Genomic DNA, 57179 nt, shown 5'->3' with positions numbered 1-57179 from the left:
AAACCCGGGCATGTCGAGCGCGACCTCGGCGAATTGTGGCGCAACGCCGTCGAGGTCATCCGCCAGTGCCTCGACAAGTCGGGCATCGACCCCCACGATATCGCGGTGATCGGCTGCGCCGGCCACGGCAACGGGCTCTACGCGCTGGACCGCGGCGGCGACCCGCTGCTCGGTATCCAATCGCTCGACACCCGCGGCGTCGGCATCGTCAGCGAATGGGCGGCCACAGGCGTTGGCGACCGGACCTATGTCCACTGCCTGCAACGGCCCTGGGCGGCGCAGACACCGACTCTGCTGGCGTGGCTCAAGCGCCACGATCCGACACTTTTTGCCAAAATAGGCACCGTCTTCCTGTGCAAGGATTTTATCGTCAACCGCCTTACCGGCGCGCGCTCGACCGAGACCTCGGATATGTCTGGCTGCGGGCTTTTGCACATGCCTGATCGACGCTACGAGCCTGAGTTGCTGGCCGCCTACGGTCTCGACGATTGCATGGAACTGCTGCCGGACGTGCTGGAGGCTTCCGACATCGCCGGCCATGTCACGCGCGATGTCGCCGCTGCCACCGGCCTTCTTGCGGGCACGCCTGTGGTGGCCGGCCTGTTCGACGTCGTCGCCAGCGCCATCGGTTCGGGCGTCACCAGCACCGGCGGCGCCTCGATCATTGCCGGCACCTGGAGCATCAACCAGGTTATCACCCAGGAGCCGATCCGCGATCCGTCGATCTTCATGCTGTCGACGTTCGATCCGGTGCGCTACCTCGCCATCGAATCGAGCGCCACTTCGGCCGCAAATCTCGAATGGATCGTGCGTGAGTTCTTCGAGCATGCGCCGCCGGCAGGCGCATCGCCATTCGAGATCTGCAGCGAGCTTGTTGCTTCCGTCGATCCCGCGGGAGACATGCCGATCTACCACCCATTCCTTTACGGCTCGCAGCAGAACGGCAAGGCGCGTGCCGGTTTCTACGGCATCGCCGGCTGGCACACGCGGGCGCATATGCTGCGCGCACTGTTCGAGGGCGTCGTCTTCGAGCACCGGCGCCATGTCGAGACGCTGCGTCGAGCGGGAGCCATTGTCAGCCAGGCGGTTCTTTCGGGCGGCGGCTCGCGCAGCGCCGTCTGGCCGCAGATATTCGCCGATGTGCTTGACGTGCCGGTGACCGTGGCGCGCAGCCGCGAGACAGGTGCGCTGGGAGCTGCAATTGCAGCCGGGACAGGCGTCGGCTTGTTTGTCGATTTCTCTGCGGGCGCCGCCGCGATGACCGCGCCCGACCGCTGCTACCAGCCCAACAGCGCGATCGCACCGGTCTATGAGCAGCGCTATCGTCTGTATGGCGAGATCAACCAGGCCATGGGCCCGCTATGGGACAGGATGGCAAACGAACGGACGGCCAATTGACACAGAGCGCTGCAGATTTTGGACGATACGACTTCATCATCGTCGGCGCGGGTTCAGCCGGCTGCGTGCTGGCCAACAGACTGTCGGCCAATCCAGCCATGCGCGTGCTGCTTCTGGAAGCCGGCGGCAGCGATCGCTATCACTGGGTCAACATTCCCATCGGCTATCTCTACTGCATGGGCAACCCGCGCACCGATTGGCTGATGAAGACCGAGCCGGAGCCCGGGCTGAACGGTCGTGCGCTCAACTATCCGCGCGGCAAGCTTCTGGGCGGCTGCTCGTCGATCAACGGCATGATCTACATGCGTGGCCAGGCGGCCGACTATGATGGCTGGCGGCAAGCCGGGAATCTCGGTTGGGGCTGGGATGACGTGCTTCCGTATTTCCGCAAGTCCGAGGACCATTTTGGTGGCGCCAACGACCTTCACGGCGCCGGTGGCGAATGGCGCGTCGAGCGCCAGCGCCTGTCGTGGCCAATCCTGGATGCCTTCCGCGATGCTGCCGAGGAACTCGGCATCCCCCGGACCGAGGATTTCAACGGCGGGACCAACGAAGGGTCGGGCTATTTCGAGGTCAACCAGAGGAAAGGCGTGCGCTGGAATACCTCTAAGGCGTTCCTGCGCAGCGCGCTGCGACGGCCGAATTTGCGCGTCGTCACCGGCGCCGAAACCGAGATACTGGATTTCGACGGAGCTTGCGTCACCGGCGTTGTCTTTCGCATGGGCGGCCAACTGCATCGTGCGCGGGCAGGCGAGACGATCCTTGCCGCCGGCGCGATCAATTCGCCGAAGCTGCTCGAGCTTTCCGGCGTCGGCCGACCTGCCGTGCTTGGCGCAGCAGGAATCCCGGTTCGCCACGCGCTGGAAGGCGTCGGCGAGAACTTGCAGGATCATCTGCAGATCCGCACAGTCTTCAAGGTCGCCAACGCCTCGACGCTAAACCAGCGCTACCACAATCTGTTCAGCCGCGCGGCCATGGGCATCGAATACGCTATCCGTCGCAGCGGACCGCTGTCGATGGCGCCGAGCCAGCTTGGTATCTTCGCCAGGAGCGACCCACGCCTGGAGACGCCCGATCTCGAATACCATGTCCAGCCGTTGAGCACTGACCGGCTGGGCGAGCCGCTGCATCGCTTCCCCGCGGTCACGGTTTCGGTCTGCAATCTCAGACCGGAAAGCCGCGGCACCGTCCACATGGAGGCGTCCGATCCGCAGGCGGCTCCGAAGATCCGGCCAAACTATTTGTCTACCGAGGGAGATAGGACCGTGGCTGTGGCATCGCTCCGCCACGTCCGCCGCTTGATGAAGGCACGCGCCATTGCCCGTTACGCGCCTGAGGAAATGCTGCCCGGCGCACATTATGAAAGCGACGAAGATCTCGTCCGCAAGGCCGGCGATATCGGCACGACGATTTTCCACCCGGTCGGCACCTGCAAGATGGGCGCGGATTCGATGGCGGTGGTCGACGGCCGGCTGCGGGTGCACGGCATTTCTGGCCTGCGCGTCGTCGATGCTTCGATCATGCCGACGATCGTTTCCGGCAACACCAACTCTCCAGTGGTCATGATCGCGGAGAAGGCATCGGCAATGGTTTTGCAGGACGCAACCACGAGAAATGTTCTCGGCGCGTCTGAGCTAAACTGAAACGAATGAGCAGTGCATGCGATTCTCAGCGTCCCGCCGAATCGATGTGTTCGACAGACGTAGGACAAGAGTGCTTCGAAGCAGCACGTCACGTGGATACATCGGACGGCCCGTGGCGGCACACTGCTCGGTTGGAGATGCCATCGGCTTCCGGGACTTGAAGACGGTCGATAATTGTCATATATTTTGCACAGTGAATGTGACTATGGATATGACAAGAGAGAGATCTATGGGTCAGGCCCTTAAGACACCGGTGCAGAATGAATCTCTGATTTTGTCCTATATGGACCGGGCCGGGAAAATTGCCATTGACCAGGTGGCGGGCAGTTTTGGAATGTCCAAGAGCCAGCTGGCGGAGACCACCGGTCTTGCCCGCGAAACCCTCTATCGGCTAGAGCGCAGCCGCACGGCCAAGACACAGGGGCGTCTACGGGAAATGCTCGAGATCATCAGCCGCGTGGCCGATTGGGCGGGCGGCAAGGAACAGGCCATGGCCTGGTACCGAGCCCAACCGCTGCCGGCGTTCGGCGGACGCACCGCCGAAGCCCTCGTGAAGGAAGGCAAAGCCGCCGCCGTTCGCGACTATCTCGATCATATGGCTTTGGGTGGCTTTGCTTGAGGTTTGTCGGAACCTGCTACAGGGCGCATGATCCACGCTGGGCATTCAAACCGACTTCCGGTGATGGAGCGGCGATCAGGGGTGCCCGCTTCAATCCCAAAGGTGTGCCGGCGCTTTATCTGGCGCTGACCGTAATGACAGCGGTCAAGGAAGCCAACCAGGGTTTCGCGCATCGGATCGACCCCTGCGTGCTGTGCTCTTATGAGGTGGACTGCGGGGACATCACTGATCTGACGACGGAGCAGGGGAGGGGAGAATCTTCTGTCACGTTCGAGGACATGGCCTGCGCCTGGGCGACGGCTCTCAGCGGGGGAGAGCGTCCTGCATCCTGGTTCATCTATGACCGACTGCGGCCTCAAGGCATTGCCGGTATTCTGGTTCCGAGTTTTGCTCCGGGCGCCGAGACGGAGGACCGCAACCTGGTGCTGTGGGACTGGGGGCCGGATCTTCCGCACAAGGTGAACGTATTCGATCCGAGCGGCCGGCTGCCGAAGGACCAGCTGTCCTGGCGATGAAGCATTCGCGGAAGGGCAGGGCTTTGGCCGCAGGCGTCAGCGCCAGCCCAGGGCCGGGGCAACATGGGTCAGGATCGCCTCGATGACATGCGCGTTGTAATCGACGCCGAGCTGGTTGGGAACGGTGAGCAGCAGCGTGTCGGCCTCCGCAATGGCCTCGTCCTTCTTCAGTTCCTCGATGAGGCCGTCCGGCTCGGCGGCATAGGTGCGGCCGAACACGGCGCGCCTGTCCGCTTCGATGTAGCCGAAATGATCCTCGCTCTCATTGCTGCCGAAATAGGCGCGGTCGCGATCGTCCACCAGCGCGAAGATGCTACGGCTCACCGACACCCGCGGCTCGCGTTCGTGACTGGCCGCTTTCCAGGACGCACGAAAGGCCCGGATCTGTTCGGCCTGCTGAATGTGAAAAGGCTTTCCGCCCTCGTCGAATTTGAGCGTTGAGCTCTGCAGGTTCATTCCCAGTTTCGCCGCCCATTCCGCGGTGGCATTGGTCGCGGCGCCCCACCAGATCCTGTCGCGCAAACCCTCCGAGTGTGGTTCGACGCGAAGCAGGCCGGGCGGGTTTGGAAACATCGGCCGCGGGTTCGGCTGGGCAAATCCTTTGCCGCGCAAGACTTCGAGCAGCACTCCCGTGTGCCGCCGGGCCATGTCGGCGTCGCTCTCACCCTCTTGCGGGGCGTAGCCGAAGTAGCGCCAGCCGTCGATCACCTGCTCGGGCGAGCCGCGGCTGATACCCAGCTGCAGACGCCCGCCGGCGATCAGGTCGGCAGCACCGGCGTCCTCGGCCATGTAGAGCGGGTTCTCGTAGCGCATGTCGATCACCGCTGTGCCTATCTCGATGCGGCTGGTCTTGGCGGCGACTGCCGCCAACAGCGGGAATGGCGAGCCGAGTTGCCGTGCGAAGTGATGCACACGGAAATATGCCCCGTCGGCGCCCAGTGCCTCGGCAGCAACGGCAAGCTCGATGGATTGCAGCAGAGCGTCGGAGGCTGATCGCGTCTGCGATTGCGGCGAGGGCGCCCAGTGTCCGAACGACAGAAACCCGATTTTTTTCATGAGAATGCCACGTCAGAGTGAAAGGCGTTCTCGTTATCTAGTTATTGAACCGCTCGCCTGCCACGCCAATTCAGACCTGGCGGCTTGGAAGCAAGGGTAGGGCAGGCTTTTTGCCTCCAAGCCTTGGTCAGGTTGACCCGGAACTGGTCTCTGCGGCGTTGATAGCGGGGGGCATCCCGGCGGAGGCATGGCCGAGTTGTTTTTTGCACATTGCGTTCGTCGACCTCGGCCTACGAAAGCTAGGCCAGCGCTCAGTGATTGGTCCGCGAACTTCTTCGCCCGTTCGCCCTCCGGCAAGGTCGCCGCGGACGCCGGCGACCAGGGCCGCGCGCTCGACGGTCATTTCCGGCAACACCAACTCTCCAGTGGTGATGATCGCGGAGAAGGCATCGGAAATGATCTTGCAGGACGCCGGCCACGAAAAATATCACTCGGTGGCGCATCTGAGCTGACGCGACCGGCCTGTCGTGCCTCCTGTGAGGCGACAGAAGGCTTCAGCCGAAGCAGGCTGGTAGGGGAAGATCGGTCCTGCCAACGCATGGCGTCAGGATTTCACGTCGGCGAGAAGGCGGGCTCTGTCGGCAATGGCGGTCATCACCGATTTGACAAGCGGGTCCGGGAAGCTTTTGGGGAGTTTGTCGACAACCGCTGCGGCCGCGCGTTCTGCATTTGCCGCCAGATCGTCGCATAACGACAGCATTGCCGGTTTTCCAACGCCGGCAAGGTCGGCCGTCTGCAGGAAATGGCGCGGTACAACTTCGTGCAAGGCGTAGTGGTTGCTCTTGCCGACAGACATTGCGAGTTTGAATTTCTTTCGTGGGATTTGGTGCAAATCCAGGCTCGGCTGTGCGCTCAGCACATCATAGAGGGGCGTCATGCGGTAGCCGCCGCCGGGCGACAGAAAAATGCTGAAGTTCTTGGCGTGCCCGTCCGTTGCACCCAGCAGCCAGAAAATTATGCTGGCCCGCATAAATGTCAGGATATCAGCGTCTGGCGTATCGCTGCCTTTGAGCAGGTTGATGATCTCGCGCATGCCCGGCCCACCTTCTGACTGGTATTTTCTGGTCGGCGGCACGGAGAGGGCCTGACAGCAATCCTCCTGCGGCTGGCGCAGCAAGCGTCCGTCTCTTGTCCAGATGCGGTCGAAGCGCTCGACGATCAACGTTCGCCGTTTACCGAAATCAGCGATCTCGACGCGGGCGACAGGAACGCCCATTCCCTCCACCAGCTTGAGGCACAGATATTCGTTTTCGACGCTGTTCGACAGGTCGATGCCGTTCGGCAGGCGGCCGATCTGCGGTTTGAGAATATGGGTGGTGGCTGTCGTGCCGATCGGTTTGAACCATTGACCGTCTTTGCGCAGCAGCGCCGTTTTCTCCTGGACGCCGGCAATCGAGATACGGAAATCTTCGTCTTCGCCCATGCCGAGCGGAGTGGAAGCGAGATTTTTGACGATGTCGGCGATCTCGGCGTCGGTCACCGGCTTGCCGTTGACTTGTCCGGCGAGGCCGGCATCGACGCCGTCCGGCAGGAACTGGAGTGCGCCGACGCAGTCATGGCCAAGTGCGGCTAGCATGCTGTAGGCATCGGTACCGGCTGCGCCGACTCTTTCAGCAACGCGCTTGCGGATATCGCTGCTGTCCGGAAGCAAGTTGTCGAAGACGTTGATGACCGGCTCGCCGATGTAGCGGTCCTCCCGCAGCGGCAGCGATAGAGATACAGGGAAGGTGCCGCGGAATGCCAGCCATTCGTCGGCATATTTGAAATCGACCGCGCCTGTCGCCTCACGGCGCATCACGCCGACAAGGCGGCCGTTCAGGAAAACGTTGAGCGGAGCGTGGGCGCGTGGGCGTCCCATCAGAACAGGTCCTCGATGTCGGCGGCGCTGCCCTTGGTGCGTGGTCGGATGACGAGTTCCAAGTCGAGCGCCGAGAGCGCAGCCATCAGCGTCCGCAGCTGGACCGCGGGCTCTCCGGCTTCGAGGCGTGACACTGTCCCCTGGCGCAGGTGAATGCGATCACCCAGTCCGCCTTGGGTAAGGCCGGCCTGTTTGCGGACGCGGCGTACAATGGCGCCGAGTTGTTTTTCTGTTCGGGCGATTTGCTCGATCATGGAGCACCTCCAATAAACAATATACGCGAAGACGTATAGATCGGCAATATACGTTATTGCGTATATTGCGATTTTATACGCATCCTCGACTAAAAAAAAAGGCGCGAACGCGTATAATGGATCGACTTTGGTGGCGCGTCGGACATCATCGTCGCGCGGCACCGCTCCGTTCGCGGGGAGAGCGACGGCGGCGGGTGCCAGTTAAGGTGCATGGAGCGACCGATGCGGCAACGCTGAGGAGCTTACTACGGCTTTGTCGCGCAGATCGCGAAGCGATGTTGAGTGGCGCGTTCGAGCGCCTTGGGCCAACTCATCCGTCGAGCCTGGGCGCGATGGATCGCGCCCAGTTTCCAGTCCACGACCGGCTGCTCGAACCCGGTTTCGGCCAGCAAGCGAACTATCTCTTCCGCCCGTGCGCCGCCTGAGAAATAGACACGGGCAAGAATGTTCTGGTGACGTCTGGCCATGGCGGCGCCGTCATCGTCCGATACCTGGGACTTGCCGACCGTGAGCTTCTCCCAAAATTCCCGCAAAAGCGTCGCCCAGTTGCGGCTGACAAAATCGCCGTCGATGACCAGCAGCCTGCCGCCGGGCTTCAGCAGCGAGAACCATTCGGCAAAGGCCGCCTTCGGATCCAGCAGCGTCCAGACCAGGTGACGGGTGACGATGACATCGTAGCTCGCCCTGTCCTCGAGCGTCCGTTCTGCATCCCTCACGATGAAGCGGATATCGGCGCCGCGTTTCTGTGCCTTGGCGCGCGCCTTGGCGAGCATGGCTTCCGACCAGTCGAGGCCTGTCACCACAAAGCCCAGATCGTGCATCAGATGCGAAATGACGCCAGTCCCGCAGGCGAGATCCAGGGACGCCCGCCCGGCGCCTGGCCCAATGTGCCTGCTTATGAGCGCATGCCAGGCGGCACGCTCCTGCTCGGAAAAAATCTCGTGGCCGACCTGCAGGTCGAATGTCTCGGCGCGGTCGGACCAATAGTCCCGAATCTCGTCGCGCAGCGAATAGTTTGCCTGAGCCGTCATTGCCCGAAACGCACTCCCCAAGCGGTTACATTGGAATTGCTCTAAAAGAAAATTCTTGATTATACAATTCATGTTTCATAAGCGGGGCCGGCAACTGAATTGCGAGAGCCCAATGATTTTGAAATCGATATTTGCGGCCGCGGTCGCGCTCGCGGCCTTGATGCCGCTTACCCCAGGCGCGCGCGCCGAGACCGTCACCGACATTGCCGGCCGCAAGGTCGAGGTGAAGACGCCGGTCGAGAAGGTCATCCTCGGCGAAGGCCGGCAGATCTACCTGATCGCCGCGCTCGATACCGACAACCCTTTCAAGCGCATCGTTGGCTGGCGCGAGGATTTCTCCCAGGCCGATCCGGACAATTACGCCGTCTATCTGGAAAAATTCCCGTCGATGGCGGCGATACCGACCTTCGGCGGTTTCAAGGACGGCACCTTCGACATCGAGCAGGCCATCGCACTTGACCCGGACGTGATGATCATGAACATCGAGTCCAAGCAGGCAACCGAGGACGCGCAATACATCGAGAAGCTCGCCGCCGTCGGCATTCCGGTGGTCTATGTCGATTTCCGCGAGCAACCCTTCACCAACACCGAGCCCAGCATGCGCCTGATCGGCAAGCTGCTTGGCCAAGAACAGCGGGCCGAGGCGTTCATCGCCTACCGCGCGGCCCAGATCGCGCGCGTCACCGATGTGATCGCAGAGAAGAACCCCAAGCGCCCGACCGTGTTCATCGATCGCGCCGGGGGCTATTCCGATGATTGCTGCATGAGCTTCGGCAACGACAATTTTGGCAAGTTCGTCGACATGGCCGGCGGGGCCAATATCGCGGCCGACCTGATCCCGGGCACGTTTGGCGCGCTCAATCCCGAACAGATCATTGCCAGCGATCCCGACCAGGTGATTGTGACGGGCGGCAATTGGGAGGCCTATGTGCCGGGCGGCAAATGGGTCGGCGTCGGTCCCGGCGCCGACGAAGCCGCGGCACTGAAGAAACTCAAGGGCCTGACCGAGCGGCCCGCGCTAACCGGCATCAAGGCGGTGGAGAACGGGCAGGTCCACGCCATCTGGCACCAGTTCTACAACAGCCCCTATCAGTTCGTCGCCATACAGCAGATGGCCAAATGGCTGCATCCCGACCTGTTCGCCGATCTCGACGCCGAGGCCACCTTCAAGGAGTTGCACGAGAAGTTCCTGCCGGTCGGGTACAGGCCTGGCCATTGGGTCTCGCTCTCCGATGAGCAGTGAACCGGCCGCACTGTCAGCCAAGCAAGGGCGCGGGCTCTACCGCGCCCTGGTTCTGCGCAAGCAGCTGATCCTGGCGGGGCTCGCCCTGGCGCTGCTGCTGAGCCTCTGCATCGACCTCGCGCTCGGACCCGCAAGCTATAGCCTCGACCAAGTGGTGCTCGCCCTGGTTTCTCCCGGCAGTGTGCCGCTTCAGGTGCGCGTCGTGTTGTGGGACATCCGGCTTCCCATCGCGCTCATGGCAGTGGTCGTCGGCGCAGCACTGTCGGTCGCCGGTGCGCAGATGCAGACCATCCTCAACAATCCGCTCGCCAGCCCGTTCACGCTCGGCATTTCGGCGGCGGCCAGCTTTGGCGCAGCCCTCGCGCTCGCCTTCGGCGTCGCGCTGATCCCGGCCGCGATCGAATATATCGTGCCGCTGAACGCCTTCGTGGTGGCGATGCTGACCGCGCTCGTCATCCACCTTCTGAGCCTCAAGCGCGGCGTGACGGTCGAAACCATCGTGCTTCTCGGCATCGCGCTCGTATTCACCTTCAATGCGCTGCTGTCGCTCGTCCAGTATCTTTCCTCCGAGCAGGCGCTCGCCGCGGTCGTGTTCTGGACGATGGGAAGCCTCACCAAAGCCACCTGGCCCAAGCTCATCATCACCAGCCTCATCCTTCTCGCAACACTTCCGATATTCGTGCGCCGCGCCTGGGCGCTGACGGCGCTGCGGCTAGGCGAAGACAAGGCCGCGAGCTTTGGCGTCAAGGTCGCACGCCTCAGGCTCGAAACCATGATGATGGTGAGCCTGCTTGCTGCCATTCCCGTCGCCTTCGTCGGCACGATCGGCTTCATCGGGCTTGTCGGTCCGCACATCGCCCGCATGCTGATCGGAGAAGATCAGCGCTTCTTCCTGCCCGCCTCGGCGCTTTCGGGGGCGCTCATCCTTTCGGCGAGTTCGGTTGCCAGCAAGTCGCTCGTTCCAGGCACGATCTTCCCGATCGGCATCGTCACCTCGCTTATCGGCATTCCCTTCTTCATCTCGCTGATCCTCTCGAATGTGAGGCGCTCATGGTAACGATCAGGCTCGATGGTCTCGGAGCCTTCCACGGGGCGCGGCTCGTCCTTTCGGATGTTTCAACTCCGATTTTCCGGGGTGGCGAGGTTGTCGCCGTGATCGGACCCAACGCAGCGGGCAAGTCGACGCTGTTCAAGCGCATCGCAGGACTTCTGAAGGGCCCGGGACGCGTCTGCCTCGAGGGAGCGGCGAAGGGACCGGACGGCATCTGCTATATGCCGCAGGATACGGCAGCCAACGCGGTGCTGACCGTCTATGAATCGATCCTGCTCGCCCGCAAGCAGGGCTCGGCCTGGTCGGTCAGCGACGGCGACCTCGCACTCATAGACGGCATCCTGGCCGCGCTCAGCATCTCGGATCTTGCCTTTCGCAACGTCGGAGAATTGAGCGGCGGGCAAAGGCAGGTGGTAAGCATTGCCCAGACCCTGGCTCGCGAACCTGAAATCCTGCTGATGGACGAGCCGACGTCCGCGCTTGACCTGCACCGGCAGGTCGAGGTGCTGACCTTCATGCGCGGGCTTGCGCGCAAGCACGGGATCGCGGTGCTGATCGCAATTCACGACCTCAATCAGGCCCTGCGCTTCGCCGACAAATGCATCGTCATCGCCGAGGGCCGGATGGTCGCCTGCGGCACGCCGGAAGAGGTTGTCACCCCGGCGCTATTGCGTGATGTGTACCGCGTCGAGGCGAGGATCGAGCGCTGCTCGCGGGGCATCGGTCATGTCATGGTGGACGGCGTTGCCGCCGAAACGGCAGCGACTGCATCGATAGCAGCCTGAGGCATCTGCGGTCGAAAGCCAAAAGCCTGGAAAATAGATCAAAATTCTAGCGTAAATAATTGAATTAAAAACATTTTCAGACGCCAATGCGGTTACTTTGGCGACGAATGGAAGCGTTCGCTTTCGACCGCTGCACGTCCCTCGACGAGCTGCTGTTCTACGAGACATCTTGGGTAGACAGAGGTCGTGAAAACGCGCGATAAGGTTAGCCTGCGCTAGATTCAGAGATGGCCGGGGCACCAGATGATGGCACGCCGAATGTGCAACGCAATGCTTGGCTTCGCGGCGCTTGCCATAACCGCGTGCCAATCGGCGCCTGAAACGCCTCGACCCACTGTCGAACCTGCGTTAGGACCTGGACCCATTCCTGCCCAAACCGCCTCGGATCCTGCCGCTGTTCCTTCCGGCTCGGCAATTATTGATCAATCCGTGGCGGTCACTCCCCCTGCCAAGACCGTCCCGACAAAATATGCTGCTTTTTCGGGTCTATGGGCCGGACGATTGGAGGGGATGTATGACACCAAACTTGCTGTTCAGACGATTTCTTCCAATGGCAAGGTGACGGTCACCTATGCGTGGGGAACTCTGGGCGACAACCATCCGGGAGAGGCCGCCGGCACTGGAAGAATCGTGGGGACTACGTTGAAGCTCGAGCGCCTGCCGAGTGGCGCAGACGTCAGTTTTGTCATGCGGCCCGACAGAACCCTGGCCGGAACCGTCAGGCTTGCCGGTCAGACCTACACGGGCGCGTTCGTCAAGCAATGATCGAAGACATGCCCGGAAGGCTATGTTGCTGTTGCCCGATCAGCCCGCGGCGTTCTTCCATGGGCGCCGACTTCTGATCGAGAGATGACCGCGGGCGATTGGGTTTGTTCGACGCGCGCTTGATCGCCAGTCTAGCCGCTGTTTGCGCTGACCGCGTCACCAAGCACCTTTGTGCGGGGCTGTATGCGCGCGGCGGCAGGCGCGAACACCGAAATTGCCTTCGGGTGGACCTTGAAATGCGCCGGGGTCGAGGTGACGATCTCACCGTCAGTGTTCACCGGCATCGGCCTTTTCGTCTCGATGTCGAACTCGACGCATCTGGCTGTGCGAACCTCGCTCCAGGCGCCGTGCGTGCCGGAGCGGAACGAGCGCAACAAGAGGGCCATCTTCCAGAGATTCGTCATTTCCAGGCTGTAAAGGTCGAGATGGCCGTCATCGATCTCCGCCGTCTCCTCGACGACGTTGCCGCCGCCATAGTGGCGGCCGTTGCCGACCGCTATCTGGTAGGTCTCGACTTCGGTCGTTGCGCCCTTTTCGGTAATCCTTGCTTCAAAGTGGCGAGCCTTGGTCAACACTTTCATGGCCGCCAAGGCATAGCCAAACCTGCCGAAACGCTTCTTCAGCGCCGGATCCAGCCCCTGGGCAAGATCGGTGCTGAGGCCGATGCTCGCGACGTTGAAGAAAGCGTGGCCATTGACGGTCCCGATATCGATCAGACGTCGTCCGCCCTCTACTATCACGTCGGCCGCCTTTCCAAGATCCAACGGTATTTCGAGGGTACGCGCCAGATCGTTCGCCGTCCCCATCGGAATGATGCCCATCGGCAGCCCGCTTTCCATGACCGCGACCGCCGCCGAGGACACCGAGCCATCGCCGCCGCACACGATCACAAGATCGGCCCTATGGCGAAGGCGCACGATGTCGCGTGCTATCTCGGGCAGTGCCTCAAATGTCTCGACGCTGACGCGGAGCCCTCCGGCTTCCAGCCGCTCGACGACCGGTGCGATGGATTCCTGCCCGCGTCGTGCTTTTGGATTGATGAGTAGAAGCGCGCGTCTGTTCGTAATGTCATTCATGCGGCGTAGATAGGGTGCGTGGCTGCGGATTACGACGTCGACAGGCGCGCCCGGGGAAACAAGCCACAAAATCACGGCTTCGGCAGCCGCTTGTGGAGGTTGAAATTCGGTCCACATAATAATACCGAAAATGGGTAACTACCAAGGTGCGGACATGACCAACACAGTCACAGCCAAAGGACAGGTGACCATCCCGAAGCCGGTCCGGGACCTGCTCGGAATCGTTCCGGGCAGCAAGGTTGATTTCCGCCGCACCGATGACGGCAATGTGGTGATTGTGCGTAGTGACAAGAAGCAGCCCGCGAGCCGCTTCGCGAAATTGCGCGGCCATGCCGGCAAGGGCCTCGACACCGACGCGATCCTGGCGCTGACGCGTGGCGACGCGTGACGCTGGTCGGCTCGATCCTGTAACGGACGATGCGAACTGGGCGGATTGGTCGATCGACCGGCTTAAGGCGGCAAGCCTCAATGGGCCGTTGCTGATCAACGATGCGGTCTATGCCGAACTTGCCGTCCGCTATGACCGCACGCCTGTTTCTCGTCCGCTGCTTCGCGCGGCGTGTGCGTAGGCCCCGCGGCTTGGGTCCACGCCATCGCGGCGAAAATAATTGCAACTCCACCGAGAATAATCCTGGTTCGACCGCGTTCTCCCCCAGGTAACAGCGCCCCCTTGGTGACCGGAGAGACCACAATGGAAATTCTTGACTGCGAACGCATCGCGAAGGCCAAGCGGGCTTTCACGACCCGCCGAATTCCCACTGAGCGCATGCGGATGTTGCTTTCGCCTCCCGCCGAACCGAAGGCAGGCGACCTGGTGCTCGCGCGGATCGAGGCGCTCGGTCACCACAAGTCGGTCGAACTGCCCTCGGGACGCAAGGCGGCACTTGCCGCGACGGACGAAGTCGTCCTAGCCTACGGCAACCGCTACGCCCCTGATCAGTTCGAGGCGATCGTGCCGGCAGATCTCGGACCGTGCCATATGGTGGCGGCAGGCGGAGTGGCTTCGCGGGCGTTGGCATGGCACGACAAGACCATGTCTCCGACTGCGATCGTGCCGCTCGGCCTCGTCACCAACTCATGCGGCCGCGTTCTGAACGTTGCAGACTTTGCGGTCGCGCCGCAGCCGGCGCGGCTCACCCCGCCGACAATCGTTGTCTTCGGAACGTCGATGAATTCGGGCAAGACGACAACAGCTGCAAGCCTCGTGCGTGGTTTGACCAGGGCAGGTTTCGCAGTTGGTGCGGCAAAGGTGACCGGAACTGGAGCCGGCAATGATCTCTGGTCGATGATGGATGCCGGAGCATGCGCCGCTCTTGATTTTACTGATGCCGGCTTTGCCACGACCTATCTTGCCCCAATCGATGCCATCGTCGATGGCGCGCAGCATTTGCTGCATTCTCTTGCCGCCACCGGGGCGGAGATCGCGGTTCTGGAGGTCGCGGATGGGCTATTCCAGTCCGAGACGGCCGCGCTGGCAAAGTCCCCGCAATTCCGCGAACTGGCCGGCGGCGTGCTGTTTGCCGCAGGCGATGCGATGGGCGCGGTGGCGGGCTGCGAAAGGCTGCGCGAGCTTGGATACGACGTGCTCGGGCTCAGCGGGCTCCTGACCTGCTCGCCGCTGGCGCGCCGGGAAGCAGGCGCTGCCAACGTCCCTGTCTATGGCGTCAAGGAACTCACCGATCCGGCGACCGCGGCAAGCATAGTCTCAGGGATATTGAACCCGCGCCTGATGGTAATCGCTGGAGGTGCACAATGCCTCTACCAGGAATCCTGATCGGCACGCGACTGGTCGCTCTTGCGGTTCTTGTCGCCATCGGCTTTGCCAAGGCCGCCACGTCGCTCGCTCTTGTCGCCATCGTCGGTGCGGCGGTTTCCGGGGAACCGCAGCCGCTCGGGCAGGGCAGGCTGATCGTGGCCAGCCTTTCGCTCGGCATCGCGCTCTTCGCACTCGGGGTGATGCAGCGCCGACAGGGGGCAGCTTTTGCACTGGACTATGTGCGCGAGGTCCGCAGACTGCTGGTCGAGCAACTCTTCGCGTTGCCGCCTGGCGCCGGCCGGACCGGTCTCGGCCTGGTAATGACCCGCCTCGTCACCGACCTCTCCGCCATCAGATCCTGGCTGGCCGACGGCGTCGCCTCCCTCTTTGTTGCGGGTCCTTGCGTCGTTCTCATCGTGCTTGGCGCCTTCTGGCTTGCCCCGGCGGTTGCGCCGTTCCTGCTTTGCGGCGTTCTTGCTTGGTCGATCGTCTGTCTTGTTGCCCTGCCGTTTCTTCATCGGGCCATTCGCGAAAGCCGGCGCAGGCGGGGACGGCTTGGCGGCCGTCTCGGCGACATCGTTGTCGCCCGGGCGGCGTTTGCCCATTTCGGCAAAAGCGGAACGTCCACACGCAAGATCGACCGGATGTCGGAAGCGCTCAACATGTGGCTCGTCCGCCGGGCAGGATGGTCGGGGGCTGCGCGCGCGTCCAGCGACTTCGTCATGCCCGTGATCGTCGTCATCCTCGTGGCCTATGCGTTTTCGGGCCGCCCGGCGATGCTCGTTGGCGATCTCAGCACGCTATTGCTCCTCGCCGGACTGACGGTTGGCCAGCTTTCCGACCTCGCTCGCGCCGCCGATTATCGGCTTGCCTATGTCGAGTCCCGCCGCCGGATTGCCTCCATCCTGGCAAGGCCGGTGCTTGCGGATCCTGTGAATCCAGTTCCCCTGCCGCGCTCGACGTCAGGCCGGCGGCTGCGCATCGAATTTCATTGCCGAAACGGCACGCCGTCAAAAGTGCTGGTGGCCGCGCCCGGCGCCTCGATCCTGCTTGGCGGTGATACGCCTGAAGCACGCAGTGCGCTTTTTTCCAGCATCGCAGGTTTTGAGGAAAACAGCGGCCTGGCGATTTTCCTCGATGACATTCCTGTCGACAAGATTTCGCAGCGCGACCGGCGCCGGGCAATCACCCTTTTGTCGCCGGCGATCCCGTTGGTGCGGGCTACAATGGTCGACAATATAGCCCTGGGAGCGCCCTCAGCGACCCCGCAGGAAGAGATAATCGCCACGGCCTCGCTGTGCGGCCTGGCAGTCGATGGACCGCCAGACAGCGGCCAGAGACTGGAGCCTGCTCGCGTTAGTGCAATGCAGGCCGCCCGAATCCGTGCCGCACGAGCGCTGGTCCGATCAGCGGCCGTGCTCCTTATCGACGACATCGATGTCTGCAAGGACCGGGACTTGCTTGCGGCCGTTCTTGCACACGCGCGTGCCGCGCAAACGACAGTGATCGTCTCGTGCGAAGCAGCCACCGCGGGCATGGAATTCGACGATACCTGGCTTCTCGATTGCGCGTGATCGGGAGATTGCCTCGGCGCTGCCCATGTCTTGTTACGACCATAAATAGTCGCGACTAGAGACATCGATCCACAATATGGATCGCATTTTCGCCGCAAGTCGCTGATATACAGCCGATTGCATGGCAAAAATCGGTTATGCGAGATAATTGGTCCATGATATAGACCTGTATTGCGAAAATCTGGAATGAGCGGGAGGAGATCGCTTCGTTCCCGATTTCGGCGTGAGCAGGCGTTGTTGCCTGGTCCGAGCGGAGGAGCTTGACGCATGGCAGCGGCCAGCAACAACACGATGATCGTCGATACGCCGGCCGAGGTGCTGGATGCGCGGCCAGGGTCACGGCTGATGTGGCCGGTCGAGGCGGTGGCCTCGATCCTGCTCGTCTTCGTCATCGGTCTGCTGCTCGCCGGCGTCATCTCGCGCTACGTACTATCGCTGCCGATCGTCTGGATCGATGAGGCCGCCTCCATCTCCTTTCTCTGGCTCGCCATGCTCGGCTCGGCGATCGCCATCGACCGCAACGAGCATCTGCGTCTTACCATCTTCCTCAACCTGATCCCCGAGCGCGGCCGCCACTTCGTGGACGCCCTCGCTTTGCTCGTCGTGGCGACGGTGCTGCTCGCGCTGATCGTGCCGGCAAGCCAGTATGTACAGGAAGAGTGGTACGTCACCTCGGCGGCGCTCAACATTCCGATGAGCTTCCGCGCCTCGGCAATTGTCGCCGGGCTGGCATTGATGTCGGTTATCGCCGTGGGCCACGCGATCCGCGCAGCGACGCTCGCCAACCTGGCCGCCGCTGTCGCAGTCATTGCCGCACTGGCCGTGGTCGGCTGGCTGCTTTCGCCATTGTTCCTCACGCTCGGCTACACCAACATCGTCATCTTTCTCGTCGGCGTGGTGGCGGTCTGCCTTCTGCTCGGTGTGCCGATCGCTTTCTGTTTCGGCGTCGGCACGATCGCCTTCATCGCCTTTAGCACGCACGTGCCGATGATCGTGCTTGTCGGCCGCATCGACGAGGGGATGTCGAGCCTCATCCTGCTGTCGGTGCCGATCTTCGTCCTGCTCGGCTGTGTGCTCGACGCGACAGGCATGGGCAAGGCGATCGTCGAATTCATGGCGTCGCTGCTCGGCCATGTGAAGGCCGGCATGTCTTACGTGCTGCTGGGCTCGATGTTCCTCGTCTCGGGCATTTCCGGTTCGAAGGTTTCCGACATGGCGACTGTCGCTCCGGCACTTTTCCCCGAAATGAAGCGGCGCGGCCACAAGCCCAAGGAGATGATCGCGTTGCTCGCAACCGGCGCTGCGATGGCCGATACGGTGCCGCCGTCGATCGTGCTGATTGTGCTCGGCTCGGTCGCCGGCGTTTCGATCGCCGCGCTTTTCACCAGCGGCTTCGTCATCGCCGTGGTTCTGTTGCTCGTCCTTGCGGTGCTCGCGCGCTGGAAGGCTTCGGGCGAAAGCATGGAAGGCGTACATCGCGCTCCGTTCTCGCTCGTCTGGAAGACGCTGCTCGTCTCCGCCCCCGCTCTGGTGCTTCCCTTCCTGATCCGCGGCGCCGTCGGCGGCGGCGTCGCCACCGCCACCGAGGTTTCCACAATCGCCGTGCTCTATGCGCTGGTCATCGGCGCCTTGTTTTATGGCGGCATCGGCGCGAAGAAATTCTACGCCATGCTGGTCGAGACGGCGGCGCTGTCCGGCGCCATCCTGCTCATTCTCGGCACCGCCTCGGCAATGGCCTGGGCGCTGACGCAAACCGGCTTCGCCAACCAGCTGGCCATCTACATGACCGACCTGCCGGGAGGCTGGTTCTCCTTCATGCTCGTCACCATCGCCGTCTTCATGGTTCTCGGCTGCGTCCTTGAAGGCCTGCCAGCGATCGTTCTGATGGCGCCGATCATGTTTCCGATCGCCGCTCGGCTGGGTATCAACGACGTGCACTATTCGATGGTCGTCGTGACGGCGATGAACATTGGACTCATGGCGCCGCCTATCGGCATCGGCTTCTACATCGCCTGCAAGATCGGCGACGTCTCGCCCGACGAGGCCATGAGCGCCATCTGGCCCTACCTCGGTGCGTTGCTTGCCGGCCTGTTGCTGATCGCCGCCGTCCCGGCGCTGTCGGTAGCCTATCTCTAGCCACTCGGATTCAACCAGGAGGAAACACGATGACCATCACCCGCCGCAGCTTGATGATAGGCGCAGCCGCATCCATCCCGCTCGTGAGCACCATCCGCTACGCCGGGGCGCAGGCGGCGGAGTTCAACTACAAATACGCCAATAACCTGCCGCTCACCCACCCGATGAACCTGCGCGCGCAGGAAGCCGTCGAGAAAATCCGCGACGAGACCGGCGGCCGCGTCGCCATCCAGATATTCCCCAGCAACCAGCTCGGCGCCGACACCGACATGCTGAGCCAGGTTCGCTCGGGCGGCGTCGAATTCTTCACGCTGTCGCCGCTGATCCTTTCCACGCTCGTCGCCAATGCCTCGATCAGCGGCATCGGCTTTGCCTTCTCGGACTACGACGCCGTGTGGGCGGCGATGGATGGCGACCTCGGCAAATATGTGCGCGGCGAGATCGAGAAATCGAACCTGGTCGTCATGGAAAAGATCTGGGACAACGGCTTTCGCCAGATCACCAGTTCCGTCGGCCCGATCGAGACGCCCGCCAACCTCGAAGGCTTCAAGATTCGCGTCCCGGTCAGCCCGCTCTGGACCTCGATGTTCACCGCCTTCAAGTCGGCGCCGGCCAGCATCAACTTCGCCGAAGTGTATTCGGCGCTGCAGACGAAGATCGTCGACGGGCAGGAAAACCCGTTCGCCATCATCTCCACGGCCAAGCTCTACGAGGTGCAGCAGTTCTGCTCGGTCACCAACCACATGTGGGACGGCTTCTGGTTCCTCGCCAACAAGCGGGCCTGGGAGGCGATGCCGCAGGACATGCGCGAGATCGTCGCCAGGAACCTCAACGAGGCCGGCGTGAAGGAGCGCGAGGACGTCGCCAAGCTCAACGCCACGCTTGAGCAGGAGCTCGCCGCCAAGGGCATGAAGATCAACCATCCGGATGCGGCCCCGTTCCGGCAGACGCTGAAGGACGCCGGCTTCTACTCCGAGTGGAAGGGCAAATACGGCGACGAAGGCTGGGCCATCCTGGAAAAGGCTGTTGGCGCCAGCCTGACCTGAGCGCGGGCGGCTCCCGGGCGGGCAGGGCATGTGGCTCAACCGCCCGATAACAGCCGCGATTTTTGTAAGGAATTCGATGGTGGTCGACCGGCTCAGGGGAAAATCCGCAATCGTCTTCGGCGCCGGATCGTCCGGACCCGGCTGGGGCAACGGCAAGGCGGCGGCGGTCGCCTTCGCGCGCGAAGGTGCGCGCGTCGCCTGCGTCGATCTCGCTGCGGCGGCCGCCGCCGAAACCGCTGGTATCATCCGCGACGAAGGCAACCAGGCGATCGCGTTGTCGGCCGACGTGACCAATCTGGGCTCGGTCGAACTGGCAGCGGCGGCAGCAATGGAGGCGTTCGGCGCCATCGACGTCCTGCACAACAATGTCGGCGTGACCCATATGGGCGGTCCCGTCGAACTCGATGAGGACGCGTTCCAGGCCGCCCTCGACCTCAATATCGGACCGGTCTACCGCACCGCCAAGGCGGTGTTGCCGCATATGCTCAAGAGCGGCGGCGGTGCAATCGTCAATATCTCGTCGCTCGCCGCGATACGCTACGTCGGCTATCCCTATTTCGTCTATTATGCGGCCAAGGCCGCGGTGAACCAGGCCACAGTGGCGCTGGCCATGCAATATGCGCGGCAAGGTATTCGCGCCAACTGCATCATGCCGGGCCTGATCGACACGCCGATGATCTACAAGCAGATTTCCGGCCAGTATGGTTCGGCCGACGAGATGGTGGCCGCCCGCAACGCCATGGTGCCGATGGGGCGGATGGGAACAGCGTGGGACGTCGCTGCGGCGGCCGTGTTTCTTGCCTCCGAGGAAGCGCGTTTCGTCACCGGCGTTTGCCTGCCTGTCGACGGCGGCCAAAGCTGCGCCGTCTGCGAGCTCCGCTGACCATGGACATCGCACTGCCCCCAGAACGCGATCAGACCGGCTCGCAGAGCGTCGACCGGGCGCTCAGCCTTCTTTCGATGGTCGGCCGGCACGCCGACCGCGGCGTTTCGCTCTCCGATATCGTCGAGGAAAGTGGGCTGAACAAGCCGACAACGCGCCGCCTGCTGCTGGCGCTGATGCGCGCGGGAATGATCGAGCAGGACGAGACGACGCGGCGCTATTTTCTCGGCGAGGAGGCCTACGTGCTGGGCAGCCTCGCCTCGCGACGTTTCGGCCTGCTTCAGGTCTCGATGGAAAGCCTGCTGCGCCTTTCCAGAAAGACCGAGGATGCCAGCTTCCTCTCGGTTCGCCGCGACACATACTCGGTCTGCCTCTATCGCGAGGAAGGCACATACCCGGTCAGGACTCACGCGCTGCAGGCCGGCTTCGAGCACCCACTGGGCGTTGGCGCCGGCTCGCTCGCCATGCTCGCCGCACTCCCCGACGAGGAAGTGGAAGCGGTGCTGGCGGCCAATGACGCGGTGCTCAAATCCGACTACCCAATGCTCCCGGTCGAGCTGATCCGGCGCGACGTCGAAACGACGCGCGCCAACGGCTATTCGCTCAATCCCGGCCGCATCGTCACCAATTCCTGGGGCGTCGGGGTTGTGCTTCGCAGCGCCGACGCGCGGCCAGTCGGCGCACTGTCGATCGCGGCGATCGACAGCCGGATGCAGCCGGCAAGACAGGTCGAACTCGTCGGATATCTCATGCAGGAGGCAAGGCGCGTCGAGGAACGGCTTGCCCAGATGTTCGCCTCGCGCGCGCATGTGCGCGAGCACCCCACTTTAAAGCCCCGCGCCAGGAGGTTGTCACAATGACGAAGTCGGAATTGGAAAACACCGGGCAGTTGATGGCGCCGGCAGCGGCGCCCAGGCTTGCTGATGCCGGCGTCGAGCCCGGCGTCATCGACGCCATCTTCGTCTGCGTGTCGTTGCTGGAGCGCGCGAAGTGATGACTATTGTCCCAGGCGGCGTGACGCCTTCCTCCACGCGCGTCATGAACCTCTCGCATTTTCTGACCCAGGCGGCACGCCGCAACCCGCACGACATCGGCTTCGTCTGGCGCGAGCGGCAGTGGACATGGCGCGAGATGGAAGCGCGCGTCGACGCGATGGCCGCCGCACTCCGCGACGACTTCGGCGTGACAAAGGGCGACCGAATCCTCGTCCAGTCGGCCAATTGCAACCAGATGTTCGAATCGATGTTAGCCTGCTTCCGGCTCGGAGCCGTCTGGGTGCCGGCGAACTACCGTCAGTCGCCGGACGAAGTCGCCTACCTCGCCAAGGCCAGCGGCGCGCGCGGCCTGATCTGCGGCGCGGGCTTCCCGGCTCATGCTGCTGCCTGCCGGGAAACAGTCCCTGGGATCGACTTCGTCCTGTCGATCGGCGCGGCCGAATTCGGCGATGACTACGACGCCGTCGCCGCCCGTTTTGCCGGCCGGACCGTTGCCAGCGTCGCCGTCGATCGCGACGATCCCTGCTGGTTCTTCTTCACCTCCGGCACGACCGGCCGGCCAAAGGCCGCCGTGCTCACGCATGGCCAGATGGGCTTTGTCATCACCAATCATTTGTGCGACCTGATGCCCGCCACGACCCGCGACGACGCCTCGATCGTGGTGGCGCCGCTGTCGCATGGGGCCGGCATTCATCAACTCGTGCAGGTGGCGCACGGCGCCAAGTCTATCCTGCTGCCAACCGACAAGCTCGACGTGCCGACGGTCTGGGCGCTGGTCGAAGAATGGCGGGTGACCAACGCCTTCACCGTGCCGACCATCCTCAAGATGCTGGTCGAGGACGACAGCGTCGACCGGTTCGACCATTCCTCGTTGCGCTATGTCATCTATGCCGGTGCGCCGATGTACCGCGCCGACCAGAAGCGGGCGCTCGAGAAGCTCGGGCCGGTTCTGGTCCAGTATTTTGGCCTGGGGGAAGTCACGGGCAATATCACTGTGCAGCCTCCTTCCTATCATTCCGTCGAGGATGGCCCGCAAGCGCGCATCGGAGCCTGCGGTTTCGAGCGCACAGCCATGCAGGTCGAGATCCAGGACGACGCCGGCAATGCCGTCTCGCCGGGCGAAACCGGCGAAATCTGCGTGATCGGGCCTGCAGTCTTCGCCGGCTATTACGACAACCCGCAAGCCAACGCCGCAGCGTTCCGCAACGGCTGGTTCCGCACTGGCGATCTGGGCCACATGGCCGAGGACGGCTTCGTCTACATCACCGGCCGCTCGTCCGACATGTATATCTCAGGCGGCTCCAACATCTATCCGCGCGAGATCGAGGAGAAGATCCTGCTCCATCCCGACATCAGCGAAGCCGCCGTTCTCGGCATTCCCGATCCCGTCTGGGGCGAGGTCGGCGTCGCGGTTTGCGTCGCACGCGCCGGCGTTGTGCGCGAAACGATCGCGATTGAGCGCTGGCTGGAAGGCAAGCTCGCCCGCTACAAGATGCCCAAGCGCTTCGTGTGGTGGGAGACGATGCCCAAATCGGCCTATGGCAAGATCGCCAAGAAGTTGATTCGCGAAGAGCTGGAGCGCCGCGGCGAGTTGGGACCGTCCGAGCCGAAGCTCTCGGCATGAGGAGCAGGCGATGAACAGCAGCCACCAAAGCCGCGCCGTGGCGATCACCGGCGGCGCATCGGGCATCGGCCTTGAGACGGCGCGCTTGCTGACCGAGCGCGGCTTCGAGGTCTTCCTCCTCGACCTCGCCACCCCAGCGCTGGGTTCGGCCTGCACGGATCTCGGCCTCAGCGAGGAACGCGGCATTGTCTGCAACGTCGTCGACGAAGCGGCTGTCGACGAGGCCATCGGCCGGATCACCGCCGCGCACAGCCTCGCCGCGGTCGTGAACTGCGCCGGCATAGCGATGGACCGGCCGTCGGTCGAGACCAGCGTCGAGGATTTCCGCCGCATTGTCGACGTGAACCTCACCGGAACGTTCATCGTCTCGCGGGCTGCGGCGCGCTACTGGCTTGAACGGAAGCTGCCGGGAGCGATTGTCAATATCAGCTCTGTTTCTGGTCTTTGCGGCAACAAGGGCCGCAGCGCCTACGGCGCATCGAAGGGCGGCCAGAATCTGCTCACGCTCGTCATGGCCAATGAGCTCGGCGTCGATGGCATCCGCGTCAATGCCGTCGCACCCGGGCCGATCGAAACGCCGTTGACGCAGGCCGTCCACACCGAGGATGTCCGCCGGCAGTGGTTGGAGCGCGTGCCGCAGCGCCGCTACGGCACGCCGCGCGAGATCGCGGGAGCGGTGGCTTTCCTGATTTCCGACGCGGCCAGCTACATCAACGGCCAGATTCTCGCCGTCGATGGCGGCTTCATCCATGCCGGCCTTGTCGCCTGAGATGGCTCCGATGCGCAGCATCCGCCATCCCGGTCCGATCGCCTCGGAACGTTTCGCAGCGATGCCCTGCGCCGCAGAGCCGCTGACGCTGCGGCTTGAAGCCGGCAGCTCGATCAATGACGCCGTGGCGCAGGCCCTCGCGGTCGCCGGGTTCAGCAGCGGATATATCCGCCTGCGCAACGCGCGGGTTGACCCAATGCGCTACGTCGTCCCCGCCGCCTCTCCCGATGGCACGCACGCCGCGTGGTACAGCGATATATCAGCACCGGAAGGCATAACGGTCATCGAGGATGCGGGCCTCGTCGCCGGCCGGCGCGACGAGCGGGCATTTTTTCATTGCCATGGCATCTGGCGCACCCCCGACGGCGTGCGCCGCATGGGCCATCTCCTGCCGCTCGACTCGCGCTTGGCGGAGCCGGTTGAGGTCACCGCCTGGGGTATCGAGGGCGCGCTGTTCGACGTGCGTGACGACGCCGAGACGAATTTTCGCCTTTTCGCGCCGATCAGGGCTCAGCTCCTGGGTGAGCGCCGCGGCCGCCGCGCCGCCATCTGCACGGTAAGGCCCAACGAGGATATCGGCCAGGCGATCGAAGCCCTTTGCCGACGGCACGGCTTTGACCACGCTTCGATCCAGGGCATCGGCAGCCTGGTCGGCGCGGATTTCGACGACGGCTCGGCGGTCTCCTCCTATGCGACGGAAGTTCTCGTCACGGACGGCGCCGTGCGCTCCGGTCGTTGCACGCTCGACATCGCGCTGGTCGGCATGGACGGTGTGATATCAGCAGGTCGCCTTCGCCGCGACGCTAACCCCGTCTGCGTGACGTTCGAACTGCTGGTTGTCGCATCCGATGAGAAACCTGCCTAGTTGAGGATGCTGACCACGCTGTGTGCCGTGTCGCTGCGGCCCCACTTGGTCGACCGTGGATCAGGATCATCCGAAATTTAGGTTTCACGACCCGGTCAGAGCGGTTTTCGGATCCATTTTGCCAGGACCCCAACGATGCCTTCCCGGAACGACAGCACCGCGACAACGAAGATGATGCCCTGGCCGATCGTGACCCAGTCGCCGAATGTGGCGAGGTAGTTCTGCATCGTGACGATGACTGCCGCGCCGACGATCGGTCCGAACACCGTGCCCATGCCGCCCAACAGCGTCATCAGCACGACTTCGCCGGACATCGTCCAGTAGACGTCGGTAAGCGACGCCAACTGGAACACGATGGCCTTGGTTGCGCCGGCGACGCCGGCGAGCGTGGCCGACAGCACGAATACGGCGAGCTTGTAGCGGTTGACCCGATAGCCCAGCGAGATCGCGCGCGGCTCGTTCTCGCGGATCGCCTTCAACACCTGGCCAAACGGCGAATGGATGATCCGATAGATCAGCAATATGCCGGCGAAGAAGATGGCGAGCACGAAGAAATAGAGAACTTCGCTCGAACGCAGGTCGATCAGCCCGAACAGATGGCCGCGCGGCACGGCCTGGATGCCGTCCTCGCCGCCGGTAAACGCCGCCTGCAGCGAGAAGAAATAGATCATCTGCGCAAAAGCCAGCGTCACCATGGCGAAATAGATGCCGTGGCGGCGAATGGCGAGCGAGCCGATGGCGAGACCGAGCACGGCTGCCACCAGCGTGCCCGCGATAATGGCAAGCTCAGGCGTCAGGCCCCACACCTTTGCTGCATGGGCCGAGACGTAGCTCGCCATGCCGAAATAGGCTGCGTGGCCGAAGGACAGGAGACCGCCGAAGCCGAGCAACAGGTTGAAGGCGCAGGCAAACAGCGCGAAGCACAGCACCTTCATGACAAAGATCGGATAGAGCAGAAATGGAGCGGCGACGAGGAAGACGAACAGCGCGGCGAAGATCGCAAGGTGATGACGGGGCATGCCCGCAGCGCCGACGGACGTTATGGCCGCCATAGCGATCGGGTTGGTGTCGGTTGTCATCACACACTCCGTCCAAACAGACCCGCGGGCTTGACCAACAGCACGAGCGCCATGATGACAAAGATCACCACCGCCGAGCCTTCCGGATAGAATACGCGGGTCAGCCCCTCGATCAGCCCGAGCCCGAAGCCGGTGAGGATCGAGCCCAGGATCGAGCCCATGCCGCCGATGACGACGACGGCGAAGACGACAATGATCAGGTCTGCCCCCATGTTCGGATTGACTGCGTATATCGGCGCGGCGAGCACGCCGGCGAAACCCGCGAGTGCGACGCCGAAACCATAGGTGAGCGTGACCAGCAGCGGCACGTTGATGCCGAACGCGCCGACCATGGTCGGGTTCTCGGTCGCAGCCCTGAGATAGGCGCCAAGCCGGGTCTTTTCGATGATGAACCAGGTCGCAAGGCACACGATGAGGGAAGCCACGATCACCCAGGCGCGCGAATTCGGCAGGTACATGAAGCCGAGATTGTACCCGCCGTTCAGAAGCGGCGGCGGCGGGTACGGCAGGCCGGATACGCCGAAAAACTGGCGGAAGAAGCCGACGATGATCAGCGCCAGGCCGAATGTGAGAAGCAGCCCGTAGAGATGGTCGAGGTGATAGAGCCGTCGGATCAGGACGCGCTCAAGCACGATGCCGGTGACGCCGACAATCGGCGGGACGATGAACACAGCCCACCAGTAACCGACGCCAAGATAGTTGAGCAGCATCCAGGCGCCGAAGGCGCCCAGCATGTACTGGGCGCCATGCGTGAAATTGATGATGTTCAGGAGACCGAAGATGACCGCCAGCCCGAGGCTCAGAACCGCATAGAAGGAGCCATTGATCAGCCCGAGCAGCAATTGCCCGAACAGGACCTGAGGCGGAATTCCAAGCAGTTCGAACATGGTCGCTCCAGCTGACTTGTCGACAAAACAACGCGCCGAGCTGTTCGGCGCATCGTTGGCGAGGCTCGCTTACTTGACGAGCGAACAGCCGCCTTCGGCGAGCGGGCGGAACGCTTTATCGGCCGGAATGGTGGCCACCGTCTCGAAATAGTCCCATGGAGCCTTCGATTGGTCCGGCTTCTTGACGCGGAACAGATACATATCGTGCAGCTTGCGCCCGTCGGCGCGGATGGTGCCCTTGCCGAATAGCGGATCCTCGGTCGGCATTTCCTTCATTTTGGCCATCACCTTGGCCGCATCCTTGTCGCCGACGGCCTCGACGGCCTTAAGGTAATGCAGGACAGAAGCGTAGACTCCGGCCTCGATCATCGAAGGCTTTTGTCCGGCATTCCGCTCCTGGAAACGGGCAGAGAACTCCCGCGTTTGATCGTTCCTGTCCCAGTAGAACGCGCTGGTGAGCACGAGGCCTTGCGCCACTTCGAGGCCAAGCGCATGCACGTCATTGATGAACATCAGCAGGGCGGCGAGCGCCTGGCCACCCTGGGTGATGCCAAATTCCGACGCCTGCTTGACCGCGTTGATCGTGTCGCCGCCGGCATTGGCGAGGCCGACGACCTTGGCGCCCGACCCTTGCGCCTGCAGCAGGAAGGACGAAAAATCCTGGCCGGGGAAAGGATGACGGACGGCGCCGAGAACCTTGCCGCCCGATGCTTCGACGACCGCCGTCGTATCGCGCTCGAGCGCGTGGCCGAAGGCGTAGTCGGCTGTGACGAAGAACCAGCTGTCGCCGCCCTGTGCGACCATGGCCGAGCCCGTGCCGTTGGCAAGCGCCCAGGTGTCGTAGGTCCAGTGGACGGTGTTGGGCGAACAGGCTTTGCCGGTGAGGTCGGACGAGGCCGGACCCGAGGCGAGGAAGATCTTGTTCTTCTCCTTGGTGATCTCGTTGACGGCGAGCGCCACCGACGAGGTTGGCACATCGGCGATTACATCGACGTTTTCGGTGTCGTACCACTGGCGGGCGATGTTCGAGCCGACGTCCGGCTTGTTCTGGTGGTCGGCGGAGACGATCGACACATTGATGCCCTTGTCCGTCGCCTTGAAGTCTTCGACCGCCATCTGGGCCGCGATGACCGAGCCTTCGCCAGCGATGTCTGCATAGATGCCGGAACGGTCATTCAGAACGCCGATCTTGACATCTGTGGCGTAGGCCGCGCCGGCAATCAGCAGGCTCGCCGTCGAAGCCAGGACAAATCCCATTTTTTTCATCGCTACTTCCCTCCGATTGCGGCGCAACGCGCCGTTGATGATGTCTAGACGCCGAGATAGGCGTGCAGCTTGTCGATGTTGGCGTCGAGTTCGTGGTTGGGGATGGTGTCGATCACGCGCCCCTGTTCCACAACATAGTGACGGTCCGCGACCAACGCGGCGAAATGAAAATTCTGTTCGACGAGCACGATCGTGAATCCCTCGTTCTTGAGCCGGGCAATGGTGCGGCCGATCTGCTGCACGATGACCGGCGCAAGCCCTTCGGTCGGCTCGTCGAGCAGCAAGAGCTCGGCGCCCGTCCGCAAGATCCGGCCGATGGCGAGCATCTGCTGTTCGCCGCCCGATAGCTTGGTGCCTTGGCTCGAAAGCCGTTCCTTCAGGTTCGGGAAGAGCTCGAAAATCTGCTCGACGGTGAGCCCACCGGGCCGCACCTGCGGCGGCAGCATCAAATTCTCCTCGACAGAGAGGCTGGAAAAGATCGCCCGTTCCTCGGGGCAGTAGGCGATGCCCATCTGTGCGATCAACCGCGACGGCAGCTTGATCGTTTCCCGACCTTCATAGGTGACCGAGCCCGAGCGCCTGGAAAGAATTCCCATGATCGCCTTCAGCGTCGTCGTCTTGCCGGCGCCATTGCGGCCGAGCAGCGTCACCACTTCACCTTCGCCAACCTCGAAACTGACGCCGTGAAGCACATGGCTCTCGCCGTACCAGCCCTGCAGGCCATCGACGCGAAGCAGGGGTCTCGTCGAGGGGCCAGCAGCCGGCCTGCTTGCAAGTTCAACTTCAGGCATGTCCGGCCCCGATATAGGCTTCGATAACGCGCGGATCCTTGGAAACCGCAGCATAGTCGCCTTCGGCGAGGACTTTGCCGCGAGCGAGCACAGTGATGCGGTTCGACAGCGAGGCGACGACCGACAGATTGTGCTCAACCATCAAAATGGTGCGGTTCTTGGAGATGCGCCGGATCAGCGCCGAGATGCGCTCGATGTCTTCCTGCGCCATGCCGGCCATGGGCTCGTCGAGAAGCAGCATTTCAGGGTTCAGCGCCAGCGTCGTCGCGATTTCAAGCGCGCGCTTGCGGCCGTAGGACAGATCGCTGGCGCGGATGTCTGAAAACGCGGTCAGGCCGACGTCGGCGAGAAGCGCCGCACCCTCGCCATCGAACTTGGAGAGCACTTTTTCGGAGCGCCAGAAATCGAAACTGTCGCCGCGCCGGCGCTGCAGCGCGATGCGGACATTCTCGAGTGCCGTCATGTGCGGAAACACCGCCGATATCTGAAAGGAGCGCACAAGGCCCAGCCGCGCGATGTCGGCCGGCTGCATCCTGGTGATGTCGCGGCCTTGGTAGCGGATCGCGCCGCGCGTTGGCTGGAGGAATTTGGTCAGCAGGTTGAAGAGGGTCGTCTTGCCTGCGCCGTTGGGGCCGATCAGCGCGTGGACCGATCCTCGCTCCACCGTCAGGTTGACATTGTTGACAGCGACAAAGCCCCCAAATTCCTTAGTCAATCCCGCTGCTTCGAGGATCGCTCCGGAACTCATGCGCGAAAGCCTTCGCCCATCATCGGCGTGAAAACGTGGAAACGGCTGCGAGGCTGCCCGCCCCCAGGGTGACTTCCATGGTTCCTCCCGTGGCTTTCCCGCCCCGCAACAAACGACCTAATGCACATCGCGTCAAGGCGGCAATTTTTCAGATGCGTCGGTTCGACAAACTTTTGAAGAGCGGTTCACGGTCGAGCGCATGTGCAGCGACTGCTTGGCGATCTATCGTTCGCTCTCGGAGGGCATAACGAAAGCACTTGGCTCTCGAAACAGGCGCGCTAAAAACACCGCAATAATGACTATATCTAGCTAACGGAGCAGGGAGATGGCTCGGCTGCCTGGCGTTAGCCGGCAGGGATCAGCGCCTGAGCCACTTGGCCACTTCTGAACAGGAGAGGTTGACCATGACCAGTCAACTGGAAGACCGCAAGCTTGATCCAGCCGTGGCGCTCCCGGCGATCGACGAGATGGCGCCGCGCGAGCCGCATCGGCAATTTGCGCTGAAGCACGAGGACTGCTTCGTCGTCTCAGACAGCTACGGCGACATACGCGGCACCGGCGACGGGCTTTTCCGCGACGACACGCGTGTGCTGTCGCGCTTCCGTCTGTTCATCGGCGGCCGGATGCCGTCGCTGCTCGGCGCCTCGCTGTCGCAAGACAACATCCTGTTTACCGCCAATCTCACCAATCTGGCCACTATCGGGCCGAATGGCAGCGAAGCGTTGCCGGGCGTCGTCCACATCGACCGGACGCGGTTCGTCTGGCAGGACCGCATGTTCGAACGCATCAAGTTCACCAACTACTCCGCGCGCGAGGTGGTCCTGCCGGTTCGGCTCGACTTCGACGCCGATTTCCGTGACATGTTCGAGGTGCGCGGCACCACGCGCAGCCGCCGTGGGCGCGCGCATGACGCGCTGGTCGGCGCGGCGAGCGTCACCTTCCGCTATGAAGGCCTCGACAATGTGGCCCGTCAATCGGTCATCGCATTCTCGTTCAAGCCCGATCAGCTGCATCCCAACCAGGCCGATTTCCTCATTCGCGTGGCAAGGCGTGACAGCAGGGCACTGTACCTGGAGGTCGCTCACAGCGAAGCTGTCCCCTCCAGTGATCGCTTCCGCGCGGCCGCCGCGCGCGCCCGCTTTGCCATGCGCTCAAAGCGCCGGCAGGGCGCCACCGTGTTCAGCTCCGGCCGCGTGTTCAATGACTGGCTGACACGCACGCGCGCCGACATCGCGCTGCTGACGACGGATCTGGAGACGGGGCCATACCCCTATGCCGGCATCCCGTGGTTTTCGACGGCTTTCGGCCGCGATGGCGTTATTTCCGCCTTGCAGATGCTCTGGCTCAATCCCGAGCTTGCCCGTGGGGTACTGGCCTATCTTGCCCACTATCAGTCGACCGACACCTCTGTGTTCGATGATGCCGAACCCGGCAAGATCATGCATGAGACCCGCAAGGGGGAGATGGCGGTGCTGCGTGAGCTGCCGTTCGGCCGCTACTATGGCGGCGTCGACACCACGCCACTCTATGTCTATCTGGCTTCGTCCTACGCCGAACGCACCGGAGACGAGGCGTTTGTCGATCGCATGTGGGACTCGCTGGGCGCTGCCACTGCCTGGATGGAAGAGGTCGGAGCCCGCAACGGGGAAGGCTTTGTCACCTACAACAGGGCGGCCGACACGGGTCTGTTCAACCAAGGCTGGAAGGACAGTTCCGATGCCGTCTTCCATGCCGACGGCACCATCCCCAAAGGGCCGATCGCATTGGTCGAGGTGCAAGGTTATGCCTTCGCCGCATATCGAGGGATGGCAGCGCTGGCCGCCAGGCGCGGCGACGACGCCAGGGCGGCGCACTGGAGCGCCCTGGCAGAGAGGATCCGCCAGGCGGTCGAGACGCATTTCTGGATGCCGGACCGGGATTTCTATGCTTTGGCGATCGACGGAGAAGGCAAGCAATGCGCGGTCCGCACGTCCAACGCCGGTCACCTGCTTTATGTCGGGCTGCCGTCGGCGGAACGGGCGCAGGCACTTGCCAGCCAGTTGCTCTCTGCTCATCTTCATAGTGGCTGGGGCGTTCGCACACTGGCCGACGACGAGATCCCATTCAACCCGATGTCATATCATAATGGCTCGATCTGGCCGCACGACACCGCGCTCTGCGCCTCCGGGCTCGCCCGCTATCACGAACGCGACAGCGTCGTGAAGCTGATGAGCGGTATGTTCGAGGCGGCGGTCCGTTTCAACATGCGGCTGCCAGAGCTGTTCTGCGGCTTTACGCGTGCGGCCAGCGATTCACCTGTGGCCTACCCGGTCGCCTGCCTGCCGCAAGCCTGGTCGGCTGGCTCCGCTTTCATGATGCTGCAGGCTTGCCTGGGCATTCGGGTTGACGGCTGGAAACGCGAGATCACAGTCGAACGCCCGCGGCTGCCGATCGGCATCGACAACATCGTTATCCGCCACCTGGCCATCGGCGAGGCGAAAGTCGATCTCATCTTCGAGCGCATTGGCGACCGTATTGCATGTTATCTCGACCACCGCCATGAGGGTCTGGTGCCTCTGGTGGTGCGCTCATAACGCAGGCCGGCTCCCCATGCGCTCCGTGATGGACACTGCCATCAATGACTACGGCGCAACTGGTACCTGCGCCGATCGCCAGCGCACCGACTGTAGGGTGGTACCTGCGGCATCTGCAGCTGGATTGAGTCGCGCCTGGGTGAGCCTCAACCCAGGGTAAGCCGCAATCTGAAGGAATGGCATACACAGCCAGCCCAGCGCAAAACCTGTACGGAGACTCCGCCTGAAGCTCCTTCGGAGCTTTGGCTTTTCGAGCGCATTGATTGGTCGTGAGTTTAGTTGGTCTTCAACTGGCCGACGCGGTTTTCGGCAATCCAGCGGGCGGCAAGCACCAATGCGCCCATACTGAAATCCTTGCCGTGTTTGGCCACCATTTCTTCCGACAGCTTGGCGAGCCGTTCGAAGAATTCGTCCTTGCTCTCGTCCTCGGGGGTGGGTTCGGTTTGCATTTTGTGCTCCTTTTGCATGCGGCCTGCCTTTGCTATTTGAACATCTGTGCGGGAAAGGTGACGATCGCGGCGGTGCCGTCGGCTGAGCCCACTGCCAGGTGGCGTCCGTCGCCGGACCAGGCAAGCGCGGTCACCGCGCTGCCCAGCGGCCTGACGAGGAGTTCGTCTCGCGCGCCGATCTGGGCGATGGTGATCCGGCCGTTGGCATAGCCGGCCGCAATCAGTTTTTTCTCCGGGTGCGCAGCCACTGTCTCGACCGGAACCAGCCCGGCTCGGCCAGTCTCCAGCGCGCCCGAGGTGTCGCCGTCAAGTGGCGGAGCGGTCATCGACCAGCCGGCGATCCGGAAGGCGCCCGACGCAAACAGCGCATCCTCCGGCCGGCTCCAGCACAGCGTCCTGACCGGCGAAGGAAATCCCGCGACGATGCCGTAGCGATCATCGGTCATGCTGACCAGGGCAAAGCCGCCTGTTTCGAGCCCACAGGCCAGCCATGTACCATCGCCACTCCAGCGGATCGACACCGGGCGCACCGAAAAAGACACCTCGCGTATCGGGGTAGCGTCGCCGTCGACCGCCCAGATCGATAGTCCATCATCCCGGCCGCAGGCTAGGCGCCTTCCGCCTGGCGAAAAGGCAAGCGCATCCGTGGACGGTGTCGCATCGTGTCGCAGTCGTACCGCATCGCCTTGGCCGCGTGCCAGGAAGACATCCTGGCCGTTGCTGACGGCTGTGATGGCCGTCCGGGGGTTGTGGTCGACGGCGACGACCGGCCCGTCGATCTTGGCCAGCGTCTCCATCACATTGCCGTCCGCGGCCAGATGCACCGCTTCGCCAGCCGCCGTTCCAACGAGGAAGCCGAAGGAAAAATAGCTGGCGAGCGGGACGTCTCCATCCCCCAACGCAGCGGTGGCGATCAATGGTGCCGGTGGCTTCTCCCGCGGGCGGATCGTCGTCTGGCCGAGATCGCCGCTCACCCTGATCCGCGATTCCGGCGGCTCCTGATCCGCGACTGCGGCTATGGCGACCGTTCCGTCGACGCTGGTGTATGCGACAGCCGAGCCATCGGCGCTGAAGCGCAGGTCGGCGATCGCCGACGGGCGACGCCAGCTTCGCGCCAGCAGGTCGAACAAGGTCAGGTTCTGTATCGCGTGCTGGTTCATGACCATTCCCTTCGTCAATTACCCACCTTCCGTCAATTACCCACCTTCGCCGCGAGGCTGCGGTCGACGTCCTCGACATCGGCTTCCGCGGCGGCGATGCGTTGCTCGCACCTCGCGCCTTCCTGCATGACCGCCGCGGCTCTCTCCTCCGCCTCATGCAAATCCTGCACCAGTTGCGCGCTGGCGCCGCTCCTGCCGATTTCGAGTTCCAGGCGCAGCACATCCATCTCGATACCGGCGCGTATCTGATTGAGCCGCAGCGCCTCGGCAGTCAGCGCGGAGACGTTGGCGACAAGATCGAGCCGGCGGGCGAGCAACATGTCACGCCTGGTAGTTTGCCCCATCGGATCCTCCATCATTTTTCGGTCCCAGCCGTCGGTCCGGGTGGTTTTTCGAAAGCCGACAGCAATTTGGGCAATGTGCCGGCCTGCGACTGGAACTGTTTTTCGGCCGTTTCGATGTGGCTCTTGAGCTGATCCCAGATGTCGACGCGGATCATCGATGTCGTATCGCCGGTAAGGCGCTCGATCTCCTCGACGCGGAACTGCCGCGACAGCGAAACGCCGGAAAACACGAAGTCGCGCAACAGGATCGCATGGTTCTCGATGAACAGATGGATCATCGGATGCGTTTCCGTGGTGACGCCGCCGGCGGCAAGCTCGGCCCGGATGAAGTCCTGGAAGTGGCTCTGGAGGCGATGTTGGCTCTCGCCCATGAAGCGCATGACAAAGACCAGGTCACTGGGCATCAGCCTGACAAGATCGCCGGTGACGCCGTCAGCCTGGCTGGACATTGGCTCGGGCTGCCTCCGGCTGTCTTTGTCGTTCGCCACGGTTTTTCTCCAGTGCGAGGCCCGTCCGTGAGCCATCGCCCTCAAATAGTAGAGAAAGGAGAAGAATAAAATAGATGATGTGTGTTTTTCAAATTTGCTGCGAATGCTAACTTGATATATCGCAATTGCGAATAGATATTTAATATTACATGCGTACGTTACAACTGTAAAAGAACGTTACAGTTGCCGTCCTCTTCATGTGCCGAAAGGGCGGCGATTTGTTTTTAGCGTCAGGCACGGGCGCCATTTTCAAATTGGCACGGCGCTTGCTTTATACATTTCCACAAGAAGCCCATCGCGCTTTTGACGCGGTGCCAAAAGAACGAAGGAACGGAGGAAGCAGGTCACGTCCGCTTCGATACGCCCATCGCATATGCGGTTGGCGCCGCGGTCCCTGTCAGACTCTAACACCTTTGCCGCGATCCACTTGAATGGCCGGACTATGAGTCGCGCCTGAATGCGCAACCCTTTGTCGTGCCGTTCGCACTCTCACTTGCGGCGCTGTGCGCCGCTTCATGCCGGGGTCAAGGGACCTGCGGCTCAAACCTGGTGGAGGCTTATGACCATGACGTCTCTGACGCTCAACAAGATTACCTCGCAACGCGGAATTTCCGTCGGCGAGGCAACCAAGAAGATTGCCGATCTCGGCTGGAATCCTTCCTACGTCCAGGAAGCGATGACGTTTCCGACGGACTACAAGATCAACAAGACGCCGCGCGACCCGATGAAGCAGGTTTTGCGGTCGTACTTTCCGATGCAGGAAGAGAAGGACAACCGAGTTTACGGCGCGCTGGATGCGGCATTGCGCGGCGACATGTTCCGCAATGTGGAACCGCGCTGGGTCGAGTGGATGAAACTCTTTCTGGCGATCATTCCCTTCCCGGAAATCTCGGCTGCCCGCTCGATGGCGATGGTCGCCCGTATCGCTCCTGGCGAGGAACTCAGGACCGGCTTCACGATGCAGATGATCGACGAGTTCCGGCATTCGACGATCCAGATGAACCTGAAGAAATGGTACATGGAGAACTACATCGATCCGGCTGGCTTCGACATCACCGAGGAAGCCTTCGGAAAATGCTACGCCACGACCATCGGCCGGCAGTTCGCTGAAGGCTTCATAACCGGCGACACCATGACTGCCGCCTGCATGTACCTGACCGTGGTGGCCGAAACCGCCTTTACCAACACGCTCTTTGTCGCCATGCCTTCGGAAGCCGCCCGCAACGGCGACTATGCGCTGCCGACCGTCTTCCTGTCGGTGCAGTCCGACGAGAGCCGGCATATCGGTAATGGCCACTCACTGCTGATGGCGGCGCTCAAGGAGCCGGAAAATCACCTCTTGCTCGAGCGCGACCTGCGCTATGCCTTCTGGCAGAACCACGCGATCGTCGATGCGGCCATCGGCACCTTCATCGAATACGGCACCACCAACCGCGACAAGAACAAGGAGTCTTACGCGGAAATGTGGCACCGCTGGATCTATGAGGATTACTACCGCACCTACATGCTGCCGCTCGAGAAATACGGCATCAAGGTCCATCACGACGACGTCCAGGCGGCCTGGGAACGCATCACCAAGAAGAACTATGTCCACAAGGTCGGACAGTTCTTCGCGGTCGGCTGGCCGGTCAACTTCTGGCGCATCGAAGCCCAGACCGACAAGGACTTCGAGTGGTTCGAGCACAAATATCCGGGCTGGTACGCCGAATTCGGCGACTTCTGGAAATGGTACGCCAAGCTCAGCCACAAGGGCGAGAAGGTGCTGCTGTTCAACAGCGACGTCGGCTACGTCTACCCGCACCGCTGCTGGTCCTGTCTCGTACCCTGCCTGATCCGCGAGGATATGGTGGTCGGCGAGATCGACGGCCAGTTGCACACCTTCGCCCACGAACTCGACAAGTGGACCGCCACCGTGGCGTTCGCCGACGAATATCAGGGCCGTCCGACACCCGCGATGGGCCGCTTCAGCGGCAAGCGCGAATGGGAGACGCTCTATGACGGCTGGGATCTGGCCGATGCCATCAAGGACCTGAACTTCGTCCGCTCCGACGGCAAGACGCTGGTCCCGCAGCCGCATATGCGTTTCGCCGACAAGGAGATGTGGACGCTGGACGACGTGCGCGGCAACAAGCTCGGGTCGCCGCTCAACGCGCTGCGTGCCATGTCACCCGCGGACCGTGAGAAGCACCTGACGGAATACCGGGCCGGCTTCACGATCACCCCCTGCAACTGATCAGGCCAAAGGGGGGCGGGTTCGTCCCGCCCCTTCCTTTCACTGGAGGTCCGTATGTCGGAAACCCACACGGTCAGGCTCAGCCCGGTCGGCGTCGAATTCGACGTCGAGCATGGCGAAACGGTGCTCAACGCCGCTTTCCGCCAGGGCATCGCCCTGCCGCACGGCTGCAAGGAAGGGCAATGCTCGGCCTGCAAGAGCGTGTTGCTCGAAGGCGAAGTCGACATGCTGAAATACTCGACTTTCGCGCTGAACGACATGGAGAAGGAGAGCGGCCACGTCCTTTTGTGCCGCTGCATCGCCTACTCCGATCTGGAAGTCGAGCTTCTCAACTACGACGAGGAGATTTTGGCGAAAGCGATCGCCGTGAAGACGTTCAACGGCCGGATTGCTCTGATCGAGCACCTGACCCACGACATTCGCGGCATCGAGATCGAACTCGGCTCGCCGATAAAGTTCTGGGCGGGGCAATATGTCGACATCACGGTTACCACGCAAAAAGGGGAGACGATTACGCGCTCGTTCTCCATGGCAAATACGCCGGACCAAACCGAAAAACTCTGCTTCATCATCAAGAAATACCCTGAGGGAAAGTTCTCTGGAGAACTCGATTCCGGAGGAATCAAGGTTGGAGCCGAAGTCACCGTCGTCGGACCCTACGGAACCTGTTTCCGACGCGACGAACGGCAAGGACCCCTAGTCCTGGTCGGCGCCGGCTCGGGCATGTCGCCGATCTGGTCGATCCTCAACGACCATCTGAAGAGCGGCGAGAAACGTCCGGTCTATTTCTTCTACGGTGCCAGGACCCGCAACGACCTGTTCTATCTCGACAGGATCGCCGAGCTGATCGGCCAGCATTCGGATGTCACTTTCATTCCCGTGCTGTCGCACGCGACTGATGACGCCGAATGGCAAGGCGAACGCGGTTTCGTACACCAGAGTGTCGACGCCAAGCTCAAGCAACTTGCGGTCGACGGGCAGGGCGATGTCCATGCCTGTGGCCCGCCACCGATGATTGATGCGCTTCAGCCGGTTCTATTCATGAACGGGTTCGAGACTGAGCGGATCTTCTTCGACAAGTTCACCACATCGACAGGTGCTACGCCGACCCACTGAGGGGACGGCCACGCAACTGCAACCACAACTGCAACAAGGGAGTGAAGACTATGCCAGCTATCTCGAGTTCAGTCGGATCCGGAGCCGCCGGCGCGGCGATCTTTGCCGATTCCGACAGCCGGAAGTACCGGTATTTCGACCCGAAGGGCCAGCGCGCCACGCACTACGAAGACATGACGGTCGACGTACAGCCTGACCCGGAGCGTTACCTGATCCAGGACTGGATCATCTCCTTTGCCGACGGCAAGGGCGCTTATGTCAAGCAGAACACTGCTGCGCAGAGCTCCAACTGGCATGCCTTTCGCGCCCCCGATCAGGAGTGGGAACGCACGCACTACCAGCGCCAGTCGAAAATCGAGACGATGGTGCAGAGCGTCATCAACAACGCCCGCAAGTCGGGGGCGCCCAAGACCTTCGACAAGGCCTGGGTCAAGATCCTGCAGACGCAGCTCGGCGCCTGGAAGCACTCCGAATTCGGGCTCGGCACCTCGCTGATGCAGGCGCAGCGTTACGGCTACACCCAGATGATCAACAACGCGACGCTGACCAACTCGTCCTACAAGCTGCGGCTTGCCCAGGACATCACGCTCTACCTTGCCGAGATCGGCATGGACCTTCCCGGCTGGGACGACGAACTCGGCAAGAAGGCCTGGCTCGAGGACAACAACTGGCAAGGTACCCGCGAGGCGGTCGAAACCATCATGGGCGCGACCGACTATCTCGAACAGTATTTCGCCATCAACATCGTCTTCGAGCCGCTGGTCGGGGAAGCATTCCGCTCAGGCTTCCTGATGCAGATCGCCGCCGCCAACCACGACTTCATAACGCCTGCGGTGATCTCGGCAGCCGAGGCCGACTACGAACGCAACCTCGCCAACACGATCGACCTCATGCACATGCTCGCCAACGACGAGAAGCACGGCGCGGCGAACAAGAAGCTCTTCCAGGGCTGGGTCGAGAAACACGGCGCGCTCGCCGACAAAGCAGCCACCGGCCTGCAGCCGATCTGGTCGATGCCGCATTCCAAGCCGGTCGCCTTTGCGGATGTCCGTGCCAAATCCGAGGAACGGATTGGCCAGATACTCCGCGAACTTGGCCTCAAGCGCTGACACAGGGAGAAACCGTCATGTCAACTGCAGCACGCGACGCATCACAATCCAACATCTTCAGGGCGATGAAGGACATCACCTTCGAACAGACGATTTCGCATCAGTGCGGCGTCACCATGAACGACTCGGTGGAAGCCAGGGCCATCGCTGAATTCATGGGCCTGAAGCCGAACGTGACCGTAACCTACCAACCGGCGATGATCCGGATCGACGGCAGCGGCAAGCTGATCTTCAAGATGGATGAAATCAGCGAATATCTCGGCCGCGAGATGACGGCGGAAACCTTCGAGGTCAACAGCTCGACCCACTACGGGCGGATGGTGCGCATCGACGACAACACCGTGATCCTGTTCGGCAACATGGACGAGATGTTCGAATACATCGAATAGCCGGCAAAAAATCAGGCGTGCCGCCTGATTGCGGCACGCCGAACCGATCAACACGCATCTTGCGGAGGAAAGAATGTTTAGGACACCGGAAGGCAAGGACATTTTCGTGGTCGACGGCCACACCCATTTCTGGGACGGCAGCCAGGAGAACCAGAAGAATATTCACGGCAAGCAGTTCATCGATTGCTTCTACGCCTATCACACGGGGATGAGCCCCAAGGACCAGCTGTGGGAGAAGAGCAAGTTCGAGAAATACAGTGCCGACGATCTCTATCGCGACCTGTTCATCGACGGTCCAGACGATATGGCGATCGTCCAGTCGACCTATCTCAAGGACTTCTACAAGAACGGCTTCAACACGATCGAACGCAACGCCGAGGTGGCCAAGCGTTATCCGGAGCGTTTCATCGTCAACGGCGCCTTCGATCCGCGCGACGGTGAGAAGGCGCTTGAGTACATCCATTTCCTCAAGGAGACCTACGACGTCAAGGGCGTGAAGATGTACACGGCCGAATGGAACGGCGCCTCCAAGGGCTGGAAGCTCACCGATCCCGATGCCTACAAATGCTTCGAACTCTGCGACAAGCTCGGCATCAGGAACATCCACGTCCACAAGGGCCCGACGATCCTGCCGCTTAGCAAGGATGCGTTCGACGTGCATGACGTCGATCATGCGGCGACGGATTTCCAGGGCCTCAACTGGATCATCGAGCATTGCGGCCTGCCGCGCCTCGACGATTTCTGCTGGATCGCGACGCAGGAAACCAACGTCTATGGCGGGCTTGCGGTGGCGCTGCCCTTCATCCATGCCCGCCCGCGCTATTTCGGCGAAGTCATCGCCGAACTGCTGTTCTGGATCGGGCCGGAGAAAATCCTGTTCGGTTCCGACTACGCGATCTGGACGCCACGCTGGCTGGTCGAGAAATTCTGGGCCTACCAGATCCCTGACGACATCGCCGCAGAACGCGGCGTGCAGCTGACCGACGAGATCAAGGAGAAGATACTCGGTCTTAATGCCGCGCGTCTCTACAACATCGACATCGCAGCCAAGAAGAAGGCGCTCGCCAGTTCGCCCTTCAGCATCGCGGCGGAGTAGGGGCCATGGCAACCGCCGCCAGCGTTTCCGGCAACCGCGAGAAGGAGCTCTGGCGGTGCCTTGGTGAGGTCAATGACCCCGAACTCGACGAACCGATTACCGAGATGGGCTTCGTCGAGCGAGCCGTGATGACGGGCGATGGCAGCGTGGAGATAGATTTCCGCCTGCCGACCTACTGGTGCTCGCCCAACTTCGCGTTCCTGATGCTGGACGGCGTCCGCAAGGCGCTCGACCAACTCTCATGGTCGCCGGCCTATCGCGTCAAGCTACACGACCACATGTTCGCGGAAGAGGTCAATCGCGGCATGGCAGCCGGCAAGACATTCGGGGATATTTTCGCTGAACTTTCCGAGGATCAGGATCTCGGCGCCTTGCGCGAAACGTTCAGGATGAAGGCATTCAAGCGACGCCAGGAGGCGGTTTTGCGGGGCCTTCGGCAGCATGGTCTGACGGATCGGGAAATCCTCGGCATGGACCTGCCGGCATACGACGTCGCGCGGCTCGAGGCGGGCGAAGCGGCCAAACAGAAGCCGAGATACCGGGCGGCTCTGATCGAGCGTTTTCCCGGCCGCCGGGCGGATGATCCTGTCTTCGTGACCTGGGAAGGGCAACGCATACAGACTGCCGCACTCGGCGCCCATCTCGCTGAACTGCGCGGTGTGCGCGTCAATATGGAGTTCAACGGCGCGCTTTGCCGTGGGCTCAAGCAGACCAGATACAAGGAACTGGATGTGGTCGACGGCGAACCGACACTGGTCGATTTCATCATGGATCGCGTGCCGGCACGAGCCGCGCCGACCGCCTGAAGCAGAGCCGAAAACAACGGCCTCCCTCGCACGAGGCCCCTAACCAACAACCCGCCCGTAAGGCGGAAGGAGGAATCATGCCCAAAATAATGCTTCACAACTCCGACGCCCGCCGCGCTCTCGCCCGTGGCGTCTTTCGGCTGGCCGCTGCCGTCGAGCCGACGCTCGGCCCCAAAGGCATGAACGCCATGATCGACCGGCCGATCGGCACGCCGATGGTGACCCGTGACGGCGTCAGCATCGCCTCCGAGATCGAATTGCACGACCGTTTCGAAAACATGGGCGCGCAGGTCGTTCGCGAAGTGTCGATGCAAACCAACGAGGTCGCCGGCGACGGTACCACGACTGCCATCGTGCTCGCCAACGCTCTCATCCAGGGCGGTGTGGAGGCGAATGAACGCGGCGTGAAATCCGTCGATCTGTGCAAGGGCATCGACCTTGCCGTGACAGCGGTGGTGGCGGCGCTCAAGGCTTCGGCCAAACCGGCTAAGGGCAACGGCATTCTCGCCTCGGTCGCCAACATTGCGGCGACCAATGCCAAGCTTGGCGCACTGGTGGCGGAAGCCCACCAGCGGGTGGGGGCCGAAGGCGTCATCACCACGGACTTCAGCGTCACCACCGAGACCACGCTCGATGTGGTCGAGGGCATGTCCTTCGACCGCGGCTATCTCTCTCATCACATGGTGACTGACCAGGAGAAGATGGAGGCTGTTCTCGAACGGCCGTACATCCTGATGACCGATCTCAAGATCAAGCAGCCCGAGGCGCTGGATGCGGCTCGCCGCATTGCCGCCGAGGATGGTCGGCCGCTGCTGATCGTGTCCGAGGAAATGTCGCCGGAAGTTGTGGTGACGCTGCTCGGCAAGCAAGGACCTGGAAAATACCTCGTTGTCCATCCGCCGGAATATGGCCATTGGCGCAAGGCGATGATGGAGGATCTGGCGATCATCACCGGCGGCAAGGTGATCGCGCGCGACCTCGGCGGTCGGCTGGAGGACATCACCGCCGACGATCTCGGAACGGCTGACCGGGTGAAGACCAGTTCGTCCTACACCTCGATCATCCGCGGCGGCGGCGACCACGCGGCAATCGCGTCGCGTCGCGCTCAGGTGCAGCGGCAGTATGAAGCTTCGCCGCCGAATATCGATCAGGACAAGCTGCGCGAACGCCTGGCCAAGCTTTCTGGCGGCACCGCGATTCTCTATGCCGGCGGTGTCACGCCGGTCGAGCAGAAGCGAACCATTCAGCTCATCGAGGATTCGCTGAATGCGGTGCGCGCCGCATCCGAAGAGGGCGTGGTCGCCGGAGGTGGCTCGGCGCTTGCCCAGATCGCGCCGCTGCTCGACAGGGTGGCGGCAGACGTCGACGGCGATGTCGCCGAAGGCGTGCGCCTGGTGCGATCGGTGCTGTCGCGGCCGCTCTGGCGCATAGCCGTCAATGCCGGCGCCGATCCCGAGGCAGTCGTGGCGGAAGTCACGCGCATCAACGGCGGCTACGGCTACAACGCGTCTGCCGGCAGCTACCAGAACATGTTCGAGGCAGGGATCATTGATCCGGTACGCGTCACCTACACAGCACTCGCCAACGCAGCTTCGGTGGCGACGCTGATCCTGACCACCGAAACGCTGATCGGCCATCTCGCCGAGGACGAGGACCCGACGGCCGGACCGGCTCGCGGTGGCGGCTCTGAAAAGCTCGGCCGCGCCTGAAGCAATCCGAACAATCTCGACGTTGAAAGGATACGACGATGAAAGCTGCCAGACTGTACGAATACGACCCGCATATGAACGTCCAGCTCAGGGTCGAGGAGGTCAAGGCGCCGACCATTACCGCTCCCGACGAGGTCATCGTGCGGGTAGGTGCCGCCGGCCTCTGCCGCACCGACCTCCACATCATCGAGGGTGTGTGGAAGCCGACCATGGATCCAGAGGGGACGCTGCTGCCTTACATCATGGGCCATGAAAATGCAGGCTGGGTCGAGGAGGTCGGCAGCGGCGTCAGGTCGGTCAAGCGCGGTGACGCCGTGATCTGCCACCCCTTCCGCTCGTGCGGCATCTGCCTCAACTGCCGCCACGGCGAGGATATGTACTGCGATAACGGCCAATTTCCGGGCCTCGGCATGAATGGCGGTTTCGCGGAGTATTTCATCACCAGCGAGCGTTCGTTGATCAAGCTGAACGCCAACGTCACGCCGATCGAGGTGGCGCCGCTTGCCGACGCCGGCATCACCGCTTATCGCGCCGCCAAGCGCGCCGCCAAACTGCTGCGACCAGGGAGCTATTGTGTGCTGCTCGGCATAGGCGGGCTCGGCCACATCGCCCTGCAATCGCTGCACGCGATCTCGGGCTGCCGCATCATCGCCGTCGATCGCGAGCCGGCAGCACAGGTGCTGGCCAAGGATCTGGGCGCCGACTTCGTCCTCGATGGAGGACCGAACGTCATCGAGGAGGTCAGCCAGATCACCGGCGGAGGCGCCCATGTGGTCATCGATTTCGTCGGCGAGCTCGGCGTCGAAAACATCTGCTGGAAGATGGTGCGCAAGGGCGGGCAACTGTTCGTCGTCGGCTATGGCGGCAATATCAATGTGCCGACCGCCCATCTCGTCATTGAGGAGATCAACATCGGCGGCAGCCTGGTCGGCAATTTCACCGAGCTTGTCGAACTGATGGAGCTCAACGCCGACGGCAAGGTGAAGATGCACTACACCGAATACAACCTTGCCAGCATCAACACCGCGCTCGACGATTTCAAGAACCGTCGGTTCACCGGCCGCGGCGTCATCGTGCCCTGAAACATATGGACCGGATTTCGCGCGGACGGGTGCGGTGTCCGGTCACATCTAGACGGAGAGAAAGGGTCCAAGCGTCATAACCAAGATCGGCGCTGCTGTGGTGATTTCGCTGACCATTGGCATGACTTTCCCCAGCCAGTGGCGCGAATGCCGCGCGGCGCTTTTGTGCCGGTGACGGGTTCTGATCCTAGAGGAAACCGCGGCGGATGCCGTATTGGTCGAGTTTGCGATAGAGCGTCGGCCGGGAAATACCGAGCCGCCGCGCGACCCGACTGAGATTGCCGCCCTCGGCTGCCAATGCGTTCTTCATCGCCTGGCGTTCCGCCTCGACGAGTGTGCCTCCAGGCGACTCGGCCGACAGGGTCTTGCCATCATCGGGCGTGGCGCTGGGCGCCGCGATTTCACCGGGGAGATCGTGGAGCCCGATATCTCGGCCCCGCGCCAGGACATGCAACCGCCCGATGAGGTTCTTCAGTTCGCGTACATTGCCCGGCCATTGATAGGCGAGCAGCGCATCGAGCGCTTCTCGCGAAAATTCCAGCGGGTCCTCGCCCGCTGCGGTGGCGATCTGCCGGTTGAAATGTTCGACCAGCAGCAGCGCATCCTCGCCGCGCTCGCGCAGCGGTGGAACAGTGATCGAAACCGCGCCAATTCGATAGTAGAGATCGCGGCGGAATCGGCCTGCGTCAATTTCGTGCTTGAGATCGCGATTGGTCGAGGCGACCAGGCGCACATCCACCGGGCGGCCCCGGCTGTCGCCAATGCGGTTGACCACGCGCTCTTCCAGGACACGCAGCAGAAACGGCTGGATCTCGAGCGGCAATTCGCCGATCTCGTCGAGACTGAGGACGCCGCCATGGGCGAGCTCGAAAACCCCCGGTTTGCCTTCACGCGAGGCGCCGGTAAAGGCGCCGGCGACATGGCCGAACAACTCGCTGCCGAACAGGTCCCTGGTGATCGCCCCGCAATTCATGGCGATGAACGGATCGTTCGCCGTGCGCCGGCTGCCGGCATGGACAAGCCGCGCAAACAGCTCTTTCCCGACCCCTGTTTCACCTTCGACCAACAGCGATGTTACGCTGCTCGACCGGGCGACGCGGCAGGCGACGTCGATGGCGGCATGCAGCGCTTCGCTTTCGCCGACGATCATGGCGACAGCATCCTGAAGATGCTTGTTCACTTCCCGCTGGACCACCGCCGCACTGGAGACTGCCGGCACAGAGGGGAACACCAGCGCCGCGCCGCGGAGGTCGCCATCGAGCTTGAGCGGGGTGATATGGCAGGATCGCAGGTGGGCCGGCAGCGCCCTGGCAAGGTCGGCTTCGGAGCCGGAGGACGGAAGGTTCATCAGCCAGCGGCCACGGCCTGGCTCCATCGGGCCGTCCATCATCTCAGTGGCCTCGCCATCAGGCACATTGTTGCAGAAGATGGCACGACCGCGGTGGTCGACGATTACCAGCCCGTCCTTTCGGCGGTAGCCGGGAGCCGATGAAATGAAAGCTTCGAGCAGGCGCGTGCGCTGTTCCTGCTGCTGTTCGGCCAATGCCTTTTCGATCTGCCGGGCTGTCGCGGCGACGAGCGCGGTGTTGTGCGGCCTGAAGATCGGCGAATAGCCTGACAGGTCGACCACACCGATGATCTTGCCGTCCAGCGGGTCACGAATCGGTGCGCCAGCGCAGGTCCAGGATTTGATGCCGGCGCAGAAATGCTCGGCCGCATGCACGAAAGTCGGCTCGCCGGTCCACAGCGCCGTACCGATGCCGTTCGTCCCGACGGCATCCTCGTTCCATTTGCCGCCGATGGCAAGGTGGATATCCATGCCGTCATGCAGCGTCTTCTTGTCGCCGATGGCGTCGATCAGCACGCCGTCGCTGTCGGCCAGAACCAGCATCGCGCCGGTCCCGTCCAGTAACTGGCCAAGCGATGCGAACGACCGCCGCGCCGCCGAAAGCAGTTCTGCATTGGCCCGGGTAAGATATTCGATTTCGTCGCGATCACTGCTCAGCGGCGCTTCAATGCCTTGAGCGTTGATGCCGCCGGTGGCACTGCGGTACCAGGAATCGTGAATGAGGGAGCGGACGTGGCTTGGGTGGACTGGATCGCCGGCGCATTTGGGCTCGTCAGCCAGGAAACTTTCCCAGGCGCGCATGGTGGCACGCTCGTCATAATCGATGTTGCTCAGAGCCATTTGGCCGGTGGCCAGCGACCTACGCGCCGGAAGGGCATCGATCTTCATCTGATTGGGGGCTATCTCACGTTTCATTCAGTCATCACAGAACCTTTGAGGTATGCCATTTCTGTATGCTGTCGCGTTCGTAGAAGCACGCCCATGCCTGTCGCTCAGTCGATGCCGAGTTTCGCGCCGATGTCGGCGGCAAGCTGCTCTTCGGTGTAGGTGGTGGCGAGGCGGGATCCGTCCAACTCGGCAAGCGCCTCGGCAACGATTTCGTCGACCGGCGAGAAGAAGCCATTCTGCTTCGTCGCCAGCACGAAGATCTGGTCGCCGCCGCGGTTTCGGATATCGCCGATGTGATGAAGTTGGCGGCCGGTGTTCCGATCCTTCGAAATGACGCGGCCGTTCATGGTGACTTGGATGGACGCCTTGGCCTCGGCAACCGGTGCCGCGCCGCCGCCAACATGGATGATCAGGCCTTCTGCCTTTGGTTGCTGTCGTGGCTTCCTGGAAGCTGAATAGCCGCCACCGCTGATCTGGTCGGCAAGGCGGACGATGGTCGAGCGGTTCTGCTCGATCAGTCTTTTGACTTGTGCGTCCTCGCGCCGCGGGCCATCCCGCTTGGAGATAATCTCAACCATGAATCCTCCCAGATTCGCTCCGCGTCGCCGTTTCTACGGCTCAATTCTTCTTTTGCGGTGAACCCTACACCGCCTCGGCGAAGTTCGCCATTCATATCAAGATAGCGCCAAAATTTGCTTTGCTGGTAGCAGGTGGCTGCTACACGGGATTTCCGATAATCGGAACGCCCGCCTGCTCAGATGCACGCCCGCTGCCATGCCGGCCTCGGCATGCGGCTTGGCTTCATTGAGGCGGCGGTGAAAGGCGAGAGGCTAGACTTGCGACGGACTATCTGCTCGCCAGCGTCGCTACAAGATCGCTGAAACGCTCGCCCTGGATGCTGACATGCTGGCGCAGGAGCGTGCGCGCCTGCTCCTCGTCGCCGGCGAGGATTGCTTCCACGATCGCGCCATGCTCGGCGAACGACGTGGCAACGCGGTTGCGCACGCGCAGTTGGAGGCGCCTGTAGGGCTGCAGGCGGCGGTGCAGTGCGACGCACTGCTCGGCCAGAAAACCGCTGTGGCTGGCAGCGTAGATAGCTTTGTGAAAGCGCTCGTTATCGTAATAATAGGCGTCGCTGTCGCCGGCCGAAGACGAACGCTCGCAATCTGCATGCGCGGCCAGGATGGTTGTGCGATCGGCATCGGTGAACCGTCGCGCGGCCAACGAACCGGCCAAGCCTTCAAGTTCCGCCATCACCTCGAACATTTCGAAAATGCGGTGCGGTCCCGGATCGATCACCACGGCACCCCGGCGCGGCCGGATCTCCACCAGCCCGATTGCGTTCAACTGCATCAGCGCCTCGCGCACCGGCGTTCTCGACACGCCGAAGCGTGTTGCCAATTGCACCTCGTCCAGTCGTGCACCGGGGGCGAAGTCGTTCGAGATTATGCCGTTTTCAATCTCGTCACGTAGGCGCTGAACGACATTCTCCGACATTTTTTGGGCCTTCCAATGCAGCATGATAAATCTTGTATGCAAGAACGTTGACTTTGCGCACAAGAGCGTTTAAGAACAATACCACAAAAGGCAAGTCGCACACAAATGGGTGGAAGCATCCGAGCACCGGCACGCGTCGAGGCCGCGCGGCGGGTCTGCTTGCGCCGATTTCGATTTTTTTGCCAGGAGGGACTCCGACATGGCAGGCATCTCGTTCTTTAGCGATATGGTGCAAAGCATTACCGATCGCGGCCGCAGGCTGGTTGCGGCAGGGGCGCGTAGCGAACCGGTCCAAGCCGAGACGAATATCGAAACACTCTGCGACATGCTGTTGTCGAGCCGGGGCGAGGCCTCGGGCATGGCATTGGCCGCCGAGGTCCTTCAGCGCTGGGCCCAACTGGACGCGGCCGGTCAGCAAGACTTCGTGCGTATGCTGCACGAACAGTTCGGCCCAGACATCGCCAAGCTTGACAAAGCCATCGAGCGCTACCGCCGCGACAGGAGCTCGGACGCCGTCATCGAACTGCACCAGGCCGCCGAGCCGCGTCGCCAGGAACTGGTGCGCAGACTGAACCTGGCCCCCAAAGGCACGGCGAGGCTGGTGGAGATGCGCGAGCGCCTATTGGCCATGAAGGATGCGACGGAACCGTTTCGCGCCGTCGATGCCGACTTCGCCCACCTGTTCGGCTCATGGTTCAACCGCGGTTTTCTGACGCTGCGTCCGATCGACTGGTCGACGCCGGCCGACATCCTGGAGAAGATCATCAGATACGAGGCGGTGCATGAAATCGCCGGCTGGGAGGAGCTGCGGCGGAGGCTAGCTCCAGCCGACCGCAGATGCTTTGCGTTCTTCCACCCGCGTCTCGCAGACGATCCGCTGATCTTCGTCGAGGTTGCGCTGACCAGGGCGATTCCCTCTGCCATCGCTGATGTGCTCGATGTAAACCGTTCGCCGATCACGGCCCAGGACGCCACCACCGCTGTCTTCTATTCTATCTCCAACTGCCAGGACGGACTGCGTGGCATCTCTTTCGGGAATTTTCTGATCAAGCAGGTGGTGGAGGATTTGCGCCGCGACCTGCCCGGCTTGAAGACCTTCGTGACGCTGTCGCCGGTTCCTGGTTTCGCTGGCTGGCTGGCAAGACTGCGCAAGGCGGCCGATGCCAGCCTCGATGATCGGACCCTCAAGACGCTCGAGCTACTGGACGATCCGAACTGGGCGGACAATCCGCAGAAGGCACAGGCCGTTGAAGCGGTGCTTCTCCCGCTCGCCGCACGCTATTTCATTAGGGAACGGGCCACCGGCAGACGGCCGGTCGATCCTGTGGCGCGTTTTCATTTGGGCAACGGCGCTCGCCTTGAACGGCTGAACTTCCTCGCCGATCGCTCCGCCAAGGCGATGCGGCAGTCCCACGGCTTGATGGTCAACTACTTTTACAAGTTGGACGACATCGAGGCGAACCACGAAGCCTTGGCGCAGCATGGCGAAATAGCCGCTTCGCCGGAGGTGAGAAAACTGGCGGCAACCGCTTCGACCGACACCGATATCGCGGCCCCGGTTCGTCGACGCCGCACCGAAATGCAGAAAACCTAATAAGCAGATTGGGAGGAGTTCAATGAGCAATCATCTGTTCGACGCCATGCGAGCATCCGCCAAGTCAGGCGAGTCGATTTTCATCGAGACCATTGATGGTCAGCGTTGGACCTATGCAGATGCGCTGCGGCTCTCCGGACAGATCGCCAGCGCAATTGATGTGCTCGGCGTTCGCCCGGGCGACCGCGTCGCGGTCCAGGTGGACAAGAGCCCGCAGGCTCTGATGCTCTATCTCGCATGCGTGCGCTGCGGGGCGATCTATCTGCCGCTGAATACCGCCTATACGCTGACTGAACTCGACTACTTTATCGGTGACGCCGAACCGCGGCTCGTCATCGTCTCCTCGAAGTCGCGAACTGATGTCGAGACGATCGCGCACGGCTACGGCGCGATTGTCGAAACGCTCGATGCGGACGGCGCCGGGTCGCTCATGGAGTTGGCCCGGGACGAGTCTGACGATTTTCTCGACGCGGCGCGCGCGCCTGACGATCTCGCCGCGATCCTGTACACATCTGGAACCACCGGCCGTTCCAAGGGCGCAATGCTGACGCACGACAACCTTTTGTCCAATGCAATAGCACTGCGCGAATGCTGGCAGGTGACGGCAGCCGACCGGCTGATCCACGCGCTGCCGATTTTTCACACGCATGGGCTCTTCGTGGCGACCAATGTCACGCTCATCGCCGGCGCCTCGATGTTTCTGCTGCCAAAGTTCGATCCGGAGGAAATCCTTTCTCTGATGCCGCGGGCGACGCTGATGATGGGCGTGCCGACCTTCTATGTCCGGTTGCTGCAGCATGAGGGCCTGAACCGGGAGACGGTCGCCAACATCAGGCTGTTCATCTCCGGCTCGGCGCCGTTGCTCGCTGAAACCCACGCCGCATTCAAGCAGCGCACCGGTCACGCCATTCTCGAACGCTACGGCATGACCGAAACCAACATGAACACCTCAAACCCCTATGACGGCGAGCGAAGGGCAGGGACAGTAGGTTTCCCACTCCCGGGCGTGTCGGTGAGGGTAACCGATCCGGCCACCGGCGAGACGCTCGGACCAGGCAAAACCGGCATGATCGAGATCAAGGGCCCGAACGTTTTCCGGGGTTATTGGCGGATGCCTGAAAAGACCGCGGCGGAGTTCACCAAGGACGGCCATTTCATCAGCGGCGATCTCGGCAAGATCGATGAGGCAGGCTATCTCCACATCGTCGGCCGCGACAAGGACCTGGTGATCTCCGGCGGCTACAACATCTACCCGAAGGAGGTCGAGGGTGAGATCGATCAACTCGACGGTGTCGCCGAGAGTGCGGTCATCGGCATTGCACATCCGGATTTCGGCGAGGGGGTGACGGCCATCGTGGTGCTCAAGCCCGGTGCCACAATGGACGAAAAGGCCGTGCTGAACGCGCTGCGCGACCGCCTTGCGCGCTACAAGCAGCCGAAACGGGTGATCTTCGCCGAGGACCTTCCGCGCAACACCATGGGAAAGGTGCAGAAGAACCTTCTGCGCGACCGGTTCAGCAACCTTTACATGCCCGCCTCCTAGAGCATGATGCCGAAAAGTGTGAAGCGGTTTTCGGTCGACATCATGCTCTATCTCTTTGATTTAGAGCCGGATTCAGATTTCAGGTTTGACCTGAAATCATCCGGCTCTAGGAGGCGCTGACGATCCTGCGTTGGTGCTTGGGAGCGAGACCAACGCAGGCTGATCTACATCAGATGGAAATGAGAACGGGCGCCTGAAGGCGTTTCCCGAGGGAGGAAGCTATGAACATCCAGATTCTGTCGATTGCGCTGCTGGTCGGCATGTTCGTGATCGCCACCATGCAGCCGATCAATATGGGCGCGCTCGCCTTCGCATGCGCCTTTCTGGTCGGCTCGCTCGTCATGGCGATGAAGCCGGCGGAAATATTTGCTGGCTTCCCGAGCGACCTCTTCCTGACATTGGTCGGCATTACCTACCTGTTCGCCATCGCCCAGATCAACGGCACTATCGATTGGCTGGTCGAGGGCGCGGTCAAACTGGTGCGCGGACATGTGGCGTGGATTCCCTGGGTCATGTTCCTGGTCGCGGCCGTCATCACCGGCTTCGGTGCGCTCGGACCTGCGGCGGTCGCCATCCTGGCCCCGGTGGCGCTGGGTTTTGCGTTCCAGTACCGCATCAATCCGGTCATGATGGGATTGATGGTTATTCACGGTGCACAGGCGGGCGGCTTTTCGCCGATCAGCGTCTATGGCGGCATCACCAACCAGATCGTCGAAAAGGCGGGATTGCCGTTCGCGCCGACATCACTGTTTCTCTCCAGCTTCTTCTTCAACCTGGCCATCGCCGTCCTCGTATTCTTCGTCTTCGGCGGCCCGAAGGTGCTGCGTAAGTATTCGGTCGCGTCGGGACCGCTGCCTGATCTCCACCCCGAAGGCGTCACGCAGTCAATCGTCGGCCACGGCGGCACGCCAGCTACTCCGATCAGCCATCACGTCTTTGAGGAGCAGACAAAAAACGTGTCGGCGCTTTCCGGCCTGACGACGGAAAGGCTGACGACATTAGTCGGCCTGACCGCGCTCGCGGTCGGCGCACTTGTCTTCAAGTTCAATGTCGGCCTGGTGGCGATCACCGTCGCGGTCGCGCTCGCGCTCCTCTCGCCGAAGACCCAAAAGGCAGCGATCGACAAGGTCAGCTGGTCGACGGTGCTCCTGATCGCCGGCATCATCACCTATGTCGGCGTCATGGAGAAGATCGGCACGATCGACTACGTCGCCCAAGGCATTTCAAGCCTGGGCATGCCGCTGCTGGTTGCACTCCTCCTCTGCTTCACCGGCGCCATTGTATCGGCATTCGCCTCGTCCACGGCATTGCTGGGAGCCATCATTCCACTGGCCGTGCCCTTCCTCCTGCAGGGACAGATCAGTGCCATAGGTGTGGTTGCGGCGATCGCGATCTCCACCACCATCGTCGACACCAGCCCGTTTTCGACCAACGGTGCGCTGGTCGTCGCCAATGCCCGGGAAGCAGAGCGCGAGGGCGTGCTGAAGACGTTGCTGATCTACAGCGCGCTTATCGCCATCATCGGCCCTGTCATCGCCTGGCTGGTTTTCGTGGTCCCCGGTTTGGTTTGAACGGTCGGCCAATCAGTCTGGCCGCTCCGGTGCAATTTGACCGGCGGCCAGGCTTGACCCGAAATGATCTGATCGGCGTTAACAAGAAAAACGGCGGCGCAGGCGGAGCTGATTGCCTATCAAGGCAGCCGTTTGGCCGATAGCGCCGCCCGCCCTGCCTGGCGGGCTGTCGCTGCTCATGCGGCGGGTGAGGGCGCGTAGCGGCTGCCCAGCGAATAGCGGCTGCCGACATAGGTGAGCTTGTTGACGGTGGCGACCGCCGCGCCCGACCAGGTCCGCCGATGCAGGAGCAGGCAGGGGTCGCCGGGTCGGATCTTCAAATGGCGGGCCGCCATCTCTTCTGCGGCGACGGCCGAGATCACATGCTCCACTTCCGTCAGCGGCGTCGCCCGCTGGAGGTAGTCGTAAGTGGTGGTCGCCACGAAATCTTGCCGATGGTAGTCCGGTGCGAGCGCCGGATTGACAAAGCGTTCCTCGAGCTGGACGGGCACATCGTCTTCGAAATGCACGATGATCGAATGGGCGACCGGTCTGCGGCGCGTGAACTCGAAGGCGACGACGAGGTCCAGCGCCGGGTTGCGGATCTTCTCGAGGACGATGACCTCGGCCCTGTGGCGTGCGCCGCGCGCGGCGATCTCGCCGGCGATGTTCCTGATTTCGATGAGGGCCGATTGCGGTTTCGGCGGCGCCACAAAGGTGCCTACGCCCTGGATGCGCAGCAGGTGACCTTCCGAGGTCAGTTCCCTCAGCGCCCGGTGCACCGTCATCCTCGAGACGCCGAGCGTGCTGACCAGCTCGTTTTCGGAAGGCAGCCTGCGGTCCTTCGGCCAGTTGCCGCTGCCGATATTGCCGAGCACGTAGTCCTTGACCTTTTCGTAGAGCGGCCCGGCGGTTTCGGTAAGCCTGATCATCGTCCGCTCTCCATCCGGACGATGGTCTTCAACCCGCCGCTCACGCCGGCGATCAGGCGCTGGTAGGCGGCGGGAATTTCGCCGATCGCGATCTCGTCGGACACGAAGCGCGACAGCGCGGGCGCGAGATCGCCAAGCATCGAGACGGCCGGCGCAAGCTCGTCGGCGAAGGCGTGGCAGCCTACAAGCGCGATCTCGCGCTCGACCAGCAAGTTGGGGTCGAGGTCGAGGCGGCCATGCGAAATGCCGACCAGCGCCAGCGTGCCGCCACCGGCCAAGACATCGAGCAGCCGCGCCATCACCGCCACGCTGCCCGTCGCGTCGATGGCATGGCGTAGATCGGGGGCATGGCCCAGATTGGGATCACAGGTCAGGGCGTCCAGGTCGACGACGGTCGCGCCGCTCACCCTGGCCACAAGCTCCGCACGCGCTGCATTGCGGTCGGCGACGAGGACCTGTCTCTCGCCCGGTCGCGACAGGAGCAGCGCCGCCAGCCCGCCGATCGGGCCGCAACCGGCAATAAGCACCGGCGCCCTGGCCGGCGCCGACAGCCGCCGCACTGCGTGCAGGGCGACCGCCAGCGGCTCCGCCATGGCGGCGATCGCGGGATCGAGCGCCGGGTCGTGGCGCACAAGCAGCCGCGCCGGCAGCTGCGTCTCTTCCGCGAAGCCGCCGTCGCAGACCTCGCCTACAAAGCCCAGTGTGGCACAGACATTATGCCGGCCGGCGCGGCAGGCAGGACACTCGCCGCACCAGAAGCGCGAATCGGCCACAACCCGGTCTCCGAGCGCAAACTGGGACACGCCGGCCCCCACGGCGATCACCTCGCCGGCGAACTCATGCCCGGCGACGCTCGGCGCGCGGCTGATCCACTGACCGGTGCGGAAGTTGTGGAGGTCGGAGCCGCAAATGCCGGCGGCCGTCACCTTGAGCCGCACCCAGCCAGCCGCTGGCTCGCCGGGAGATGGCACGTCCTCAACCCGCAAATCGCCCGCCGCATGGAGTCTGGCCGCCTTCATCATCCGCTACCGCGCCAGATATCGGTCGCGCACGCTGGAGACGGCGTGTTCATGCGAGGAGAAGCCTTCATAGCGGGCAAGTGTGCGGGCATGGCGCGCGAATTCCGGATAGGCCGCGGCCGTCACGTAGCCGATCGAAGAGCGCTTGACGAAATCCGTGACCGAGAGCGGTCCACAAGTACGCGCCCAGCGACTGGTCGGCAGCACGGCGTTGGGGCCCAGCCCGAAATTGCCGATCGAGACCGGCGTGTGCGGTCCCATCAGGATCTCGGCAGCTTCGGTGATGTGGCCAAGGTGCGCGAAGGGGTCGGTGGAGAGGATCTCCAGGTGCTCCGGTGCGTAGTCGTTGATGAAGCGGTAGCTCTCCTCGATCGAGGCCGTCAGCACGATGCCGCCACAGGCGCCGGTCAGGACCGCGGTGGAGAACGCGACCCGTTGCTCGGTCATGCGCGCCCAGTGCTCCGGCAGCGCGGCCAGTGCCTCCTCCGCCACGCGGCGGCTGTGGGTCACCAGATAGGCAGACGAGTCCGGTCCGTGCTCCGCCTCGATGAGGAGGTCGAGCGCGGCCAGCCCGCCATGCACGCTGTCGTCGGCGAGGATGATCGCTTCGGACGGGCCGGCGGGAAGGCCGGGATCGATGACGCCGGCAAGCAGCCGCTTGGCCGCAACCACCCAGGGGCTGCCCGGACCGACGATCTTGAGCGCGGCCTTGACCGTCTCTGTGCCGTAGGCGACTGCGGCCACCGCCTGCGCGCCGCCGCATTTGTAGACCGTTTCGACGCCGGCGAGGCGCGCCGCAACCAGCGTCGCTGCGTCCACCGAACCATCGGGCGCCGGCGGCGTGACGATGGCAAGCTCCGGGACGCCCGCCACCACTGCGGGCACTGCGGTCATCATTGTCACCGAAGGGAACGCCCCTTTGCCGCGCGGGACATAGAGCGCCACCGAACGGATCGGCGTGAAGCGGTCGCCGGCAAAGGCGCCGGGCCGCATTTCCTTGAGCCACATCGCTTCCGGTTTCTGCTCTTCGTGGAAATGCCGGATGTTGTCGATGCCGAAGCGAATGGCGGCGGTCACGTTCTCATCGACCATGCCGAAGGCGGCGTCGAACTCGGTGGGGCTGACCTTCAGCCGCGCGGCATCGAGATCTGCCTTGTCAAAGTCGCGGGCGAAGCGAACGAGCGCGGCGTCGCCTTCTGTTCGGACCGCCTCGATGATCGGTGCGGCCTTCTCCATAAAGCCAGAGAGATCGGTCTCTGAGCGCCGCATCAATGCCGAACGAGCGGCGGCGTCGAGTTGGCTCAAATCGTGGAATGATACGTTTGGCATAGGATTTCCTTTGCGGCCCGACGAGCCGGCTTTCCTCATTTCGATTTCAGGAAGATGTCGAGCCCGACCAGCCTGTCGAGCAGGAAAACGGCGACAGCCGAGCAGGCGATGAAGACCACGGAGATCGCGGCGAGATCCGGCGTGATGATCGAGCGGATGGAGTTGTAGATCAGCACCGGCAGCGTCACGATGCGCGCATCGACGAGCAGCAGGCTGACCAGGAATTCGTTGAGCGCAAGAATGAACATCAGCAGCGAGCCGGTGATCACCCCCGGCATGACCGCCGGCAAGGTGACGGAGAAGAACACCTGGAGCGGCGGCGCGCCGCAATTGGCGGCGGCCAGTTCAAGGTCCGGGTCAAGCCCGGTGGCGCTCGCCGTCACCGCCCAGATCATGAAGGGCAGGTTGATGACGCAGCAGGCGATGCCGACCGGCCAGAGCTGGCCGAGAATGCCGGCGTTGCCGAAGATCAGCATGAGGCCGATGCCCGATCCGATCAGCGGGATGGTGAATGGCAGCAGCAGATAGATCTGGATCGTCTTCTCAAAACGCACCGCATATTTCGCCAGCGCGATGCCGGCCAGCGTGCCCACTGGAATGGCAACGATCGTGCAGACCGTCGCGACCTGGAGCGTGCGCATGAAAGCATTGCGCAGGTCGGAGGCCTGCGAAATACGCGCGTACCACCGCAGCGACAGTCCATCCGGCGGAAAAATGATGATGTTGCCGTCGGTAAAGGAAGCGCCGAGCACCACGATGGTCGGCGCCGAAAGGGTCACCAGGGCGATCGTCACCAGGGTCCACAGGACAATCGATTTGCTGCGCGAGCCGATCACGTCCGCGACCTCCCCATGGCGAGCGTTCCGGCTCCAAACAGCGCGAACACCAAGCCGACAAGGATTGACCCGAGCGCGACCAGCATAAGCGCCAGCATCGCGCCGAGACCCTGGTCGGAGGTGCGGAAGAACTGGTCGTAGATGGCGTTGGCGATGAAATCCTGCGAGCCGCCGCCAAGGATCGCAGGGACTGCGAAATCGGTGAGCGAAAGCGTCAGCACCACCACGCCGGCGCCGACGAAGCCTGGACGAGCGAGTGGCAGCACGACGTGGATGAACGTGCGAACCCAATTCGCGCCGAGCGATCCAGCGGCTGCCTCCAGCTCTTCGGGAATGGCGGTGAGCGCCGGCGCCAGCATCAGTACGGCAAACGGCA

General features: G+C 62.6%; 54 protein-coding genes and 1 pseudogene (2 of these 55 cut by a window edge). 32 read left to right on the top strand and 23 right to left on the bottom strand.

Translation table 11 applies throughout. From position 1 onward, the window contains the following. From AC0L17_RS13735 to AC0L17_RS13720, 4 genes are all read left to right on the top strand, one after another. Positions 1–1398: the 3' portion of an FGGY-family carbohydrate kinase gene (locus AC0L17_RS13735; protein WP_473516208.1), read on the top strand. 117 nt of this gene lie to the left of the window's left edge; 1398 of the gene's 1515 nt are visible here — the last part of the coding sequence; its start codon lies beyond the left edge, outside the window; its stop codon occupies positions 1396–1398. Continuing rightward, on the top strand, positions 1395–3041 hold the full coding sequence (locus tag AC0L17_RS13730; RefSeq protein ID WP_473516207.1) for a GMC family oxidoreductase: 1647 nt from the start codon (positions 1395–1397) through the stop codon (positions 3039–3041). Before AC0L17_RS13735 ends, AC0L17_RS13730 begins: the two co-directional genes overlap by 4 nt. A 229-nt stretch (positions 3042–3270) precedes the next feature. Further along, entirely contained in the window at positions 3271–3660 is a 390-nt protein-coding gene (locus AC0L17_RS13725; protein WP_473516206.1) for an antitoxin Xre/MbcA/ParS toxin-binding domain-containing protein, read from the top strand. Next, positions 3657–4175 carry an RES family NAD+ phosphorylase gene (locus tag AC0L17_RS13720; RefSeq protein WP_473516205.1) on the top strand — a complete coding sequence of 173 codons (519 nt, stop codon included), beginning with the start codon at positions 3657–3659 and terminating at the stop codon, positions 4173–4175. The genes AC0L17_RS13725 and AC0L17_RS13720 overlap by 4 nt, the downstream gene beginning before the upstream one ends. Before the next feature lie 36 nt (positions 4176–4211). Here AC0L17_RS13720 and AC0L17_RS13715 read toward each other — a convergent pair whose 3' ends face one another. From AC0L17_RS13715 to AC0L17_RS13695, 5 genes and pseudogenes are all read right to left on the bottom strand, one after another. Beyond that, positions 4212–5231, bottom strand: coding sequence for an LLM class flavin-dependent oxidoreductase (locus AC0L17_RS13715; protein ID WP_473516204.1), 1020 nt, complete (start codon positions 5229–5231; stop codon positions 4212–4214). A 119-nt stretch (positions 5232–5350) separates the two neighbouring features. Continuing rightward, positions 5351–5568, bottom strand: a pseudogene (locus tag AC0L17_RS13710) (integrase); the annotation flags it as partial. 207 nt (positions 5569–5775) lie between these two features. Beyond that, positions 5776–7089 (bottom strand): type II toxin-antitoxin system HipA family toxin, encoded by a 1314-nt coding sequence (locus tag AC0L17_RS13705; protein WP_473516203.1) that lies wholly within the window; start codon positions 7087–7089, stop codon positions 5776–5778. Next, entirely contained in the window at positions 7089–7343 is a 255-nt protein-coding gene (locus AC0L17_RS13700) for a helix-turn-helix domain-containing protein (RefSeq protein ID WP_473516202.1), read from the bottom strand. The genes AC0L17_RS13705 and AC0L17_RS13700 overlap by 1 nt, the downstream gene beginning before the upstream one ends. Before the next feature lie 245 nt (positions 7344–7588). Continuing rightward, the gene (locus AC0L17_RS13695) at positions 7589–8374 is read right to left on the bottom strand and encodes a class I SAM-dependent methyltransferase (protein WP_473516201.1); all 786 of its coding nucleotides are present in this window, start codon (positions 8372–8374) and stop codon (positions 7589–7591) included. A gap of 160 nt (positions 8375–8534) precedes the next feature. Between AC0L17_RS13695 and AC0L17_RS13690 the strand changes: the two genes are divergently transcribed. The 4 genes from AC0L17_RS13690 (at position 8535) to AC0L17_RS13675 (ending at position 12218) form a co-directional block, all read left to right on the top strand. Continuing rightward, on the top strand, positions 8535–9617 hold the full coding sequence (locus AC0L17_RS13690) for an ABC transporter substrate-binding protein (protein ID WP_473516227.1): 1083 nt from the start codon (positions 8535–8537) through the stop codon (positions 9615–9617). Further along, positions 9607–10674 (top strand): FecCD family ABC transporter permease, encoded by a 1068-nt coding sequence (locus tag AC0L17_RS13685; RefSeq protein WP_027156395.1) that lies wholly within the window; start codon positions 9607–9609, stop codon positions 10672–10674. The genes AC0L17_RS13690 and AC0L17_RS13685 overlap by 11 nt, the downstream gene beginning before the upstream one ends. Then, entirely contained in the window at positions 10668–11453 is a 786-nt protein-coding gene (locus tag AC0L17_RS13680; protein WP_473516200.1) for an ABC transporter ATP-binding protein, read from the top strand. The genes AC0L17_RS13685 and AC0L17_RS13680 overlap by 7 nt, the downstream gene beginning before the upstream one ends. A 510-nt stretch (positions 11454–11963) precedes the next feature. Beyond that, positions 11964–12218, top strand: a complete 255-nt coding sequence (locus tag AC0L17_RS13675; RefSeq protein ID WP_473516199.1) for a hypothetical protein — start codon at positions 11964–11966, stop codon at positions 12216–12218. Positions 12219–12349: 131 nt separating this feature from the next. On the opposite strand, the gene AC0L17_RS13670 is transcribed toward AC0L17_RS13675, so the two are convergent. Continuing rightward, positions 12350–13294: a lipid kinase gene (locus AC0L17_RS13670; RefSeq protein ID WP_473516198.1), complete on the bottom strand. Its 945-nt coding sequence runs from the start codon at positions 13292–13294 to the stop codon at positions 12350–12352. 154 nt (positions 13295–13448) lie between these two features. On the opposite strand from AC0L17_RS13670, the gene AC0L17_RS13665 reads away from it, so the two are divergent. The 12 genes from AC0L17_RS13665 (at position 13449) to AC0L17_RS13610 (ending at position 24942) form a co-directional block, all read left to right on the top strand. Then, positions 13449–13682 (top strand): AbrB/MazE/SpoVT family DNA-binding domain-containing protein, encoded by a 234-nt coding sequence (locus AC0L17_RS13665; protein ID WP_091589924.1) that lies wholly within the window; start codon positions 13449–13451, stop codon positions 13680–13682. Beyond that, positions 13669–13863: a hypothetical protein gene (locus AC0L17_RS13660; RefSeq protein ID WP_473516229.1), complete on the top strand. Its 195-nt coding sequence runs from the start codon at positions 13669–13671 to the stop codon at positions 13861–13863. Before AC0L17_RS13665 ends, AC0L17_RS13660 begins: the two co-directional genes overlap by 14 nt. A 122-nt stretch (positions 13864–13985) precedes the next feature. Next, positions 13986–15068, top strand: a complete 1083-nt coding sequence (locus tag AC0L17_RS13655; RefSeq protein ID WP_473516197.1) for a P-loop NTPase family protein — start codon at positions 13986–13988, stop codon at positions 15066–15068. Then, complete coding sequence (locus AC0L17_RS13650; protein WP_473516196.1) at positions 15047–16624, top strand: ABC transporter transmembrane domain-containing protein; 1578 nt, start codon at positions 15047–15049, stop codon at positions 16622–16624. The genes AC0L17_RS13655 and AC0L17_RS13650 overlap by 22 nt, the downstream gene beginning before the upstream one ends. 291 nt (positions 16625–16915) lie before the next feature. Continuing rightward, the gene (locus tag AC0L17_RS13645; protein ID WP_473516226.1) at positions 16916–18760 is read left to right on the top strand and encodes a TRAP transporter large permease; all 1845 of its coding nucleotides are present in this window, start codon (positions 16916–16918) and stop codon (positions 18758–18760) included. A 29-nt stretch (positions 18761–18789) separates the two neighbouring features. Further along, positions 18790–19806 carry a TRAP transporter substrate-binding protein gene (locus AC0L17_RS13640; protein WP_473516195.1) on the top strand — a complete coding sequence of 339 codons (1017 nt, stop codon included), beginning with the start codon at positions 18790–18792 and terminating at the stop codon, positions 19804–19806. Between the two features lie 79 nt (positions 19807–19885). Beyond that, positions 19886–20689: an SDR family NAD(P)-dependent oxidoreductase gene (locus AC0L17_RS13635; RefSeq protein ID WP_473516225.1), complete on the top strand. Its 804-nt coding sequence runs from the start codon at positions 19886–19888 to the stop codon at positions 20687–20689. Positions 20690–20691: 2 nt separating this feature from the next. After that, entirely contained in the window at positions 20692–21549 is an 858-nt protein-coding gene (locus AC0L17_RS13630) for an IclR family transcriptional regulator (protein ID WP_473516194.1), read from the top strand. Beyond that, complete coding sequence (locus tag AC0L17_RS13625; protein WP_473516193.1) at positions 21546–21683, top strand: hypothetical protein; 138 nt, start codon at positions 21546–21548, stop codon at positions 21681–21683. The genes AC0L17_RS13630 and AC0L17_RS13625 overlap by 4 nt, the downstream gene beginning before the upstream one ends. Continuing rightward, the gene (locus AC0L17_RS13620; protein ID WP_473516192.1) at positions 21683–23308 is read left to right on the top strand and encodes an acyl-CoA synthetase; all 1626 of its coding nucleotides are present in this window, start codon (positions 21683–21685) and stop codon (positions 23306–23308) included. The genes AC0L17_RS13625 and AC0L17_RS13620 overlap by 1 nt, the downstream gene beginning before the upstream one ends. A 10-nt stretch (positions 23309–23318) precedes the next feature. Further along, the gene (locus AC0L17_RS13615; protein ID WP_473516191.1) at positions 23319–24077 is read left to right on the top strand and encodes an SDR family NAD(P)-dependent oxidoreductase; all 759 of its coding nucleotides are present in this window, start codon (positions 23319–23321) and stop codon (positions 24075–24077) included. Between the two features lie 10 nt (positions 24078–24087). Beyond that, positions 24088–24942 (top strand): PCC domain-containing protein, encoded by an 855-nt coding sequence (locus AC0L17_RS13610; protein WP_473516190.1) that lies wholly within the window; start codon positions 24088–24090, stop codon positions 24940–24942. A gap of 95 nt (positions 24943–25037) precedes the next feature. Here the strand turns inward: AC0L17_RS13610 and AC0L17_RS13605 are convergent, their stop codons facing one another. The 5 genes from AC0L17_RS13605 to AC0L17_RS13585 form a co-directional block, all read right to left on the bottom strand. Further along, a complete protein-coding gene (locus tag AC0L17_RS13605; protein WP_027156408.1) occupies positions 25038–26021 on the bottom strand; it encodes a branched-chain amino acid ABC transporter permease in 984 nt (327 codons plus the stop codon). After that, entirely contained in the window at positions 26021–26908 is an 888-nt protein-coding gene (locus tag AC0L17_RS13600) for a branched-chain amino acid ABC transporter permease (protein ID WP_027156409.1), read from the bottom strand. Before AC0L17_RS13600 ends, AC0L17_RS13605 begins: the two co-directional genes overlap by 1 nt. Before the next feature lie 69 nt (positions 26909–26977). Then, positions 26978–28165: an ABC transporter substrate-binding protein gene (locus AC0L17_RS13595; protein WP_473516224.1), complete on the bottom strand. Its 1188-nt coding sequence runs from the start codon at positions 28163–28165 to the stop codon at positions 26978–26980. A gap of 53 nt (positions 28166–28218) precedes the next feature. Beyond that, positions 28219–28965 carry an ABC transporter ATP-binding protein gene (locus tag AC0L17_RS13590; RefSeq protein ID WP_473516189.1) on the bottom strand — a complete coding sequence of 249 codons (747 nt, stop codon included), beginning with the start codon at positions 28963–28965 and terminating at the stop codon, positions 28219–28221. After that, a complete protein-coding gene (locus AC0L17_RS13585) occupies positions 28958–29713 on the bottom strand; it encodes an ABC transporter ATP-binding protein (RefSeq protein WP_023799662.1) in 756 nt (251 codons plus the stop codon). Before AC0L17_RS13585 ends, AC0L17_RS13590 begins: the two co-directional genes overlap by 8 nt. 404 nt (positions 29714–30117) lie before the next feature. Here AC0L17_RS13585 and AC0L17_RS13580 point away from each other — a divergent pair, with 404 nt between their 5' ends. Beyond that, the gene (locus AC0L17_RS13580) at positions 30118–32286 is read left to right on the top strand and encodes an amylo-alpha-1,6-glucosidase (RefSeq protein ID WP_473516188.1); all 2169 of its coding nucleotides are present in this window, start codon (positions 30118–30120) and stop codon (positions 32284–32286) included. A 275-nt stretch (positions 32287–32561) separates the two neighbouring features. Here the strand turns inward: AC0L17_RS13580 and AC0L17_RS13575 are convergent, their stop codons facing one another. The 4 genes from AC0L17_RS13575 to AC0L17_RS13560 are packed head-to-tail and all read right to left on the bottom strand — an operon-like array spanning position 32562 to position 34727. Continuing rightward, the gene (locus tag AC0L17_RS13575; RefSeq protein ID WP_167366274.1) at positions 32562–32735 is read right to left on the bottom strand and encodes a hypothetical protein; all 174 of its coding nucleotides are present in this window, start codon (positions 32733–32735) and stop codon (positions 32562–32564) included. Positions 32736–32767: 32 nt separating this feature from the next. Next, entirely contained in the window at positions 32768–33895 is a 1128-nt protein-coding gene (locus tag AC0L17_RS13570) for a WD40 repeat domain-containing protein (protein ID WP_473516187.1), read from the bottom strand. A 32-nt stretch (positions 33896–33927) separates the two neighbouring features. After that, entirely contained in the window at positions 33928–34239 is a 312-nt protein-coding gene (locus AC0L17_RS13565; protein ID WP_236378686.1) for a hypothetical protein, read from the bottom strand. 11 nt (positions 34240–34250) lie between these two features. Beyond that, positions 34251–34727: a hypothetical protein gene (locus tag AC0L17_RS13560; protein WP_287341655.1), complete on the bottom strand. Its 477-nt coding sequence runs from the start codon at positions 34725–34727 to the stop codon at positions 34251–34253. Positions 34728–35286: 559 nt separating this feature from the next. Here AC0L17_RS13560 and AC0L17_RS13555 point away from each other — a divergent pair. The 8 genes from AC0L17_RS13555 (at position 35287) to AC0L17_RS13520 (ending at position 44267) form a co-directional block, all read left to right on the top strand. Next, positions 35287–36960, top strand: a complete 1674-nt coding sequence (locus AC0L17_RS13555; RefSeq protein ID WP_473516186.1) for an aromatic/alkene/methane monooxygenase hydroxylase/oxygenase subunit alpha — start codon at positions 35287–35289, stop codon at positions 36958–36960. Between the two features lie 54 nt (positions 36961–37014). After that, positions 37015–38076: a 2Fe-2S iron-sulfur cluster-binding protein gene (locus AC0L17_RS13550; RefSeq protein WP_473516185.1), complete on the top strand. Its 1062-nt coding sequence runs from the start codon at positions 37015–37017 to the stop codon at positions 38074–38076. 50 nt (positions 38077–38126) lie between these two features. Next, the gene (locus AC0L17_RS13545) at positions 38127–39185 is read left to right on the top strand and encodes an aromatic/alkene monooxygenase hydroxylase subunit beta (RefSeq protein WP_023799650.1); all 1059 of its coding nucleotides are present in this window, start codon (positions 38127–38129) and stop codon (positions 39183–39185) included. 17 nt (positions 39186–39202) lie between these two features. Continuing rightward, positions 39203–39574 (top strand): MmoB/DmpM family protein, encoded by a 372-nt coding sequence (locus AC0L17_RS13540; RefSeq protein ID WP_473516184.1) that lies wholly within the window; start codon positions 39203–39205, stop codon positions 39572–39574. A gap of 73 nt (positions 39575–39647) precedes the next feature. Beyond that, positions 39648–40670, top strand: coding sequence for an amidohydrolase family protein (locus AC0L17_RS13535; RefSeq protein ID WP_473516183.1), 1023 nt, complete (start codon positions 39648–39650; stop codon positions 40668–40670). 5 nt (positions 40671–40675) lie between these two features. Further along, positions 40676–41476 (top strand): iron-sulfur cluster assembly protein, encoded by an 801-nt coding sequence (locus AC0L17_RS13530; RefSeq protein ID WP_473516182.1) that lies wholly within the window; start codon positions 40676–40678, stop codon positions 41474–41476. 77 nt (positions 41477–41553) lie between these two features. Further along, complete coding sequence (groEL, locus tag AC0L17_RS13525) at positions 41554–43185, top strand: molecular chaperone GroEL (protein WP_287191477.1); 1632 nt, start codon at positions 41554–41556, stop codon at positions 43183–43185. Between the two features lie 38 nt (positions 43186–43223). After that, positions 43224–44267, top strand: coding sequence for an NAD(P)-dependent alcohol dehydrogenase (locus tag AC0L17_RS13520; RefSeq protein WP_027156423.1), 1044 nt, complete (start codon positions 43224–43226; stop codon positions 44265–44267). A 187-nt stretch (positions 44268–44454) separates the two neighbouring features. Here the strand turns inward: AC0L17_RS13520 and AC0L17_RS13515 are convergent, their stop codons facing one another. From AC0L17_RS13515 to AC0L17_RS13505, 3 genes are all read right to left on the bottom strand, one after another. After that, a complete protein-coding gene (locus AC0L17_RS13515; protein WP_473516181.1) occupies positions 44455–46530 on the bottom strand; it encodes a sigma-54-dependent Fis family transcriptional regulator in 2076 nt (691 codons plus the stop codon). Positions 46531–46607: 77 nt separating this feature from the next. After that, positions 46608–47081, bottom strand: a complete 474-nt coding sequence (locus AC0L17_RS13510) for a hypothetical protein (RefSeq protein ID WP_473516180.1) — start codon at positions 47079–47081, stop codon at positions 46608–46610. 268 nt (positions 47082–47349) lie between these two features. After that, complete coding sequence (locus AC0L17_RS13505; protein WP_473516179.1) at positions 47350–48000, bottom strand: GntR family transcriptional regulator; 651 nt, start codon at positions 47998–48000, stop codon at positions 47350–47352. A gap of 199 nt (positions 48001–48199) precedes the next feature. On the opposite strand from AC0L17_RS13505, the gene AC0L17_RS13500 reads away from it, so the two are divergent. From AC0L17_RS13500 to AC0L17_RS13490, 3 genes are all read left to right on the top strand, one after another. Continuing rightward, positions 48200–49594 (top strand): malonyl-CoA decarboxylase, encoded by a 1395-nt coding sequence (locus AC0L17_RS13500; RefSeq protein ID WP_473516178.1) that lies wholly within the window; start codon positions 48200–48202, stop codon positions 49592–49594. Between the two features lie 22 nt (positions 49595–49616). Continuing rightward, a complete protein-coding gene (locus AC0L17_RS13495; RefSeq protein WP_473516177.1) occupies positions 49617–51137 on the top strand; it encodes a malonate--CoA ligase in 1521 nt (506 codons plus the stop codon). A 221-nt stretch (positions 51138–51358) separates the two neighbouring features. Further along, entirely contained in the window at positions 51359–52708 is a 1350-nt protein-coding gene (locus tag AC0L17_RS13490; protein ID WP_473516176.1) for an SLC13 family permease, read from the top strand. Positions 52709–52884: 176 nt separating this feature from the next. Here the strand turns inward: AC0L17_RS13490 and hutC are convergent, their stop codons facing one another. The 5 genes in view from hutC to AC0L17_RS13465 are tightly spaced (at most 35 nt apart) and all read right to left on the bottom strand, a layout consistent with a single transcriptional unit that may run on beyond the window. Beyond that, complete coding sequence (gene hutC / locus AC0L17_RS13485; protein WP_023799637.1) at positions 52885–53619, bottom strand: histidine utilization repressor; 735 nt, start codon at positions 53617–53619, stop codon at positions 52885–52887. Beyond that, positions 53616–54638: a zinc-dependent alcohol dehydrogenase gene (locus tag AC0L17_RS13480; protein ID WP_473516223.1), complete on the bottom strand. Its 1023-nt coding sequence runs from the start codon at positions 54636–54638 to the stop codon at positions 53616–53618. The genes hutC and AC0L17_RS13480 overlap by 4 nt, the downstream gene beginning before the upstream one ends. A gap of 6 nt (positions 54639–54644) precedes the next feature. Next, positions 54645–55967 (bottom strand): histidinol dehydrogenase, encoded by a 1323-nt coding sequence (gene hisD / locus AC0L17_RS13475; RefSeq protein ID WP_473516175.1) that lies wholly within the window; start codon positions 55965–55967, stop codon positions 54645–54647. A gap of 35 nt (positions 55968–56002) precedes the next feature. Next, positions 56003–56803 carry an ABC transporter permease gene (locus AC0L17_RS13470; RefSeq protein WP_473516174.1) on the bottom strand — a complete coding sequence of 267 codons (801 nt, stop codon included), beginning with the start codon at positions 56801–56803 and terminating at the stop codon, positions 56003–56005. Then, positions 56800–57179: the 3' portion of an ABC transporter permease gene (locus tag AC0L17_RS13465; protein WP_091589968.1), read on the bottom strand. It continues 565 nt past the right edge of the window; 380 of the gene's 945 nt are visible here — the last part of the coding sequence; its start codon lies off the right edge, out of view — the gene reads right to left on this strand; the stop codon is at positions 56800–56802. The genes AC0L17_RS13470 and AC0L17_RS13465 overlap by 4 nt, the downstream gene beginning before the upstream one ends.

The sequence above is a fragment of the Mesorhizobium sp. WSM4829 genome (genome assembly GCF_055811475.1).
The sequence above is the reverse complement of the archived record's forward strand: the minus strand, read 5'-3'. Positions and strand labels throughout refer to the sequence as shown.

Coding starts and splice junctions, on each gene's coding strand:
- AC0L17_RS13725 (WP_473516206.1), top strand. CDS start 3,271: ATGGGTCAGGCCCTTAAGACACCGGTGCAGAATGAATCTCTGATTTTG.
- AC0L17_RS13715 (WP_473516204.1), bottom strand. CDS start 5,231: ATGAAAAAAATCGGGTTTCTGTCGTTCGGACACTGGGCGCCCTCGCCG.
- AC0L17_RS13705 (WP_473516203.1), bottom strand. CDS start 7,089: ATGGGACGCCCACGCGCCCACGCTCCGCTCAACGTTTTCCTGAACGGC.
- AC0L17_RS13700 (WP_473516202.1), bottom strand. CDS start 7,343: ATGATCGAGCAAATCGCCCGAACAGAAAAACAACTCGGCGCCATTGTA.
- AC0L17_RS13695 (WP_473516201.1), bottom strand. CDS start 8,374: ATGACGGCTCAGGCAAACTATTCGCTGCGCGACGAGATTCGGGACTAT.
- AC0L17_RS13690 (WP_473516227.1), top strand. CDS start 8,535: ATGCCGCTTACCCCAGGCGCGCGCGCCGAGACCGTCACCGACATTGCC.
- AC0L17_RS13685 (WP_027156395.1), top strand. CDS start 9,607: ATGAGCAGTGAACCGGCCGCACTGTCAGCCAAGCAAGGGCGCGGGCTC.
- AC0L17_RS13680 (WP_473516200.1), top strand. CDS start 10,668: ATGGTAACGATCAGGCTCGATGGTCTCGGAGCCTTCCACGGGGCGCGG.
- AC0L17_RS13675 (WP_473516199.1), top strand. CDS start 11,964: ATGTATGACACCAAACTTGCTGTTCAGACGATTTCTTCCAATGGCAAG.
- AC0L17_RS13670 (WP_473516198.1), bottom strand. CDS start 13,294: ATGAATGACATTACGAACAGACGCGCGCTTCTACTCATCAATCCAAAA.
- AC0L17_RS13665 (WP_091589924.1), top strand. CDS start 13,449: ATGACCAACACAGTCACAGCCAAAGGACAGGTGACCATCCCGAAGCCG.
- AC0L17_RS13655 (WP_473516197.1), top strand. CDS start 13,986: ATGGAAATTCTTGACTGCGAACGCATCGCGAAGGCCAAGCGGGCTTTC.
- AC0L17_RS13650 (WP_473516196.1), top strand. CDS start 15,047: ATGCCTCTACCAGGAATCCTGATCGGCACGCGACTGGTCGCTCTTGCG.
- AC0L17_RS13645 (WP_473516226.1), top strand. CDS start 16,916: ATGATCGTCGATACGCCGGCCGAGGTGCTGGATGCGCGGCCAGGGTCA.
- AC0L17_RS13640 (WP_473516195.1), top strand. CDS start 18,790: ATGACCATCACCCGCCGCAGCTTGATGATAGGCGCAGCCGCATCCATC.
- AC0L17_RS13630 (WP_473516194.1), top strand. CDS start 20,692: ATGGACATCGCACTGCCCCCAGAACGCGATCAGACCGGCTCGCAGAGC.
- AC0L17_RS13625 (WP_473516193.1), top strand. CDS start 21,546: ATGACGAAGTCGGAATTGGAAAACACCGGGCAGTTGATGGCGCCGGCA.
- AC0L17_RS13620 (WP_473516192.1), top strand. CDS start 21,683: ATGACTATTGTCCCAGGCGGCGTGACGCCTTCCTCCACGCGCGTCATG.
- AC0L17_RS13615 (WP_473516191.1), top strand. CDS start 23,319: ATGAACAGCAGCCACCAAAGCCGCGCCGTGGCGATCACCGGCGGCGCA.
- AC0L17_RS13610 (WP_473516190.1), top strand. CDS start 24,088: ATGCGCAGCATCCGCCATCCCGGTCCGATCGCCTCGGAACGTTTCGCA.
- AC0L17_RS13605 (WP_027156408.1), bottom strand. CDS start 26,021: ATGACAACCGACACCAACCCGATCGCTATGGCGGCCATAACGTCCGTC.
- AC0L17_RS13600 (WP_027156409.1), bottom strand. CDS start 26,908: ATGTTCGAACTGCTTGGAATTCCGCCTCAGGTCCTGTTCGGGCAATTG.
- AC0L17_RS13595 (WP_473516224.1), bottom strand. CDS start 28,165: ATGGGATTTGTCCTGGCTTCGACGGCGAGCCTGCTGATTGCCGGCGCG.
- AC0L17_RS13590 (WP_473516189.1), bottom strand. CDS start 28,965: ATGCCTGAAGTTGAACTTGCAAGCAGGCCGGCTGCTGGCCCCTCGACG.
- AC0L17_RS13585 (WP_023799662.1), bottom strand. CDS start 29,713: ATGAGTTCCGGAGCGATCCTCGAAGCAGCGGGATTGACTAAGGAATTT.
- AC0L17_RS13580 (WP_473516188.1), top strand. CDS start 30,118: ATGACCAGTCAACTGGAAGACCGCAAGCTTGATCCAGCCGTGGCGCTC.
- AC0L17_RS13575 (WP_167366274.1), bottom strand. CDS start 32,735: ATGCAAACCGAACCCACCCCCGAGGACGAGAGCAAGGACGAATTCTTC.
- AC0L17_RS13570 (WP_473516187.1), bottom strand. CDS start 33,895: ATGAACCAGCACGCGATACAGAACCTGACCTTGTTCGACCTGCTGGCG.
- AC0L17_RS13565 (WP_236378686.1), bottom strand. CDS start 34,239: ATGGGGCAAACTACCAGGCGTGACATGTTGCTCGCCCGCCGGCTCGAT.
- AC0L17_RS13555 (WP_473516186.1), top strand. CDS start 35,287: ATGACCATGACGTCTCTGACGCTCAACAAGATTACCTCGCAACGCGGA.
- AC0L17_RS13550 (WP_473516185.1), top strand. CDS start 37,015: ATGTCGGAAACCCACACGGTCAGGCTCAGCCCGGTCGGCGTCGAATTC.
- AC0L17_RS13545 (WP_023799650.1), top strand. CDS start 38,127: ATGCCAGCTATCTCGAGTTCAGTCGGATCCGGAGCCGCCGGCGCGGCG.
- AC0L17_RS13540 (WP_473516184.1), top strand. CDS start 39,203: ATGTCAACTGCAGCACGCGACGCATCACAATCCAACATCTTCAGGGCG.
- AC0L17_RS13535 (WP_473516183.1), top strand. CDS start 39,648: ATGTTTAGGACACCGGAAGGCAAGGACATTTTCGTGGTCGACGGCCAC.
- AC0L17_RS13530 (WP_473516182.1), top strand. CDS start 40,676: ATGGCAACCGCCGCCAGCGTTTCCGGCAACCGCGAGAAGGAGCTCTGG.
- groEL (WP_287191477.1), top strand. CDS start 41,554: ATGCCCAAAATAATGCTTCACAACTCCGACGCCCGCCGCGCTCTCGCC.
- AC0L17_RS13520 (WP_027156423.1), top strand. CDS start 43,224: ATGAAAGCTGCCAGACTGTACGAATACGACCCGCATATGAACGTCCAG.
- AC0L17_RS13515 (WP_473516181.1), bottom strand. CDS start 46,530: ATGAAACGTGAGATAGCCCCCAATCAGATGAAGATCGATGCCCTTCCG.
- AC0L17_RS13510 (WP_473516180.1), bottom strand. CDS start 47,081: ATGGTTGAGATTATCTCCAAGCGGGATGGCCCGCGGCGCGAGGACGCA.
- AC0L17_RS13505 (WP_473516179.1), bottom strand. CDS start 48,000: ATGTCGGAGAATGTCGTTCAGCGCCTACGTGACGAGATTGAAAACGGC.
- AC0L17_RS13500 (WP_473516178.1), top strand. CDS start 48,200: ATGGCAGGCATCTCGTTCTTTAGCGATATGGTGCAAAGCATTACCGAT.
- AC0L17_RS13495 (WP_473516177.1), top strand. CDS start 49,617: ATGAGCAATCATCTGTTCGACGCCATGCGAGCATCCGCCAAGTCAGGC.
- AC0L17_RS13490 (WP_473516176.1), top strand. CDS start 51,359: ATGAACATCCAGATTCTGTCGATTGCGCTGCTGGTCGGCATGTTCGTG.
- hutC (WP_023799637.1), bottom strand. CDS start 53,619: ATGATCAGGCTTACCGAAACCGCCGGGCCGCTCTACGAAAAGGTCAAG.
- AC0L17_RS13480 (WP_473516223.1), bottom strand. CDS start 54,638: ATGAAGGCGGCCAGACTCCATGCGGCGGGCGATTTGCGGGTTGAGGAC.
- hisD (WP_473516175.1), bottom strand. CDS start 55,967: ATGCCAAACGTATCATTCCACGATTTGAGCCAACTCGACGCCGCCGCT.